We start from the raw sequence: 50,743 nt of genomic DNA on the forward strand, positions 1-50,743 counted from the left end.
GCCTGAAGGTAACACCCGTTCCCATACCGAACACGAAGGTTAAGCTTCAATGCGCCGATGGTACTGCAGGGGTGACCTTGTGGAAGAGTAGGTTGTCGCCAGGTTATAAAAAACACTAAGTTTACTTAGTGTTTTTATTTTGTCCAAATTTAAATGAAGCTCGATTTTGAGAGAATATTTATATTCTCATCTGGTGATTATGGCCTGAAGGTAACACCCGTTCCCATATTGAACAGGTCTGTTAAGCTTCAATGCAACCATGGTACTGTAGGGGTGACCTTGTGGAAGAGTAGGTTGTCGCCATGTTAAAAAGAAACACTAAGTATATCTTAGTGTTTCTTTTTCGTGATAAGGAATAAGGATACTTAAGTTATCAATGTGATAAGTGAAAGGGGAAATTATAAATGGCTGATCAAAGACTTAATAAACTTGCAAGGTTGCTTGTGAATTATTCGACTAAGGTTAAACCGGGTGATTTTGTATTTGTATCCTGTGATGAGGTCGCAAGACCTTGGATGGTGGAGGTAGTAAAAGAGGCACTGAAGGCAGGTGCACATGTAGAAACTGTACTTACATCTACGGAGGTATCGGAAGTGCAACTTAAATATAGCAGTGAGAAACAACTGCTTGAGGAAAATTTAATTTTTAAAACAATGCTTGAAAAGGCAGATGTTTGGATCTCTGCGTGGGCAAGTAGAAATACAAAGGGATTTTCAGGAATTGATGTTGATAAACTTAAAATATCATCTAAAGGTGAAGCAAGTTGGAGAAAAATATATTCGCAGAAGATGGGTAATGGTTCCTTAAGGTGGTGTGGTACACAATTTCCGACTTATGCGGACGCTCAGGAAGCTTCAATGAGCTTTAGCGATTACGAGGATTTTGTTTATGGCGCAGGATTACTAGATGCTAAAGACCCTGAAGCAGAATGGAAAAAGATAAGTGAAAAGCAAGATAGATGGGTTAATTACCTAGATACTAAAAAAGGTCTGCAGTTTATTTCAGATGGAACGAATATTAAAGTAAATATATCAGGGAGAAAGTGGATAAACTGCGATGGTAAAGAAAATTTCCCGGACGGAGAAATATTTACTTCACCCGTTGAAGACGGGGTGGATGGAGTAATTACATTTAGCTTCCCAGGAATTTATATGGGTAAAGAAATTGAAGGAATAGTTTTAGAGGTTGAAAAAGGAAAGGTAATTAATTCAAAAGCAACAAAAGGCGAGGATTTACTTAAGGCACTTCTCCAAACTGATGAGGGAGCATGCAGTTTTGGTGAGGTAGCTATTGGCACCAATTATGGTATTAGAAATTTTACAAGAAATATGTTGTTCGATGAAAAAATTGGTGGAACTGTGCATATGGCTATTGGTGATTCAATGCCTGAAGCAGGTGGAATTAACAAATCTATTATTCATTGGGATATGCTTTGTGATATGAGAGATGGTGGAAAGATTTTTGCGGACGGTGAATTATTTTATGAAAATGGAATATTTATTGAAGGCATATTGGAAAAATATAAATTATAAATTAAGAGTAAAATAGGTTACAATATATACTACATTGGGGCATATGATAATATAAGAAATAGAGGTAGCGCTTGCTATCTCTATTTTTATAAACAATGAATTAGTATATTTTATTAACTTTATATCCTTCTTTACCTAATGCATTTATAATGGCATCAACATGATCATGACCATTTGTTTCTACAGTAATTTCAAGTTGGACTTGCATAAAGCGATCATTAGTTTTAAATTGATTGTGGTCTAGTTTAACTACATTAGCATTTGCGCTTGCTAGAATAGTTGAAACCTTGACTAATTCTCCAGGAATATCTGACATTTCTAAACTGAAGCAGAAGAGTCTTCCCCTTGAAACTAAACCTTTATCTATCATTGAGGATATTGTAACAACGTCAATATTTCCACCGCTTAAAACGCAAGCTACTTTTTTACCTCTTTCTTTTATTTTCTTAAGTCCTGCAAATGATAAGGCACCAGAAGCTTCTGCAATAAGTTTGTGTTTTTCTAAAAGAAGAAGAAAGGATTCCATTATATCAAAGTCTGAAACAGTTACGATTTCATCTACGTAATTTCTGATGATTTCAAAAGATAGGTCTCCAGGTTTCTTTACAGCCACACCATCAGCTATAGTGCAAACTGTTTCAAGGTGGACGACTTTTTTACAGTCAATGGAATCTTTCATTGCTTTTGCACCTTCGGGTTCTACGCCTATTATTTTTATTTTTGGGTTCAAGGCCTTTGCTGCAAGTGCAATTCCTGCAATTAAGCCACCACCGCCAACAGGTACAAGAATACAATCAATGTCTTCTATTTCTTCTACTATTTCGCAGGCTATGGTACCTTGACCATACATTACATCCAAATCATCAAATGGATGCACAAAAACATAATTATGTTCTTTCTCTAATCTTTTTGCTTCTGTATAAGCTTCATCATAACAATCTCCGAATAAAACTACAGTTGCTCCATAGCTTTTTGTGGCTTCAACTTTAATAAGAGGGGTTGTTTTAGGCATCACTATGGTAGCTAAAATACCTAACTTTTGCGCAGAATATGCAACTCCTTGTGCATGATTTCCAGCAGATGATGCAATTACCCCTCTTTTTCTTTCTGAGGGTGTTAAGCTGCATAACTTATTATAGGCTCCACGAAGTTTAAATGCGCCAGTTATTTGTAGATTTTCAGGCTTAATATAAACCGAATTTCCAGACTCATTACTAAATACATCACTGTATATAAGACCCGTTTTTAAAGTCACACCTTTTAAATTTGCCTGCGCCTTTTGAATTTCTAAAAGATGATTTTCTAATGTCTGATTTGATAATGATTTTAATGCTGAGTTTTGCATATATAAGCCTCCTATGTTTTTATTTATATTATTTTATAATAAAAAAACTCGTCCTTGGATATAAATCCAAGGACGAGTGTTAATCGCGGTACCACCTTAATTGTATCTTTAAAAAAAGACACCTCTCTTTTCGGTTCGTTAAAACCTAAGCTTTTTATCGGGACTAACCGGCTTATCCTACTTTGTTCGGAAAAGCAGCTCTGGAGTGATTTGTAATTTTTACTTAGTATCGACTCTCAGCGGACATCGATTCTCTGTAACATAAGTTTTAAAAATTATACTCTCCATCAACGCATCAACAATATTCTTAATTTAAAAAGAATCTTAACATTAAAATTAAGTAAAGTCAACAAAAAAATAAACTATAATAGACACAAAAAAATAAACTATAATAGATAACTTTGTATTTTTTATATAAATTAATACAAATATAAAGGTTTATTTACAGTTATGAAGAAGATTGTAAGTATATGAAATAATAATAAGTTAAGGGGGTAATTAAAATTAAGTCTAAAAAGTTAAAACTTAACAGTATTCGTACTAAACTGATTATTAGTCTAGTATCGATTTGTATAATTCCATTAATTATACTAGGGCTTGGTTCTTATAGACAGTCAAAATCAATTCTTAATAATAAATTAACGGTAACAAGTACACAAACACTTACAGAAATAAACAATGGATTATCTAATTACTTAAATGGATTTTCAAACATGCTTTCATTGACATCAAATAATTATAATTTTATTAATGTTGATACAGGTAATAATATAAATTATATACCAGATTTATTAAAAGGCGTAACAGAGAGTAACAAAGATATACTTGATATATCTTATGGAACTACCACTGGCAAGTTTAATACATATCCTAATGACAAAATGCCTGCTGGTTATGATGCAACTGCTCAGGCCTGGTATAAACAAGCTTTAGAGCATAAAGGTCAAGTTATAATAACCCCTGAATATATAGATAAAGGGACTAAAAAGAGTGTTATTACACTTGCAAAAACAGTAGAAAAGAATGGAAAAGTGGTTGGAGTTGTAGAAATAGATTTAACATTAAACACACTTGCAGAGCAAATATCCACAAAGAAATTAGGAAATACAGGATATGTGTTTATTTCGGAGGTTTCAGGTAAGGTTTTAGCTCACCCTGTAAAGAAACTTATTAACACAGATACGGCTTCTAAGTTACCGTTTTGGAATAACGCAAAGTCTCAAAATAGTGGGTTTGTTAATTATGATGATAATGGTTTAAAGAAATTTGGAGTATATCAAACAAATAAATTAACAGGTTGGAAGTTAGTGGCTACTTTAGATCAAAGTGAACTATCAAATGACACTAAGTCTATAATACATACAACTTTATTAATTATATTGATAATGGGATTAATCTCTATAGTTATGTCTTTAGTGTTAAGTAAGGGAATAGCTTATAATATTCATAATCTAAAAGATGTTTTTGCAAAGGCTTCAAATGGAGACTTAACGGTATCTATTAAAGCATCAACAAAAGATGAATTTGAAGATTTAGCTATATCATTTAATTCTATGATAAAAAATATATCTGGAATTATGAACAATGTTACAAACTCATCAAAGACGGTAGCTGAAACCTCAACGATTCTTGCAAGTATGTCGGAGGAGGTAACAGTTTCTATAGGTGAAGTTTCAAGTGCAATAGAGCAAGTGTCAATAGGCGCAACTCAGCAAGCTCAAAATGCTCAAGATGGTGCTTTAGCGATGGACGATTTGTCAAATAGATTAGATAAAATTAGTAATAATTCAAATGAAATGGATAAAATTTCGACTGGGACTAAAGACTTAGGAGCAAAAGGACTGTCAATGATGGACACCTTAATTGAAAAATCAAATAAAACTAAATCATCAACTAAAGAAGTTAATGAAATAATACAAGATATGAATGAGAGCACTAAGCAAATAAATGCTATTTCTGAGACATTAGTAAGTATTACAGAGCAAACTAATCTTTTATCGTTAAATGCAAGCATAGAATCTGCACGGGCAGGTGAAGCAGGTAAGGGATTTGCCGTAGTTGCTGGAGAAATAAGAAAACTTGCGGAACAATCAAAAAGCTCAACAGAGGAGATTAAAGGGATTATTGCTAATATTCAGAAAAAGTCAAACACAGCGGTAGATGCAATTAAATCAACTGAAACAGTAGTAAATGAACAGGATTTGGCGGTAGGTGAAACTAAAAATATATTTAGTGAAATATTAAAATCAATTGATATCATGATTACTAAAGTTGAAGAGATAAAGATATCTATTGTTGATGTAAATAAGAAAAAACAATCTACAGTGTTAGAAATTGAGAATATTTCATCTATATCAGAACAAACGGCAGCTGCGTCAGAGCAAGTATCTGCTTCGACTGAAGAAATAACAGCAACAATGGAGGATTTTGCAAAACATTCTAGTGAACTTAAAACATTATCTGAGAAATTAGATAATGAAATAAAGAAATTTAAAATATAACAAAATTTATAAAAGATAGCTATCCAAAAGTGATAGATGGCTTTTATATGAGATTAATCTATGAAAGTCTTGAAATATGATGTTATGATTGGTAAAATGAAAAGTAAATATAATATAATAGGGATAATGCTTATACTGGTGTTATTAAAATAGGAGTTTAAATATGAGTAATAAAAACATAAAAATTGTTGTAACAGGAGATATATGTATAAATTTTGTACAGAGGACAATATATCCGCAGAGCGATAAGGGGCTTAATTGGCAAACTCATTTGAATATGCATATTGCTGTTAAGCCAGGAGAAGCCTTACTTTTATCAAAACTTGTAGCTTTATCAACTGGAGCATCTGTCATCTCACCACGGATGCCAGATTCAGCATTAATTAAAAGAGGTGAATTTCTTAGTTCTACTGCGGAACTTGAACGTTTCCCTATATTTGATGATGAAAATAGTAATGGAAAAGTTTATAGGATAAAGCGTCTTATGGGTTTTACTGGACCAGCATCTGGAAAACCCAGGTTACTTCCGATTATTAACGATGATCCAAATGCAGACATAATTATATTAGATGATGAAAATAATGGATTTAATTCAAGTGAAGAATTTTGGCCTATAGCTTTAAAATCCTCTCAAGCAGTGCCAATAGTTTTGTATAAAATGAATAACCCTATTGATTCTAGTATACTCTGGAAACATCTTCAAAAAATGCATAATGAAAATACTATAGTAATTATAAATGTTGATGATTTACGTTCTAAGGGCGTTAATATAAGTAAAAGTCTATCTTGGGAAAGAACAGCACAAGACTTTGTGTGGCAAATTAATAACAATCCCAACCTTGCTTTTCTTGCTAATTGTCATCATCTTATAGTACCACTTGGTCTTGAGGGCGCAATCTACTATAGAACTGATGGTGTACCAGAAGTTAAATTGTATTTCATTCCATATGAATTTGAAGGTGGTTTTATTAAAGAATCTCAAGGCAAAATGTATGGGCTTACATCTTCTTTTGTTGCAGGTCTTGCAAGTGCTATAGTTTCGGGGATTCAAGAGAACGAGGAGTTAACAGAGTCAATAAATAGTGGTATAAGACAAGGTACTATTTCAGCTCAAAAATGTTTTATAGAGGGTTTTGGTGGGGATGTTTCTGAATCTCCATTTCCAAGTCCTGCTATATTTATTGAAAAGGAAGACGATTTTATACTTAGGGAGAATGTTCAGGATGTAATAGTGCCATCTTCACCTAATCCTAATTGTCGTGCTTGTTGGTATATTTTAAAGGATAAAAGTTCTACTAATCTAGAAGAAATAGCTTATGATATTGTTAAAAATGGAGTAAAGAATGCACTTAAATTTATACCAATAGCGCAGTTTGGAAAATTAACTACAGTGGATAAGGCTGAAATAGAAAGCTATAGGAGTATTAAAAATCTTATGCTTGAGTATATCTCAACTAAAAATACAGTTAGACCACTATGCATTGCAGTCTTCGGTACTCCAGGGTCTGGAAAATCTTTTGGAATACTTGAAGTAGCTAATAGCATTGCGTCAAATATAATCACTAAGCTTGATTTTAATTTGTCCCAATTTAGTACACCGCTTGATTTAGTAAACGCTTTTCATAAAGTACGTGATATTGCACTACAAGATAAAATACCGCTAGTATTTTTTGACGAATTTGATTCTTTTATTGAAGGAAAACTTGGATGGCTAAAATATTTCTTGGCACCAATGCAGGATGGTATATTTAGAGAAGGGGATTCTATTCACCCTATTGGGAAAGCTATTTTTGTATTTGCTGGCGGAACGAGCAGTACATTTAAAGGGTTTTGTGGAGAAAACATTGAAAATGAAAAAGAACAAAAGCAGTTTTTACTTGAATTTAAAAGCGCAAAAGGTCCTGATTTTATAAGTAGGTTAAGAGGATATGTAAATATTCTTGGACCAAATCAAACTGATGATAAGAGGGATCAGTTATTTATAATTAGAAGAGCAATGCTTCTACGTTCACTGTTAGAGAGAAAAGTTCCTCATCTCATAAATGATAAAAAAGAGACTCAAATTGATAATGGAGTATTAAGGGCGCTTCTCAAAATACCAAGGTACAAGCATGAATCAAGGTCTATGGAAGCAATACTTGAAATGAGTATGTTAACTAATGCTACAAAATGGGAACAATCTGATCTACCATCTAAAGAACAGTTAAAACTACATGTAGATGAAGAACAATTTTTACGTCATTTAATGCATGATGCATTTTATAGTGAGAAAATTGAAAGGCTTGCGATGGCTATATATGAAAATAGCAGTAAGTTGGATGGAAATATTAAAATGACATGGCAGGATCTTAGTGAAGATTTTAAAAAGTTTAACCGTAATCAAGCTAAAGATATTCCTAATGCTTTACTTAAAATTAATTATGATGTTGTTTCAGTTAAAGATAAACCGACATTTAATGAATTTACAATTAAAGAATTAGAAGTGTTAGCTGAAATGGAATATACACGACTATACCATCTTAAAAAAAGGAGTGGGTGGAAGTATGGAACAGTTAAAGATTATACGCTAAAAACTGATCCGACACTTGTCTCTTGGAATAAACTAATAGAAGATAAGAAGAAGAAATTATACCAAGTAGTTAAAATCTGGCCGGAAATATTGGCACAATCAAATTTTAAAATGGAAAGACTAGATTATATCTGTGAATGTGAGAGTAAGAATAATTGACTAACCTTAAGAAAATAGAATAGGGATCTGTAGAGGAGACATTTTTTTAGTGCTACTTCTGCAGGTCCTTTTATTATTTTTATTATATATAAAGCAAACATAAACATACTAAAATGTAACTTATTGTGTTAATATGGTATTATAGCATGTTTTTTAGAATATAAAATTATCGTTAGTATTAAAATATTGTTATGATCTAATTATTAGCACAGATGGGGGATTATGAATATGAGAAATGTATCTAGTATAGCAAAGCTAATTATTGCAAGCAATGAGTTTAACTTTAATGATATAGAAAAAACAGACCATGGTGCAGAACTAATTATTGCAAATAAAGAGTTAGCTTATCAAAGTGAAGAAAAGGCGGAACGAGCAGCAGAACTTGTAATTGCAAATAAAGAATTAGCTTATCAAAGCGAGGAAAAAGCAGACAGGGCGGCAGAGCTTGTAATTGCGAATAAGGAATTAGCTTATCAAAGCGAGGAAAAAGCAGACAGGGCGGCAGAACTTGTCATTGCAAATAAAGAGCTTACCTATCAAAATGAAGAGAAAGAAAAAAGGGCAGCGGAGTTAATTATTGCAAATAAGGAGCTTACCTATCAAAATGAAGAGAAAGAAAAAAGAGCAGCGGAGTTAATTATTGCAAATAAAGAGCTTACCTTTCAAAATGAAGAGAAAGGTAAAAGAGCGGCAGAGTTAATTATTGCGAATAAAGTACAGGGAGAATTTCTTGTTAATATATCGCATGAACTTAAAACACCGTTAAATGTTATTTTTTCAACAGCTCAGCTATTTGATATGTATTGTAAGAACGGATCACTGGATGATAAAAAGGACAAAATAATTAAATATATAGAATCAATTAAGCAAAATTCTTATAGACTATCTAAGCTTATTAATAACATAGTTGATTTATCAAAAATTGAAGCAGGATTCTTTAAATTGAATTTATCAAATAGTAATATAGTAACAGTTGTAGAAGAAATAGTGATGTCTGTAACTAGATTGACCGATAGTAAAGGTTTAAAAATCATTTTTGATACGGATGTAGAAGAAAAAATTATTGCTTGTGACACAGAAAAAATAGAGAGAATAGTATTAAATCTTATATCAAATGCTATAAAATTCACGGATATAGGTGATGAAATATTTGTAGATATTAAGGATGGAAAGGAATTTGTTGAAATATCAGTTAAAGATAATGGTATTGGAATTGAAGAGAAGCATTTAGAAATGATATTTGATAGATTTAAGCAAGTAGATAAATCGCTTTCAAGAAATACGGAAGGGACTGGTGTTGGCTTAAGTTTGGTTAAGGCTATTGTAGAACTCCATGGTGGTAGCATAAAGGCACAAAGCGAATTTGGAAAAGGAAGTAAGTTTACAGTATTGCTACCAACTGCAAAGATATCCCATGAAAGTAAGTTATATAATAGCAATGTCAGAAGTGAAAATGAAAATATACTAGTGGAGTTGTCGGATATTTATTCATGATTTTATTTGCAAAACATTAATAGAAAATATGTCTAGCTAAAGTAACTCTGAGAATAACTCGGAGTTTTTTATGTTATTATGTACTAGGTAGAGGTGAGATTATGGAAAGTTGGATATTGATAAACAAATTAATAATACTAATTTGTGTGAGTAGTTTATTTGTAAAAGGAAGCTTTAATTATCTTTTTAGTAACTATATAGTGGTTATATCCTTACTAATTTATGTGATTATTAATGTATGCAAGGCTCTAGCTTCAAGTAGAGGACATAAACTTGTTTTTTTATGTATATCTGTTTTTGTACTTTTACTTTGTAGTTATCTTGTTACCCCTATATTTTTCATATTCTTACCAATAAACTTTTATGAAATATTTATAGGTGAAATAAAATTTGTATATATTTTGAGTGGTTTAATAATGTCTGTTTTTATTATTAATGATAAGATTATGATATACGAATATCTCGGACCATCTTTAATTAGTCTAGTAGCATACTATTTCATTTTAGAAAGTGAAAGAACAATAGAAAAACTTACTAAATGTAATGATTCTCTTAAAGAGAAAAACTATGAGTTGCGAGCAAAGTTAAATGATCAAATAGAATACAAAAAACAAATTATATATACATCGCAATTGCAAGAAAGAAATAATATTGCTCAAGAAATACATGACAAATTAGGTCATAGCATTTCAGGTAGTTTAATGCAACTAGAGGCGGCTAAACTTCTGGTGGACAAGGATAGTAATAAAAGCAAACTTATCATTCAAAATACAATAAATGTACTTAGAGAGGGTATGGAGAGAATAAGATTTACGCTTAAGAATATTAAACCAGAAGTTGAACAATTAGGTATAAATAAGGTTAAGTTACTTGTAGATGAGTTTAAAAATAAAGGAAAAATCAATGCAAAACTGTATTATAGTAATGAGTTAGATAAGATAACATATATTGAGTGGAAAGTCATCTGTGACAACATGCAAGAGGTTTTTACCAATATAATTAAATATTCACAAGCGAGCAATGTTAAGGTAAATGTGGAAGTTCTTAATACTTTAATAAAAGTAGAAATAAAGGATGATGGAATAGGATGTTTTAGAATAGAGAAAGGACTTGGGTTATCTGGGATAGAAGAAAGAACTATGAATCTAAATGGGAAAGTTATTTTTGATGGTTATAGTGGGTTTTCAGTAATTATGCTGTTCCCTATATAAAGAACAATGGGTGTGGAAGGATGGTGTTAAATTGCCAATTAAGATTTTAATTGCTGATGATGATTCATTGATAAGGGAAGGTCTCAAAATAATAATTGGGTTAGACGAAGAATTTATTGTAATGGGATGCGTGGAAAATGGACTAGAGGCAGTGGAATATTGTTTAAACAATCAAGTAGATGTTGCACTTTTGGATATAAGAATGCCAATACTCAATGGTGTAGAGGCCATAAAGGAAATTTCTTTAAAGACGAAAACTAAATGCCTTATTCTTACTACTTTTGATGAAGATGAATATATAAATGCAGCAATTCGCTATGGTGCCAAGGGATATATTCTTAAAAATAATTCTCCAGATAAAATTAAAGCTGCAATAAAGGTAGTAAACAGTGGTAATATGGTTATGCAGGAAGGTATAATAGATAAAGTGTTAAAAGGAAGAGATAGTGATAATAGTGATAATAGTGATAATAGTAGTAAGTTAGATAAGGATTTATTTACTAAAAGAGAGATGGAGATAATGCAGGCAATTGCTGATGGATTATCAAATAGAAAGATATCAGCAAGATTATTTATTTCAGAGGGTACTGTGAAAAACTACATTACATCAATTTTAAATAAAACTAGCCTTGAACATAGAACACAGATTGCTATTTATTATTTAAAAGGTGGGAATAATTAGAATATGACTTTTGTCATATCAAAAAAGTGACTTTCTATACTTATAGTGGAAGTCTTTTTTTTATATAATAAAAGTATAGAGATGATTAAATATAGAGAGTTTTAAGGGGGTATTATTTTGGATATTGTAAAAATAATGGGATTGACTAAAAAGTTTGGAGGTTTTACAGCAGTAGATAATATTGATTTTTCCATAAAAAAAGGGGAAATATACGGTCTACTTGGACCTAATGGGGCAGGGAAGAGTACTATTATAAACATGATTTGTGGTTTAATAACAACAACAAAAGGTTCTATTGACATACTTGGAATAGATAATAAAAAAAATTCAACGAGTGCAAAGATGAATATTGGTGTAGTACCTCAAGACATAGCAGTGTATGAAGATCTAACTTGCTTTGAGAATGTAAAGTTTTTTGCAAGTCTTTATGGTATTAAAGGAAAACAATTAAATAAAAAAGCAATTGAAGCTTTAGAATTTGTAGGCCTAGAAGACAAAGCTAAGAGTTTCCCTGCCAGCTTTTCTGGGGGAATGAAAAGAAGATTAAATATAGCATGTGCGATTGCCCATACACCTAAGCTTTTAATAATGGATGAGCCAACGGTAGGTATAGATCCACAATCAAGGAATCATATACTTGAATCTGTAGTCAAATTAAATAAGCTTGGATGTACAATCATTTATACAACACATTATATGGAGGAAATAGAAGCAATTTCTACGATGATAAGCATTATTGATCACGGAAAGGTTATTGTTTCGGGTACGAAAGAAGAACTCAAATCTATTGTTACAGACAAAAATACTGTCGAGGTTACAGTTATTGATGGCAAGGTAATAAAGGAAGAAGAGCTAAAGGAAATAAAGGGAGTTACAGGTGTTATAGTTAATGAAAACAAAATTAAGATTGATAGTTTAAAGGAAATTAATAATTTAGATAAGATAATTTTATATTTCACAGATAATGTTATTCCTATTAGAAATATTGAAAATAAAGTGCCTGATCTTGAAACTGTATTTTTAACATTGACCGGTAGAAAGTTAAGGGATTAGAGGTGATAAAATGAATATTATTTTTATAATTATAAAGGAAATAAAACATAGTTTTAGAGATAGAAAATCAATGGCAATGATGATACTATTCCCAATAGCATTAATAGCTGTGCTTAGCGCAGCATTTAGCTCAAGTTTTAATAGTTCTATTGATATTGGTACACCTAAAGTTTTATATAGTATTGAGGGAGCAGGTGATACCTCTGATAATTTTAGAAATGGCTTTATTGAAAAAGAAAAAGAGTTTAAAATAAAATTCATAAAAATGGATGATATAGATTCTGCTAAGAAAAAATTAGTATCTAAAGAGTATGACGCAATTATAGAAATGAAAAGTAATAATAGAATAGAGTTTTATAAGAGTGGACAAGAAACCCTTAAGGCTGGTGTAGTTGAAAGTATTTTATCCACATACGTACAAGAATTTAATGTGATTATGGATGTTAGTAAAGTAAATCCAAGTATAATCAATAGTTTGATAAGTGATAAAGGAACGAATTATTCTACAATAACTTCTCTTAATAAAGCAGTTCAGCCATCTTCTTTAGATTATTATACAATAGCAGAAATAGCACTGATAATTATGTATTCAGGAATGACTGGACTTTTTGGAATTGCCAGTGAAAAAAATTCAAAAACTAGAGATAGAATTTTGATAAGTCCAGTTAAAAAATATGAGTTTCTTATAGGAAAAACAATAGGGGGAGTTATAGGTACAATTCTTCAAATTGCTATTGTTATTTTATTTAGCAAATATGTTCTTCATTCAAATTGGGGAAACGATATATCTACTGTGTTATTGATTTTTATTTCCCAGATAATAATGGCGATAAGCATAGGTGTAGGACTTGGTTTTATTTTCAAAAACGAAAATGTGGCAAATGGAGTATTAAATTTCATGATACCCGTAATGGTATTCCTCGGGGGGAGTTATATGAGCGTAGATAGTTTTGGAAGTAAGACCTTTCAAGCAATAACCTATTTATCACCGGTAAGATGGGTTAATAGATCGATATTTGATGTGATTTATAATAATAATTATAGTAAGGTGCCATATGCGATTATTATTAATATAAGCATAGCAGTAGTCTTTCTATTTATTTCTTCCTTGTTATTTAGAAAGGAGAATGTTTAATATGAGAAATTTATTTTTGCTGACACTTAATACATTAAAGATTACGTTTAGAAAAAAATCTAGTATTATAGTCTACTTAATTCTTCCAGTTATAATTGTTATTTTTGTTATGTCCGCTTATTCATCAATGGATCCAAAGATAAGAGTAGGAATAAATAATAAAGCATTAAAGGGGGTAATATCTAAAGATTTTGTTGCTGATTTAAATCGGCAGGATAAATTTAAAATCCAAGAGGTTAATGAAGAGGACATAAATAATTTTGTTGCAGAAGGTAAAGTTGATTGTGTAATTACAATACCTTTTGACTTTGACAAAGATATTTCAAATGGAACAATAGGGAAAATACAAATAACTTCAATTAAAGGCGAAGAGGCTACCTCTTGGGTTCAAAACTACGTTAATTATTATGTGAAAAGTATCATAATGCTTGAAAAGGCATCTGGAAGAGATAAGGCAACATTTAATAAACTTTATAAAGGGTTTAAGGTTCAGACCCTTACAGTGCATAAAAATATAGTTAAGGAAGAATCCAGGGATAAATTAAAGACTGTTCAGAGTATAGGTTTTCTAATAATGTTAATGCTTCAAGGTGCCACTACAACTTCAGGTCTTATTTTGAAGGAGAAGAAAGAGAAAACCTACTTTAGAATATTTACAACTCCAGTTAGTAGCAGAATATATATTGGGGCAAATATACTTGCTAATATGTGCATAATGGTAACGCAATCAATTTTAGTAATATTTGCATCAAAGTATATTCTAAAATTAACTACTGGGGTACCTGATTTGCAGCTACTTTGCATACTCGTTTTGTTTGGACTTGTTTGCGTAACGTTAGGGATTTTAGTAGTTGCTTTTTCAACCACGACAAAACAAGCAGGGACTATGGGTACATTAATAATAATTCCAACTTGTATGTTATCCGGATGTTTTTGGCCAATTGATCTGATGCCTAAATATATGCAGCAAATAGCCAACTTTTTACCACAAACATGGGCATTAGATGCCATTAGGCAGTTACAAAACGGAAAACCGTTTGTAGCTATTACTCCGCTACTTGGAATACTTGTAGCCTTTGCACTAGCATTTTTTCTAATTGCTATGTATAAGATGAAAAATAATGAAAATGTTGAAAATTTCATATAATACGCTATAAAGTAAAATAACAACTACAATCATTTCCAATTTATGGTATAATGAGTCGAGCAAGAAGCTTAGCAGGGTGAACAAGATGAAAATACTTTGTAAATTAAAGAGAAGTTAATGATGCTCTGGGGTATATCCTTGGAGCTTATTTTACCTACTATACAAATGGCGAAAAGTGATTTTAATAGTCAATAAAAAAGTAATTATTACACATTAAAAAATAATTAGGAGTTGTTAATATGAATTATTGGTGGATAAATGCGAACCCTCATGATGATAAAAATCCTTGGAGCTGGACAAAAAGCTTAGGAAGTGGCCAGATGGAAGAATGGAATTCAAAAAATGAACAAGGAGGGACTAGAAAATATTTTTCAAAGGTAAAGGTTGGAGATTTAGTTATTGGATATAATTCAGGAAAACAAAGAGAACTTGTGGCGCTCGGTAAAATAACGGGAGAAATGCATTTAAATAAAGATGGAATACAGGTAATCGATGTAATAAAAACTAAAGATATTCAGTTTCCTATAAGTATTGAAGAAGTAAGGCAAAATGATATTCTTAAAGATAAGTTTTCGAATGGTATAAAAGTCCGAGGTACAATTATATCGTTAACTAGAGAACAATATGACGAATTAATAAAAATGATAGTATGAAAATGATATAAAAAGAATTAAAGGCACTCAGAAATGGGTGTTATTTTTATGTTATAAATTTCTGATTTATAACATAAAAATAGTTGAGGTGATTATATATGTTTAGAACTATAGTATGTAAAAATTGTGATAATAACAAAGTAACTATTGAAAAAGTTAGACAACAACTATACATAAAATGCTCGAACTGTGGAAGTATAATATTGCAAGCGATGCATTTAGAATATTGGGATAAGAGCGATATAAGTATATATAAGCTTAGAATTAATAATGGGAATGATAGGTTAATTGAGGCAGAAAAAATTACAAGAAATATTCATAATGAGGAGAAGCAAATTTTAGACCAAAAGGAAATAAAGATTAGATTTATGTATATAAAAGAATATGAATACATAAGGCAACTCGAGAAGGACGAATATATGGAAATATGTTATTTAAAAACACAAATAAATTGAAAAACAAATGGAGAAGTGAATTTGATTCACGTCTCAATTTGTTTGCTAATTTAAAATTAAACATGTTATAATAAATACAATATAGAACAGTTATGTATATTATTATTTAATATGTATAGGTGGTACATTGGGGGAGAATATGTATAAACTAATTTTAGTTGATGATGAAGAAGAAGTAAGAAATGGTATAATACAAAAAATAAATTGGGAGTTATATGGATTTACACTAGTGGGGGAAGCCGAAAATGGTAGAGAAGCTTTGGAAATGGCAGAAATATTTACTCCAGATGTAGTTATAACGGATATTAAAATGCCTTTTATGGATGGACTTCAACTTTCGGAGTTGTTAAAAAAAAGGTTTCCAACAATTAAGATAATAATTTTAACTGGATTTGATAAATTTGAATATGCACGAAATGCTGTAAAGTTAAATGTTGTTGAGTATGCGCTAAAGCCTGTTTCTTCAAAAGAATTAATTGAGGTACTTTTAAGGGTTAAAGGGCAGATAGATGATGAGATGTTAAAAAAAGAGGATGTGGAAGTTCTTAAGGAATATTATATAAAGAGTTTGCCCATATTGAAAGAAAAATTTCTTACTTATTTAATTACTAGTAAGTTAAATAAGGAGGAAATACAAGAGGAAGTTAAAAATTATGATATTAACTTAAATGGGAATCGATTTGTTGTAGCGGTTATAAATATTGATTACAAAGTTACACATCAAAACTTGAAAATGGATAACAGTAATGAAACAGATTTGACCAAATTCGCAGTCTTTAATATAATCGAAGAAATCGTTTACCAAAACCGGAGGGGTATTGTGTTTATGCATAATAATCTGATTGTATTAATTAGTCCATTTTTAGAAGAGGATAGGGATGGTATTTTTAATAAAATTCAATCTACACTTGAAGAGATAAGACAGAGTATAGAAAAGTATTTAGAAATTACGATTACAATCGGTATTGGAACAATTGTAAATGAAGTATCAAGTATAGCTGATTCCTATCAGAATGCTATTTATGCATTAGATTATAGATTTATTATGGGTAAAAATCGAATTATTTGGATAGAAGATATTGAGCCAGGTAGTAAAGAAAAAATAGTTTTTGATGAAATTATGGAACATGACCTTAGAAGCTCCATTAAAGTAGGAACAGAAGTAGAAATTATTAAAACAATAGATAATTTATTCTATCAACTTGTAGATGCAAAGGCTCCATTTAAACATTTTCAAATATATTTATTAGAAATTCTCACAACTATAATTAAAACAGCGGAGAGTTTAAATGTAGATATGACATATGTTTTTGGAGAAAATTATAATTTATTTGTAGAACTATATGGATTTAATGATTTGAATCAGGTTAAGGATTGGTTTGAGTATATATCTATAAAAATAATGAACTATATTATAAAGGACAGGAAAGATAGTTGTACGCTTTTAGTTGAAAAAAGTAAGGCATATATAAATAAATTTTATAGTGATAGTAGTATAAACATTAATAGTATTTGTAGTTATCTATATATAAGTCCAACTTATTTTAGTTTTATTTTTAAAAGAGAAACGAAAATGACTTTTATAAATTATTTAACGAAGACTAGACTGGAGGCTTCGAAGGATCTAATAAAGACCACAAAGATGAAGTCTTTTGAAATAGCATACAAAGTAGGATATGCAGAACCAAATTATTTTAGTTATTGTTTTAAAAAGCAATTTGGAATTTCTCCATCTGAGTATAGAAATAATTAATAAAAAATTATTAATAGCTAGGAGGAGGTGGAATTTTGAATAATAGGATTAAGAGATTTTTAAATAACCCATCTAAGACTGTAGTCTCTTCCTTTAAAGTAAGAGGGATACAATTTATTATTACAATATCATTTACACTCATTACAGTATTTGCTATGCTTTTTGTTGGGATTTTGATTTACAATAAATCTTCAAATTTGCTTGAGAATAACGCTACGTTAAGTACAAAACAATTAGTCAATCAAGTTAATTCTAATATTGAGTACTATCTAAAAAGTACTAAGGAAGTATCGAATTTATTAGAAAAAAATATTTATTTGAATGAAAACATTCCCAATAGTAAGTTACAAGATCAAATGAATGTAATACAAACTATTAGAGAAGATATAACCAGTGTAGCTGTGTTTTCAGATAAAGGTGAACTTATAATTGGATCTCCATCATTAATATTAAAGGACAAAGTGAATATTATAAATCAGGATTGGTTTAAATCGGCAATAAATAAATCAGAAAACATAAAGTTTTCACTACCACATGTACAAAATCTATTTAATGGAAAACATGATTGGGTTGTTTCATTAAGCAGAGGTATATATTTTTATAGTGGGACTAAAAAAGTTCATGGTGTGCTTTTAGTTGATATGAATTATAGCACAATAGGTCAGCTATGCCAAAATATATCAATAGGGAAAAGAGGCTATATTTATATCGTTGATTCTGATAATAATATAATATATCATCCGCAACAACAACTAATTAACATTGGATTAAAGTCTGAGAAACGTGAAGATTATTTGGGTAGCTATATAGAAGATTCAGATGAAGGAAAAAAATTAGTTACAATTAAGACGGTCAATTATACAAATTGGAAAGTTGTAGCGGTAGCATATATGTCAGAAATATCTGATTTAAAAAAAACAGGTACAAACTTTATAGGCTGGATTTTGTTTGTTTGTATTATATTAGTTATATTTATATTTGGGTTTATTTCAGCTAAAATATCACATCCGATAAAGCAACTTGAGGAATCAATGAAAAGAGTAGAAGAAGGAGAATTTAATATATACATTGATGTTAAAGGTGAAGATGAGGTGGAAAGATTAGCCACAGCATTTAATTTGATGATTTCTAAAGTTAGGTATCTTATGGGACAAATAGTAATGGAACAGGAAGCAAAAAGAAAAAGCGAGTTAGATGCTTTGCAAGCACAGATCAACCCACATTTTTTATATAACACATTAGATTCAATAGTATGGATGGCTGAAAATGGGAAAAATGACGGTGTAATAACAATGGTAACTGCTCTTGCTAAACTATTTAGGATAAGCATAAGTAGAGGGAGAAATATTATTACAGTTCGTGAAGAAATAGAACATGCAAAAAATTACTTGATAATTCAAAAGATTAGATATAAAAATAAATTTAAGTTTGAAATTATAACGCAAGAGGAGGTTTTAGAGTATAAAACCACAAAGTTAATATTGCAACCTCTCATAGAAAACTCAATTTACCATGGCATTGAGTATATGGTAGATGAAGGGTTTATAAGAATATCTGTTTCCATTACTAATGGTAAGTTGTTATATGAAGTATCTGATAATGGCCTTGGAATTGACCCTGAAAAATTAAAGCATCTACTTGAGTATAGAGTGAAAACAGATAGCGGTTCAGGTGTTGGAGTTAAAAATGTGCATGAGAGAATTCAGATAAGATATGGAATGGAATATGGGCTTGAAATACAAAGTGAAATTGAAGAGGGCACTACAATTAAAATCTGGCTGCCTCTTATAAAAGAATAAGGCGGTGAGTATGTATTATGTTTAAAAAAAATAGTTCAATATTTATTTTGATTTTTATACTTCTTATCTCACCATTTTTATTTGGAATTGTGAATTTAAGCACAAAGAATCATGATGATCCTAAAAAAATATCATTAATATTAAAAACACAAAATGGTGATTATTGGAAAAATGTTAGAATGGGTGCTGAAGTTGCTGCTAAAGAATTTAATGTAAAGGTGGATTTTACGTCAACAAAAGATGAAACCGATATTGATGGGCAGGCAGGCCTTGTAAATGATGCTATTCAAAGAAAAACAGATGCTTTAATATTGGCATTAGGTGACAATAATAAAATTGTAAATGTAACTGAAAAAGCTGTAAGTGTAAAAATACCTGTATTAGTCATAGATAATAAACTAAGTAGTAATAAAATAAATAGTTATATAGCTACAAATAATGTTAAAGCTGGAAAAATAGCAGGTGAAAAACTTATTTCTTTATCTAATGTAAATTCGAGAATTGCAATTATTAATTTTACTAAAGAATCAAGTAATAATAAGGAAAGAGAAGATGGGTTAATGTCGATAATCTCAAAACACCCGGAAATGAAGGTTGTATACAAGGAACCTGTTGCCCCCGATTCAGAGAGTGCATTGGTACTTACAAAAAAACTTATTTTAGGTGGTGAAAGGATCAATTCGATAATAGCATTAAATTATATAAGTTCTATTGGAGTAGCACAAGCGATTGATGAATTGGGACTTGCAGGTAAAATAAATGTCATTACATTTGACAATACTCCAGAAGAAATAGAATATTTAGAAAAAGGAGTTATAGAAGCCATTGTTACTCAGAGTCCTTTTGGTATGGGGTATTTAGCTGTTAAGTATGCAGTTTTGACCGTGCAAGGAAAGAAAATACCAAAATATGTTGACACAGGGTTAGTCGTAATAGATAGGAATAACATGTATTTACCAAAATACCAAAAAATATTATTTCCATTCACACAATAGATATACATATATAGGGAGAAGTCTAATGAAGAATATAAAAAAAAATATAATAGTTTTCATATTGATTAGCGTGGTTTTCATTTTTATATGGTATATATACAATAATGCTAGTTCAAAGGTCGGATATAAGACTGATCTTCCTAAAGTTGGTGCAGCTATTTATAAATATGATGATGAATTTATGTCTTATATATTAAATTCAATGGAGGATGAATCATACGGGAAAGTTGCATTGAATGTAAATGATTCTCAAAATGATCAGAACATACAACTTAGGCAAGTAGATGAAATGATTTCAAATGGAGTACGGGCAATAGCAATAAATTTAGTGGATCCAAAAGCTGCACAAATTGTAATTAATAAAGCAAAAGCATGGGACTTACCTGTTATATTTTTTAACAAGGAGCCTGAATCATCAGTTTTAAACAGCTATAACAAAGCATGGTTCGTTGGTACAGATTCGAAGGAAGCTGGAATTTTGCAAGGAAAAATGATAGTTGATCTTTGGAATCAAAATAAGAGTAAATGGGACAAAAATCATGATGGAAAGTTATCATATGTGTTACTTAAAGGTGAACCAGGACATCCAGATGCAGAGGCACGTAGCAAATATGCTTTAGATGAAATTAAAAAGGCAGGTATTCCTGTAGAAAAGCTTGATGAAGCAACTGCTATGTGGGATGCGGCAAAAGCTAAGGACAAGATGGATGCATGGATATCAAAATTTAATAATAAAATAGAATTTGTAATTTCTAATAATGATGTTATGGCACTCGGTGCTATAGATTCTTTAGAAAAAGCGGGATATTTATCTGGTAATAAGTTTATACCTGTAGTTGGAATAGATGCTATTCCAGCTGCTATTAAAAAGATAAAAGAAGGTAAAATGGTTGGTACAGTATTGAATGATGCCAATAGTCAAGGTAAAGCAATAATTGATTTAGTTGCAAATGTTGCAAAGGGTAAAAATATATTTAGCGGAACCTCCTGGAGGGGAAATAGTGATAAGTCTGTACGTATTCATTACGTTATCATAATTAAGGATAACGTTGATGAAGCAGAGCAAGCATATAAATAATTACCCTATACCATTAAATGTAAAAACAACGTGGAATTTTAATATATCACAGTAGTATTTTGTATTAATATTAAATATTTTTGATGGTATTATTAAGTCAAGTCAACGTTTACATTTAGAAATCGGGGGGGAAATTCATGAAAAAAGCAATTACAATGATTCTAGTATCAGCAATGGTTACTTCTATGTTAGCAGGTTGTTCAAGTGGGAGTAAAACTGCAACTACAACTACAAGCAGTGAGGTTAAAAGTGTGTCAATAGGATGTACAATTTACAAATTTGATGATACTTTTTTAACTGGTGTTCGTAATTCAATAACTGCAGCTGCAACTGCTGCTAAAGCAAAGGTGGAAATTGTTGATAGTACAAATTCATCTGCTACGCAAAATGAAAAAATAGAATTGTTTATTACTAAAAAAGTAAATTCACTAGAAATTAATCCTGTTGATTCCGCATCCGCAGGTGCTATCATTACTAAGGCAAAGAGTGCTAACATTCCAGTTGTATTTTTTAACCGTATGCCATCAGCTTCTGATATGAATACTTGGGATAAGGTTTATTATGTAGGAGCAAAACCTGAACAGTCAGGAATAATGCAAGGAAAAATATTAGCTGCATATTGGAAAGCTAATCCAAAAGCAGACACGAATAAAGATGGAATTATGGATTATGTTATGATCACTGGTGAACCAGGACACCCTGATGCTATTGCCAGAACTAAAGCTTCAATAGCTGAAATAGTTAAAGAAGGAATAAAAGTTAATTTGGTAGCTACAGATACTGGTATGTGGGACCGTGTTAAGGCACAAGATAAAATGCAATCAATTTTAGCCGCTAAAGGTAATAAAGTTGAAGCAGTACTCGCAAATAACGATGATATGGCTCTTGGTGCAATATCTGCATTAAAAGCTGCTGGATACTTTAAAGGCACTAAATATATGCCAGTTGTTGGTGTTGATGCTACAGCTCCAGGAATTGCAGCTTTAGCTGATGGATCTATGCTTGGAACAGTATTAAATGATGCTAAAAATCAAGGAATTGCTACTTTTAATATTTCAAAATTGCTAGCTGAAGGTAAAGTACCAACTAGTGAAAATGCTGGATATACATTAACAGATAAAAAATATGTATGGATAGACTACAAACAAATAACTAAAGCAAATATGAGTGATGCTAAATAAACTTATATACTTATAAATTATTAAATGTTTGTAAATAAACTAAAGTGCAATAGAAATTTATTGTACTTTGGTTTATTAATGAGATTATCTATTTTAATGTATACAGGGGGTGTTAAAATGATGGAAGATAATTATTTGCTGGAATTAAATAACATATCCAAAGAATTTCCTGGTGTAAAGGCATTAGACGATGTAACGATGAAGGTCAGTCCTGGAAAAGTACATGCGCTAATGGGCGAAAATGGTGCTGGCAAATCTACTCTTATGAAATGTCTTTTCGGTATATACACACAGGATTCTGGACAAATATTATTAAATGGCCAAAATGTAGTAACAAATAGTTCAAAGGATGCTCTAAATCTTGGAATTGCAATGATTCATCAAGAGATTCATCCTGTTAAATTTAGAAATGTAATGGAGAATATGTGGCTTGGACGGTTGCCAATGCATGGAATTGGACCTTTTCAATTAGTAGATGAGAAAAAAATGTACAAAGATACTAAAGAACTTTTTAAAAAACTTGGACTAGATATTAATCCTAATACAATAGTGGAAAATTTATCGGTTTCTACAGTTCAACAGATGGAAATAGCAAAGGCGGTTTCTTACAATGCAAAAGTTATAATTATGGATGAGCCTACATCATCTCTTACTGAAACTGAAGTAGGACATTTATTTAGAATAATTCGTGATTTACAAAAGACTGGTGTTGCTATAATTTACATATCACATAAAATGGAAGAAATTCTTCAAATTTCAGATGAAGTATCTGTAATGAGAGATGGAAAAATGATAGGTACTTGGGAAGCTAAGGAACTAAGTATTGATATGATAATTAAAAAAATGGTTGGACGTGATTTAACTAATAGATTTCCAGAAAGAAAAAATGTACCTGGAGAGGAAATATTAAGGGTTGAAAAATTTACTTCACCATTTCCAAGATCATTTAAAGATGTTTCTTTTAATTTAAGAAAGGGTGAGGTACTTGGTGTAGGCGGACTTGTTGGAGCTCAAAGAACAGAAGTTATGGAAGCGGTTTTTGGTCTTAGAAGTTTGGAGTCAGGCAAAATTTTTATAAATGATAAAGAAGTTAAAATTAAGTCGCCAATGGACGCAAAAAAGCATAACATGGCTCTACTTACCGAGGAACGTCGTGCGACTGGCATATTTCCAGTACTATCAATTTTGGAAAATATTGTTGTCGCAAATCAGTCAAAATATTTGAGTAAAGTGAAGATTTTAGATGACAAATTGCGTAAGGATGATTCGAATAAGAGTATAAAGCAGTTAAATATTAAAACACCTTCATTTAGAGAACTTATACAAAATTTATCTGGTGGTAACCAGCAGAAAGTTTTACTAGCAAGGTGGCTTCTTACAGTGCCAGAGATATTGATTCTTGATGAACCAACACGTGGTATTGATGTAGGGGCAAAATTCGAGATTTATACAATTATTACTGAACTTGCAAATCAAGGTAAAAGTATTATAATGATATCTTCTGAAATGCCTGAACTTTTAGGTATGTCTGATAGAATAATGGTAATGTGTGAGGGGCATCTTTCGGGTATTATCGATGGAAAAGATGCTACAGAGGAAGCAGTAATGGGACTCGCTAGTAAGTATATGTAATAGTCAGGGGGGGTAAGGGAAATGGAAATAACTAAAAAGAAAAATATAGGTGCTTTTTTTAAACAAAATGCTATATATGTTGTTTTAGTAGTATTAATAATAGGTATTGCTGTAAAGGACCCACGATTTATTTCACTTAGCACTGCTAAGGATATTTTGATTCAAAGTTCCACAAGAGTTATAATTGCACTTGGAGCTTGTTTTGCAATTCTAACAGCTGGAGCTGATCTTTCAGCAGGACGTGTGGTAGGTCTTGCAGCAGTTATATCTGCTTCAATGATTCAAGCGGCTGATTATACAAGTAAATTTTATCCGAATTTAGGTCATTTGCCAATGGTAGTTCCTATTTTAGCAGGTATTTTAGCTGGAGGTATAGTTGGTCTCTTAAATGGTTTTATAGTATCGAGGTTTGAGGTACCACCATTTATAGCAACACTTGGAACAATGGTTATTGTTTATGGAGCAAACTCAATTTATTTTGATCTTCCTCCAAATAAATCACAGCCGATAGGTGGTCTAAGGGCTGATTTTACTGCACTTGGAACACAATCATTTTTAGGAATTCCATATGTAATAATTATAGCAATTATAGTTACATTAGTAATCTATGTTGTTTTAAATAAGACAAAGCTTGGTAAAGATGTATATGCTATAGGTGGAAATAGAGAAGCTGCGATAGTTTCAGGTATTAATGTAAAAAAATGTTTGCTTTGGATATATGTAATAGCAGGTGTACTTTATGGTATAGCTGGTGTTCTTGAAGCGGCGAGAACTGGTGGAGCTACAAATAATTATGGTAACGGTTACGAACTAGATGCAATCGCGGCTTGTGTTGTTGGTGGCTGGTCAGTTGCTGGTGGTGTTGGTACTGTGCCGGGTATTGTAGTAGGTGTACTTATATTTAGTGTTATTAATTACGGACTAACATTTATAGGGGTTAATCCATATTGGCAACAAATAATAAAAGGTTTAATTATAGTATCAGCAGTTGCAGTCGACATAAGAAAATACATTCGTAAGAAATAAAGAAAATTTTATTAATTATATTTATATAAAAATAACTTAAAAAAAGTCATGGGATATTTCAAAATAAGAAATATCCCATGACTTATTTTAGCTTAAATATTGGACAAGTAGTAACTGATGTTTTATCATATAGATAGAACATAAAATTTTTTATTAAATAAGAACTAAAGAGGAGATTAAAACATGAAAAAAGTAATATTTTTTGATATAGATGGTACATTAATTGATTGTACAAGAGGCATTACACAAATCACGAAGGAAGTTGAAAAATCTATTAGAAAATTACAAGCTGAGGGTAATTATATCTTTATTGCAACTGGTAGACCATATGCGTTTATAAGTGAAGAATTATTAAAATTTGGTTTTGACGGTTTTGTGTTTACTAATGGTGCACAAGTAGTAGTTAGAGAAGAATTAATTTACAAACAGGAAATTAAGAAAGATGTTGTAGAAACAATAATAAATAATTTTGAGAAATTTAATATTGAGTATATATTGGAAGGTGAAAAATATTCATATATGAAGAGTGAATGTGAAGATTTATATGCATATTATGATAGTTTTCATATATCAAGGAAGTATATAAAGAACGAGTACAATATTAGTGATATTGATATTGATATTTATAAAATGGAGATGTTATGCAAAAGTAAAGAGGCAGAAGAATATTGCCTATCATTACAGGGTAATGAATTTGATTGTAACCATAATATATCAAGTAATATTTTTGAAGTTTATTCTAGTAGGGAAACAAAAGCATCTGGAATAATGAGAGTACTCAATCATTTAAATATTCCTGTAGAAAATAGTTATGCATTTGGGGATGGTATAAATGATATAGAAATGTTAGAGTCAGTTGGATGTGGTATTGCTATGGGAAATGCAAGTGAAAAGGTTAAAAGTCACGCTAAAAAGGTAACATGTGATGTTTTAGATGATGGAATAGCAGTAGGAATAGAAAAATTTATAAACTAAATTTTTCTATATACCAAGTAGTTGCTTTAATTTGTGAACATTGCTTCTACTTACAGGGACTTCAGTTTTTTTAAGATCATTAATAACTAATTTATAAGTCCCGTGAAACCATGAGTACAATTCATTGATTTTATCTATATTAACAAGATAACTTCTGTGAACTCTGAAAAAATTAGTTCTGGCTTCAATTTTGCAAAGAGTATAATTTGTAAAGTAGCTTTTATCATATGTCTTAACATAGGTTCTTTCATCTTCTGTATAACAATAATATATCATGTTAACATCTATTAGTTTAATAATGCCATTTTCTACGCAAGGAATTCTTTTTAAATTTATATCAACTTTATTTAAGTTATTGATCAGTTCACTAATTATATTGACAACATCATTTTGATCTTGTTTATTAGCTATATATTTTTCCTTTAAATGATTAATAGTTGTTGCGATGCGATCTTCATCAAAGGGTTTGAGTATATAATCGAATGCCTGTATTTCAAAAGCTTCTATGGCATGCATGTTGTAGGCAGTCACAAATACAATGTCTATTGCTTTATTGTCATCCTTTATATGTCTTGCAAGTTCCATTCCGTTGCCAAGGGGAATATTTATGTCCAAAAATGCAACGTCAAAGGTAACATCATTTATTAGATCTATTGCCTCAATATTATCATACGCAATACCGATAACCTCAATAAAGTTATACTGGGAAAGAAGATATTCAAGCTCCGATGCTGAGGGCATTTCATCTTCAACAATAATGCATTTTATTTTGTACACTTTCATCACCCCTTTGGTATTATTATTTTTATTCTTGTTCCTTCATTGTAAACACTTTTAATATCTACTCCATACTGTGGGCCATACAAAAGTATAAGTCTATCGTTTACATTTTTAAGACCAATACCAGGCCATTTTGTTATTACTTCTTTATACTTTTGGGGATTCATTCCGACACCAGTATCGGTTACTTCAAATATAATATCGTTAGATGTATCTTCAGCATTTATAAAAACAGAGCCCCCATCTTTTTTACCATGAATTCCATGCTTTATTGAGTTTTCTACTAGGGGCTGAAGTAAGAATACAGGTATTTTAAAATTTAATATTTCTAGAGGGATGTTAAAATACACCTTAAGTCTTGGTCCGAACCTTGCTTGTTCTATGTGAACGTATGACTTAATTAATTCAATTTCTTCATTTAATGTTACAAAATCATCATCCCTTTTTAGAGTTTTCCTAAAATAGTTTGATAAGTCTAGAATTAAATCTTTTGCTTTCATTGGATCTGTTCTACAAAAGCAGGATATAGTATTTAGCGCATTAAAGAAAAAATGTGGATGTATTTGAGCTCTTAGTGATTTAAGCTCAGCCGCTTGGACACCTTCTGCTAATTTATTTAACGTGTAAAGTTCAATTTGCATAGAAAGTAGGCTTCCTAGTTCTTGGCAGAATTCGATAAAATAAGAGTCTAAATCCTTTTCACTTTTCACTTTTAATCCTAGTATACCTTCAAATTTATTTTCATTTATCATTAGTGGAACACAGTAAAATACCTCATCTTTAAATTTATCCTTAAATTTAATAACTTTAGAGCTATTTTGCGAAAATACAGAACCTAAATTATGCGATAACAAAATTTCGGATAAAGACTCTCCACAGTAAGAGAGAAGTGTCTTTTTATCAGCTATAAATACACCTTTCACAATACCAATTTTATATATTATTTTTACTATTTTATCTGCGGTGTTTTTACTTAAGCCTAATCTCATGTAAAATAGAGTCTGTTTAGAAATCGCAAGTACTCTCTGTGCTTGTATTGCTCCGGCTCTTGCATTTTCGATTTTTATTCTGTTTATTATGTCCAAAAAGATTGCAACACCAAGAGAATTTACTAATATCATAGGGAATGCTATTACTTTTTCTAAGGCGAGACTTTGATAAAAAGGTTTTGCTATTAATAGTATTAATAACATCTGAAATGTTTCAGCAATAAAGCCACCAATAAATGCTGTCTTAATGCTAAAATTTTTATCCTTTAAATATAGTCTAATAAGTCCACCTGTAAGGCCCTCGATAATAGTTGCAACTGAGCATGCAGCCGCTGTAAAGCCACCTAAAGTATAACGATGTATTCCTGCAATAGTTCCAACAATAATTCCAACAATAGGTCCGCCCATCATTCCGGCGACAATAGCTCCAATAGGCCTAGTATTTGCAATAGCGTGAGGCTGAATATCAACACCAATATAGGTCCCAAGTATTGATAATATGCTAAAAAACATTATCATAATTATTTTATCTTTAAGATTTATACTATCTTTAATTAAGTTCTTAAATGTGTTCGAATGGCTGAATATATATGCTGTTAGAGCAACAAGTGACATTCCCTCCATTAGTTGTAAATATAATATATAAATTCACATCCTTATTTTATCTTATAATTAAATTATAGCTGAAAAAAAATAAAATACAAATTAAATGATAACGATTTTATGAATACTATTCAAAGTAACTATTGTACACTTAGACCATTAAATGTTACACTTCACCGCAAATATATTTACGGTGAATAAGCGTAGCAATATAATATAGTTACATTAATTATTTGATTTATAAATATATTTTGAGAGGAGTAAGTGTTATGAATTCTATTGTATTAGTAATCGTTGCCGCTCTTGTTCTTATTATTGCTTACAGAACCTATGGTGCTTTTATAGCCGCTAAGGTTTTGGTTCTGAATGAAAAAAATAAAGTGCCATCGGAGGTACATAATGATGGCAGAGATTTTATACCAACCAATAAATGGGTGTTGCTAGGACATCATTTTGCAGCTATTGCAGGTGCAGGACCACTTATCGGACCAGTTCTTGCAGCACAGTTTGGATACTTACCGGGAACTCTATGGATATTGATCGGCGCAGTAGTTGGCGGTGGTGTTCATGATATGGTGGTATTATTTGCATCTGTTAGACATGATGGTCAATCAATAGCTCAGCTTGCTAAAATTTACTTTGGTAAGAAAATGGGTTTGGTTACATCTATTGCAGTTCTATTTATACTTATAATAACAATGGCAGGTCTTGGTATTCCAGTTGTTAATTCATTGTTCAATAGCCCATGGGGTACATTTACAGTTGGGTTCACAATACCAGTAGCTATGTTCATAGGAATTTATATGAAATATATAAGACCAGGAAAAATAGCAGAGGCTACTGTAATTGGAATGGTTCTTATTATGGTAGGGGTTATTGGAGGACCATTTATTCAACATACAGCATTTGGACAATTTTTAACTTTTGATGCTAAACAAATGTCTATTATACTTGCTGTATACGGTTTCTTTGCAGCGGCACTTCCGGTTTGGCTTTTATTGTTACCTAGGGATTATTTAAGTACTTATATGAAACTTGGAGTTATAGGTGCACTTGCACTCGGAATAATTATAGTAAGACCAGTACTCCAAATGCCAGCAATAACTCAATATGTTCATGGTGGTGGTCCAATTATTCCAGGAAAAGTATTCCCATTCCTGTTTATAACAATAGCTTGCGGTGCTTTATCGGGATTTCATGCACTAATTAGCTCAGGAACTACGCCGAAGCTTATAAAAAATGAGAAAGATATACTTCCAATAGGATATGGGTGCATGCTAATAGAAGCGTTTATAGCTTTAATGGCTTTAATTGCAGCTTCAGTACTTCCAACAGCAGATTATTTTGCAATAAATTCACTACCAGCAGTATTTGATAAACTTAACATGATACCAAAGGAACTTCCAATGCTCTCAGGAATGGTTGGAGAGCAGTTAGCAGGAAGACCAGGTGGATCGGTATCACTTGCAGTAGGTATGTCATATGTATTTTATAAAATTCCAGGATTAACTAAATTAATGGCTTATTGGTATCATTTCTGCATTATGTTCGAGGCATTATTTATATTAACAACAATAGATGCTGGAACTAGAATAGGAAGATACTTATTACAAGATTTAGCAGCTTCGATATATAAACCGTTTGCTAAAAAGAATTCTTGGGGTAATATAATATTATTTAGTGCTTTAATGTCATTTTCATGGGGATATCTTCTTTATACAGGAAATGTATCAACCATTTGGCCATTATTTGGTGTTGCAAACCAGACACTTGCAGCAATAGCATTTGCAATTGGTACTACATTTTTAATTAAAAATGGTAAACAAAAGTATATGTTGATTACAGTTTTGCCACTGATATTTATATCGGTTACTACATTTACAGCAGCTATAGAAAATATATTCAATAATTATATTCCACAAAATAAAATAGTACTTGCGGTTATGTCAACTATATTAGTTATTATGCTTGCAATAATATTATTTGAAAGCGTTAAAGTATGGATCGTAGAATTAAAAAAGAACAAGGATGTCATGAATAAAAAAGAAATTACTGAGTAAATGTTTATTGCAAAATTAAGGTACAGCTTTTATTAGAAGCTGTACCTTAATTTTATTTAATAGAAATAGGGTATTTAAAGTGTTAGTATTAATTAACTTGGTATATAATAATGTTATTAGATAGAGAATTAGTTAAAATAAATTACTAGGAGTGCTTAAGATGGAAGACTTAAAGAAAGCAATTGATGAAATAGTTAAACAAGATATTATAAAGGTAGTTATTAGCAATAAAATTAATAAGGATGTAGAATATAATAAAATAACATTTGTATTGAAGGAAGATGATGAAAAACAATATTACCAAATAGAAAAAACGACTGATAAACAAGTTTTTCATGAAAATATTAACGTTGATATTTTAGAGGAAAAGCTTTTGGAATATGTACAAGGGAAATATAAACAACTTGATGCTTGGGCTGGTACTACAACCTTTGATTTGAAAATATCTAAAAAAGGTAAGGTTCATTTGGGACACAAAATGAGTGACAATGAAAAGCTTACAAGCAAGGGTCATAATAAAGAAAAAAATTATATTCTTAAAGAGGGTATGATAATAAAGCCTCTTATAGATTTAGGGATTTTCACAAAAGAGGGCAAGGTTGTTAATTCAAAATATGATAAATATAAGCAAATAAATAGATTTGTTGAAGTTATTGATGATGAAATTAAAAATAACGATTATAAGGAACTTACTATAATAGATTTTGGATGCGGCAAGTCTTATTTAACATTTGTATTATATTATTACTTTGTTGAAATTAAGAAAATTAATGTGAAAATGATAGGACTTGATCTTAAAGAGGATGTAATCGGAAAATGTAACGAGATAGCAAAAAGATATAATTATGAAAATTTGAGGTTCGAGCTAGGAGATATAAATGGCTTTAAATATGAAAATAAGGTTGATATGGTAATTACATTACATGCATGTGATACTGCTACTGATTATGCTTTGTACAATGCAATAAAGTGGAATAGTGAAATGATCTTTTCTGTTCCTTGCTGCCAACATGAATTTAATAGTCAAATTAAAACGGAATCATTAGCTATACTAACAAAGTATGGAATAGTAAAGGAAAGAGTTTCCGCACTTATGACAGACGCAGCGCGTGCAAATCTTCTTGAATGCTCCGGATACAAAACACAACTTTTAGAATTTATAGATATAGACCAGTCTCCCAAAAACATATTAATTAGAGCAACAAAAGCTAATATACCTTTAGAGATAAAAGAAAAGGCTTTGTCCGAAGTAAATGAGTTAATGACTTCATTTAATTTAAAACCAACATTATATGATCTATTAAGGAAGGATAATTTAATATAATTATCATAATGATAGTCTAAGAGGAATACCTAAATTAGGAAGGTAGATGATGTTAAGGTGTTAACAATATATGCGGTATCGGATTCTATAGGAGAAACAGCAGAACTTGTAGCAAAATCAGTAGAAAGTCAGTTTCCAAGTAGTATTATAATAAAAAGAGTACCATATATTAAGACAGCTGAAGATGTTAATAAATTTATTAGTAAAATAGAAGATAATTCTAAAGCAATGATAATTTCAACTATTATTATGGTAGATGTGAAGGAATTCCTAGTCCAAAGATGTGTAGAAAAAGGGGTATTCATATCAAATATTTTAGGACCAGTTATAGGTCTTGCATCCAAGTTATTAAACAAACAGCCAGAATATATTCCCGGGGCAATATGGAATATGGATAAGGAATATTATAAAAGAATAGAAGCTATGGAATTTGCTATTCAGTTTGATGATAGTCGCGATTATAATGGAATAAAGCTTGCGGATGTAGTTCTCATTGGGGTTTCAAGAACTTCAAAGACCCCATTATGTATGTATTTAGCTAATAAGGGAGTAAAGGCTATAAATATACCTTTAGTGCCTGAAGTCCCTGTTCCAGAAGAATTGTATAATATTCCAGGAAGAAAGATTATAGGTCTTACAATAAATCCTTTTGAGCTTATTGAAATTAGGAAACATAGAATGGATAAATTTAGTGGACTTAATTCTAGTTTTCAATATTCTAATGACGCAAGAATACTAGATGAATTAGATTTTGCTGAAAAAATAATGAAAAAGACAAGGTGTTTAACTATCGATGTTACTAAAAGAGCTATAGAGGATACAGCGTTAATTATTATGAAGAGCATAGGGAGTACTAAATAGTTAATGTAAAATTTTTATACTATGAAGGCTACAACAACTAATTATCTCTAGAGGTGGTAAATTGATAGAATTAAATGTTTATGAATTTGGAGCTATAGGAAATGGAATAATAGATGATACGTTAGCTATTCAAAGTGCAATAAAATATTGTTTTGATAATAATATAGATAGATTAAAGTTTGAAAATGAAAAAGTTTATCTATGTAATAAAGAGATTGTGTTATACGGCAAAAATTTAATTGTTGATGGTAACAACTCAATAATTAAGAGAACTACAGATTTTATGGGTGTTTTTGGGGCTGTATTAAATGTATATGGGTTAACGCCTAATTTAAGCTATCCATTACTTGGAAAGTATATAGGTAAGATAATTCCTGCGCAAAGTATTGTTATCAAAGATTTAAGTATTTATTGTGCAGAGAAAATTTCTAGTTCTACCTATATAAATGGAGTAGCTGTATGTAATGCCAAAAACATAACTTTAGAAAACATTATAGTTACAAATGCACCACAAACAGCTTACGCCATTGTTTCATCTTCCATTAACAATGAAAATTTAATAATTGATAATGTAACACTAGATAGTTGTTTATCAAGAAATAGTAAAAAACATTCATTTAGGCTTAGTGCAATAAAGGACAGCAATATATTTAATGCAAAAATGATTAATTGCTTAGCACTAAATGTTATAGAAAAAGAGTCTGGGTATAATGCAAAAGGTAGAAAGGTACATTTAATATGTAATGTGTCCTCAAATAATGTTGGTTGTTATAAGATTATAATTGATTCTTGTCATTTTGATTGTAGTGGTGAAGTCTATATAGTTCAAAATTGCACTAATATAATAATTCAAAACTCACAATTATTTGGTGGGCTAGAGATATATAATCCTAATAAAATGATAAGTAACAATATAGTTATAAAAAATAATGAATTTAATTATATTTCGAACAACAATATTTATAAAACACCATTATTATTATGTAATATAAAAAATATTAACATTACAGGAAATGTATTTAATGATCATTTAAAGGAAATACTAGATGAATATAATATACGTATATATGGTTGTGAGGATATTATTTTTAAAGAAAACTATAATTTTAATTTGTTAATAAAAATTAACCATATAGTGGATAAAAATACATTAAGCAAAGCGTAGTTGATATTTATTATTAATTAGTATATAATGTTAATAAAGAAAGGGAGTCTTTTTATGAGAACAAAAGGAAATAAAATATCCATTATTGGAGCTGGATTTGTAGGGTCAACTACTGCATTTGCTCTAATGAATGGAGGACTTGCAACTGAAATTGTAATTGTAGATATAAATAAGAATAAAGCTGAGGGCGAGGCAATGGATTTATCGCATGGTGTTTCCTTCGTAAGGCCAATAGAGATAACTTCAGGAGAATATTCGGATACAAAAGATTCAGATATAGTAATTATTACAGCGGGGGTTGGTCAAAAGCCAGGTGAAACAAGGCTTGATTGTATTTCTAAAAATTTAAAAATATTTCAAAGCATAGTCCCGGAAGTTGTAAAATTTAGCCCAAATTCTATATTATTAGTAGTGTCAAACCCTGTTGATATATTGACTTATATAACTTATAAGTTATCAGGTTTTCCAAGTAATAGAGTAATTGGTTCTGGTACTGTACTTGACACATCAAGATTTAAATACTTGCTTAGTAAGCATTTTGAAATTGATGCAAGAAATATTCATACCTACATAATGGGTGAACATGGGGATTCGGAAATTGCAGCATGGAGTATAACTAGTATTGCAGGTATGGATGTTGATGAGTTTTGTTCTACATGTCCTAATAAATGTGATGGAGAGCTGAAGTATAATATATATAAGGAAGTAAAGGAAGCGGCTTATACTATTATCCAAAAGAAGGGTGCAACTTATTATGCTGTTGCCCTAGCTATTAAAAGGATAGTTGAAGCAATATTAAGTAATGAGAATTCTATTCTTACGGTATCATCTCTATTAAAAGGTGAATACGGAATTGATGACATTTATATGGGAGTGCCAACAGTTGTAGGTAGAGAGGGAGTAAAAAAAATATTAGAGGTTAGACTTAGTGAGGAAGAGAATAAAGAGCTTTTGGAATCTTCGAAGGTACTTAAGGAAGTTATAAAAGACTCAAAAATATAAGACTAAATGTAAGTTATAACTGACATCTAGTTAAAAACGTCATATAAATATTAACTTAAAAGAAGTGATATTTATATGGCGTTATTTTTGTTAACTCTTATATAAAAAATTATAACAACATTTAATAAGTGTTATATATTTTAAAAATGGGAAAATTATTATTCGAATAAAAGAAAATATACATTGAATTTATAAAAAAATATGATATAATATTAAATATAACACAACTGACATACAAGTATATTAGAATGGTAGTGTGACGATTGCTAATGAAATGGAAAGAAAACCTTATTAAATTTACTTGTTGTAAAAGTAGAATTATTTTTTAAATTAACGTGTAAACGATATCTATAATGGGTTGAATATAGGATAGTAATAATAGTGGTATTTAAATATATAGTCGGATTAAACAATTGGCGACTATGCAATATCGTTGAAAAAAAATTAACGAATAGAGAGGATGATAATAGAAATGGAAAAATTAGAGTTAAGTAAGTTAAATATAAAAAAAGATGAATTATGGAAAAAAGCAGGAATAGAACTTCCCAAATTTGATTGTGATAAGATGTCAGATTTAACAACAGAAAATCCTACATGGGTGCATTTTGGAGCAGGAAACATATTTCGTGGATTTATTGCAACTTTGCAACAAACGTTATTAAATAATGGAATTGCAGATACGGGTATTGTTGCAGTTGAGGGATATGATTATGAAATTATAGATAAAATTTATACTCCTTATGATAATCTAAGTTTACTTGTAACTATGAAACCGGATGGAAGTTTAGATAAAAAAGTCATTGGAAGTATAGGTGAAAGTTTAGGGTGTGATTATTCAAGGGAAGATGAATGGGAACGTCTACAAAAAATATTCAAAAAACCATCTTTAAGTATGGTAAGTTTCACTATAACAGAAAAAGGGTATAGTTTAAAAAACATTTCAGATAAAGATGTAGAAGATGGACTAAAACATCCGAGGAGCGTTATAGCTAAAGTTGCATCTCTCATGCATGAAAGGTATAAAAGTGGCGAATTGCCTATTGCACTTGTAAGTATGGATAACTGTTCACATAATGGTGAAAAACTCTATAAAGCAATAAATACAATTGTAGAAAAATGGGCTAACAATGGTTTGGTTGAGAAAAACTTTCTAAAGTATATCAATAATCCAGATAAAGTATCATTTCCATGGAGCATGATAGACAAAATTACACCAAGGCCCTCGGATAGTGTTAAAAAAACATTGAATTTATCTGGGTTCGATAGTACCGATATAGTTATTACAAAAGGTAATACTTATATTGCACCTTTCGTTAATGCAGAAGGACCACAATATCTTGTATTAGAAGATAGTTTTCCAAATGGACGGATGCCACTTGAAAAGGCTGGTGTATTTTTCACTGATAGAGAAACTGTGGAAAGGGTAGAAAAAATGAAGGTGTGTACTTGCTTAAATCCACTTCATACAACGCTTGCGATTTTCGGATGTTTACTTGGATTTAATCTTATTGCAGATGAAATGAAAGATCCAGCTTTAAAGAAGCTAGTGGAGAATATTGGATATATTGAAGGGATGCCAGTGGTTGTTGATCCTAAAATATTTAATCCAAAAGATTTCATTAAAGAAGTAATTGAGGTAAGACTTCCCAATCCATATATACCAGATACTCCACAAAGGATAGTATCAGATACTTCTCAAAAAATTGGAATAAGATTTGGCGAAACAATTAAGTCTTATATGCAAAGAGAAGATTTAGAACCCAAAAATCTTAAATATATTCCTCTTGCTATTGCTGGCTGGTGCAGGTATTTGATGGCAATAGACGATAATGGTGAGAAAATGGAGTTGAGCCCAGATCCATTATTAACTACACTTAAAACTTATGTTTCAGACATTAAGTTAAATAGGTCGGAAAAAGTAGGTAATAAATTAAAACTTATACTTTCTAATGAAGAAATATTTGGGGTTAATCTATATAATGTAGGACTTGGAGAAAAAGTAGAAAACTATTTCAATGAAATGATAAAAAGTACAGGTTCTGTAAGGTTAACACTTGAAAAATACGTGGATTAATTAAGAAAATATAATATAGTGAGCCATTATCAATAATCTGATAGTGGTTCATTTTATTTGATATAAAACAAAATAAAATATTTATAGGTTGTCTTTAGTATAATAATACATCATAAGGACATAATTTAAGTCAAATACTCTGAAAGGAATGGTGACCTTATGATCTTTAATCAAGTAGAAATATGTGGGGTAAATATTTCAAAATTACCGGTATTAGATGAAAAACAAATGCAGGAGTTACTATTTAGGATACAAAATGGAGAATATGAATGTAGAGAGAAATTTATTGAAGGAAATCTTAAATTAGTGTTAAGTGTGATAAAGCATTTTAGCAACAGAGGTGAAAAGGTAGAAAAATTATTTCATGTAGGTTGTATTGGTTTAATGAAGTCGATTGATAATTACGATCTAAGCCGAGACGCTAGGTTTTCAATATATGCAGTTTCAATGATAATCGAAGAAATAAGAAGGTATTTAAACCATAATAATTCAATAAGATTAAGCGAATATTTAAAAGATATTGCATATAAGGTATTACAAGTTAGAGACAGATTAGCGAAACAAGACAATATAGAGCCTACTATATCTAAAATAGCCAAGGAACTTGAATTAACTAGTGAGGACATAGTATTAGCTTTAGATACTATTCAAGAGCCTATATCGTTAATTGAACCAATTTATTATCAGGACGTGGATGAAATTTGCGAAATGAATAAAAAACAAGACAACAAAAACTTAGAGGATAGTTTTCCAAATAACATATCAATTAGAGAATCAATGAAAAAATTAAATGCTAGGGAAAAATTAATTGTAAATTTAAGGTTTGTTAATGGAAAAACTCAAATGGAAGCGGCGAGTGAAGTAGGCATATCAAAAGAGCAAGTAGCTATGATAGAAAAAAACGCATTAAAACATCTGAGAAGGCATGTATAGGATTTTCTTTGAAAATCCTATTTTAAATAGGTCATTTTGTATAAATACTTTATTTTTAAGGCAAACAGTAGTAGTATTAGTTATAAAAATTTATACTCTAGGAGGCATATATATGGTAAACACAGTATTTTTAAATTTAGCAAAACTTAACTTTGACAATAAACTAGATTTTTCGTCGATAACTAAACTGAGCACTTTCACAAAATATGATGAAAATATAAATGAAAAAATTTTAGAGCGAGTTAAAGGCCAAACTATTATAATTACGAAGGAATTACCTTTGAGTGGTAAATTAATATCAGAGTTCCCGTCCTCTGTTAAACTTATATGCGAAGCTGGGACAGGCTATAACAATATTGATATTGCTTGCGCAAGAAAAAAAGGTATTACAGTTTGCAATGTTCCAAGCTATAGCACACAAGCAGTTGCAAATCTAGTAATTACCTACATATTAAATTTTAGTTCTTCATTAATACAACAACAAATTATGCTCAAAGAAAAAAACTTCGATAATTTTAATAAACATTTACAGTTGCCACATTTTGAACTTCAAAACAAAACACTTGGAGTCATCGGTGGATATGGTGCTATTGGACGTGAGGTTATAAAAATTGCCTTAGCAATAGGGATGAATATTATTATATATAGTCGATCAGAGCAATCATGGGAGAATCCAAATGTACACTTTGCTTCACTTGAAGAATTGCTCAAACAGAGTGATTTTGTATCGATTAACTGCCCTTTAACAAAAGATACATTACACCTAATTAATAAGGATAGGCTTAAGTTAATGAAGTCTTCGGCCTTTATAATAAACACATCAAGGGGATCAATAATAAAAGAAACTGATTTAATAAAATCTCTGCAAAATGGTGATATTGCAGGAGCTGCGCTAGATGTTCAGGACCCTGAGCCACCAGAAATTAATAATCCCTTGTTTGATATGGAAAATGTAATTTTAACTCCACATATAGGGTGGAGACGTTTTGAGTCTAGGCAAAGATTGATTGAACTCATGGCGGGTAATATAGAATCATTTATAAAGGGAAAACCAATTAATGTTGTAAATTAAAAATGACATATAAAGGCTGACATCATTTTTACGGTGTCAGCCTTTATATTTATAGATTAATGAAAATTATTTTCTTTTGTGATGTTATTAGTTACAAATTCCTCTAATACACTCATTATTTGTCCTTTGCTTAATGTGTTATACCAATCCATTCTTTCGACGCAAGTTGAGTCCATCATATCTTTATTGTAAAAATTATCGCCTTTTTTAATCCTTATAAATATCTGCTTCATTGTTATCCTCCTACTAAAATAATTAATTTATTATGGGTGCATAAATTTTTTTATAAAGTTCTTTTTATTTCAAATATGCCCATTTTAAAATATCTTATTCTTAGTTAGGATAATAAAACAATAAAACAATAAAATTATTAATTTGTTTAGTAACTCTATATCATTCATTATGACACCTCTTAATTTTATTACATGATATACTTAAGCAATTGACAAATATAAAAATGTTGCGCAAAATATAATAAATAAGCGGGGGTGAAAACATTGAAATCTATAGGAATTGTTACAAACACTAATTCTCAAGTTGCAATATTTCTAAAAAAAAATATTGAAGAAATATATAAGGATTTCGTTATAATAAATAGCTATTTTTTAGATGAATTAATAAATAAGGATGAAATAACTGACGATGTTGTATTAGTTATGTTGCATGAGAAGGCATTAGAAATAGAGAAATATGTTAAAAATAGAGAAAACATAATAGTTATTGCTAGAACTATTAAGGAAAATGAGGTATATAAAATATTTAACATTCAAAAGGGAAGAAATGTTCTTGTGGTTAATGATAATAAAGAAACAACATTAGAAACAGTATCATTACTTTATAGAATAGGTGTAAATAATATCCATTTAATACCTTTTGATAAAGCAAAAAATTATGAAGATATTAAATGTGCAATAACACCAGGGGAATCTCATAGGGTACCAGAATACATTGAAAAAATTATAGATATTGGTAATAGATGCATTGATGTATCTATATTTATTAATATAATTTATAAATTAAAGCTAAATAGCAAGCTGATAAATACTAGACTATTCAAGTATTCTAAGGAAATTGTAAATTTAGACAGCGGCATTAATGAAAAGTATAGGGAACTCTCTGTAAAGAATAAAGAACTAGACACCGTTATAAATATGTCTAGAGAAGGAATCCTTCTCATAGATACAGAAAATATAATTGTTTTTTATAATAAAGCCTTTGAAAAAATATTTAATCTTAGAGGCAATCATATAAATTGTAATATGAGAGATATTTTAGATGAAAACTTAGCAGATATTCTTAAAAAAGAACTTGTGAAGAATGAATTAGTGGAGTTTAAAGATAAGTTTTTAGTTATAAATAAGGAGATCATTGATTATTATGGAGAGAAGAAAGCCTGCTATATTAATGTAAATGAAGTTACGTACTTAAAGCAACTAGAAGAAAATTTGTCTGATAAGTTAAAAACCAAAGGTCTAATAGCTAGATATGATTTTAATTGCATTAAAACAAATTCAAGCGTTATGCTGGAATGCATTACTTTGGGTACTAAGATTGCAGGCTCAGACTTGACAGTACTTGTTACTGGGGAGAGCGGAACAGGAAAGGAACTCTTTGTTCAATCAATCCATAGTTCGTCTCATAGAAAGAATAGACCATTTGTTGCTATTAACTGTGCTGCCGTTCCAGAAAGCTTGCTTGAAAGTGAACTGTTTGGATATGACGCTGGTTCTTTTACCGGAGCACTGAAGAATGGGAAAGCAGGTTTATTTGAACAAGCAAATAATGGCACCATCTTTTTAGATGAGATTGGCGACATGCCCCTTTCACTTCAGGCAAGATTACTTAGAGTGCTTCAAGAAAGACAAATTATGAGAATTGGTTCTCAAAAGATAATAAATATTAATATAAGAGTTATTGCTGCAACTAACAAGAATTTAATTAAGTTAATAGAGCAAGGGAAATTTAGGGAAGATCTCTTCTATAGAATTAATGTTCTCCCTATTAATATCCCTCCAGTTAGAGACAGAAAAGAAGACATAATAGCTTTAATAAATTATTTCATTGGAGAAGAAAAAAACATACAACTTTCAGATGAAGTAACAAATATATTTTTAAGCTATCCTTGGCCAGGTAATATAAGGGAAATACAAAATGTAGCTTCATATATTGCACTAATGAGCGATTCAGTAGTAAAAACAGAAAATTTGCCCTATTACATAGTTAATTATGGCTTAGATTTTAGCAAAGAGCTTTCATTTCTTGAAAGTAAAAATAGTCTTCTAAATGCTATAGAAGTTCTAAAAATTATAAAAAAACAAAATAGTTTAAATTTAGGAGTTGGAAGATGTAGCATTGAAGAAAGCTTAAAATTAAAAAATATAATTTTAAGTGAAGCAGAAGTAAGAAGGATTATGAGTATTTTGAATAAATTAGCAATAATATCTTCAAGCAGAGGCAGAACGGGTAGTAAAATAACAATAAAAGGGAATACTTTTTTAAATTGGGTGATTAATAGGTTAACTATATAACCTATTAATCCTATAAAACATCCCTAAACTTAATATCTATATAGAAAATGAATTACAATTCAATTTTTTTTTATAAAAATGGTGAATTTAACTACAAGGTACATTAAAATAAATAATAATTAATGTTTTACTTATGTGTGGCATAGAACTTGCTAGTATAGTTTTATAGAATGGAGGTGAGTTTAATGAAAAAACCTATTATTGGAATACTCGGAAATTTACTCATTATGGAAAACGGCATGTTCCCAGGCATAGAGAAATCCTATGTAAACAATGACTATATTGAATCTGTACTTTTAGCTGGCGGAGTACCTCTTATTATACCTGTTAATAGTGATGAGGATGTTATTAGAACCCAAATAGATTTGAGTGATGGGATAATTATTTCTGGTGGGTATGATGTTAATCCTATAGAATATGGAGAGGAACCATCTCAAAAATCTGGTTTTATTTATCCAAAGGTAGATGAATTTTATTTAAAGGCTGTAAAATATGCTATTGATAATGGTAAATCAGTACTTGGAATTTGTAAAGGCATACAAATATTAAATGTGCTTTATGGCGGGACTATTTACCAAGACTTATCTGAGCTAGATGGATGTTATATAAAGCATATGCAGAGTTCAAAACGAGATGTACCAACGCATTCTGTTTATATTAAGGAAGATTCTATTTTAGTTAATATTTTAGGTGATAAAGTATTAACCAATAGTTTTCATCATCAATGCTTAAAGAACGTTGGACATGGATTTAAGGTTACTGGCACTTCAAAAGATGGTGTAATTGAAGCTATAGAAGGTGACCAAGCTCCCTTTGTGTTAGGCGTACAATGGCATCCTGAAATGATGATGAAAAGTTCACAAGCAATGCTTAACATATTTAAGGAATTAGTAAAAGAATCAAAGAAAGGGAGGCTATAAAAAATGAATGACAAGAAAAAATTTGGTCTTTTCAGTATTGTTCTTCTTGGAATTAATGGGGTTATAGGATCTGGAATATTCTTATTGCCAGGCAAGGCTATGAAAATAATGGGTCCAGGAAGTTTGTGGGCATATGTATTTGATATGTTTCTAGTTTTATCCATGGCTTTATGTTTCGCAGAGACAGCTGGTATGTTTGAAAAAAATGGAGGTCCCTACATTTATGCTAAAGAGGCCTTTGGAAATTTTGTAGGTTTTGAAGTTGGAATTATGAAATGGGCTATAAGTATAATTGCTTGGGCAACTATGGCAGTTGCATTTGCTACCGCTTTATCAGCTATTTGGCCACAAGCGGCAGTTGGAGCCACAAAAAATATTGTTGCCGTTAGCATTTTAGTAGGTCTCGGAATTATAAACATTTTAGGTGTTCAAATTGCAAAGTATATGAATAATATCATTACTGTTGGCAAGCTTATTCCATTAATACTTTTTGCAGCTATTGGAATATTTTTTATTAAAGGATCAAATTTTACTCCTATATTTCCACACGGAGCTTCTGGGTCAACCTTTGGTGCTGCAGCAATATTAATATTTTATGCTTTTACAGGGTTTGAATCTATTGCTGTTGCAGCTGAGGATATGGAAAATCCCCAAAAAAACATACCAATTGCCATAATTATTACTATGTGTCTTGCATCAGTAATTTACATAATGACTCAGGCTGTTGCTATCGGAACTTTAGGACCTAATTTAGCTAAGAGTGTTACTCCAGTCGCAGATTCAGCAAAAACATTTCTAGGATCTTTTGGTGGAACATTAGTAACTGCAGGAACACTTATATCTATTGGAGGAATAAATATTGCAGCCTCCTTTATTACCCCACGATCTGGGGTTGCCCTTGCCGAAAACGGATTAATGCCTAATATTATTGCTAAAAATAGTAGATTTGGAACTCCCTATATAGCAATTATTATTACAGTTGTTCTTGCATCTTTAATTGCACTAACTGGTAGTTTCACTCAATTAGCTGCAATAAGTGTTGTATCAAGATTTGCTCAATATATTCCCACTTGTCTTGCTGTAACAGTACTTAGAAAAAAGAGACCTGACTTAAAGAGTACTTTTAGAGTTCCTTTTGGACCAGTATTGCCTACACTTTCGGTGCTAGCTAGTATTTGGCTGTTAAGCAAAGCAACAAAAATACAAATAATTTGGGGACTTGGTGCATTACTTATTGGTGTTCCATTATATTTTATAATGAAGCATTTAGATTCTAATAAAATCAATAAAACACAAACTATGTAAATAGCAAGATATAGGTATTTAAAGAATTTTCATTGCCAAAGCCTCAGGTACCGTCCATAAATATACATTACAAACGAGGAGGTAGCATAATGAAGGAAATAGATTTATTAAAAAACCTAATTAGGTATAATAGCTGTACTATAGAAAAATCAAATGAACTTTTAATATACTGCAAGGAATGGCTTTTAGAAAACAATTTACCATGTAAAATATTTGAAAATAATGGGTGCAAATTTCTAACTTCTTCAATTGGAAGTGGAGATAAAACTTTAGTATTCAACGGTCATTTGGATGTAGTTTCAGGTGAAGAAGAGCAATTTTCTCCGTATATAGAAGGTGATAAACTGTTTGGAAGAGGTTCTTCTGATATGAAGGCAGGAGTATGTGCTATGATGATTGCTATGTCAGAATTAAGGGATGAGGGCCCTTCTTGCCGGGTAATGCTTCAGCTAGTTACAGATGAAGAAACCGGTGGCGAGAATTGTTCGAAATTCTTATCTACAAATAAGTTCTTAGGAGATTTCATTTTATGTGGCGAGCCTACTCAATTAAACATTGGAGTTCAAGCAAAAGGAATTCTTCAATTAGATCTAGAATTTCACGGTGTTTCGGCTCATGGAAGTAGACCGTGGCAAGGTATTAATGCTATATCCAGTGCCTATGAATCATTTAATAAAATAAGAAATCTTCCTTTTACAAAAGAAAGTACTGAACTATATGAAGGCCCCTCCATAAATTTAGCTAAAATATCAGGTGGCGAAGTTTATAATAAAGTACCCGACTATTGCAAGATGAGCCTGGACATAAGATTCCTTCCTACACAATCTGCAGAAGAAATTGTTAATCAAATAAAAAAAGTGGTAGATTGTAATATACTAATACATGCAACGGGGGACCCTGTAAAAACTGATATAAATGACAGATCAGTTTTATTATTAAGAGAAATCACCTTAAAACACACAAAATCCCAATGCAAATTATTTGGGCAACACGGTTCATCAGATACAAGGTTTTTCTCAAAATACAATATACCTGCTGTAGAATTTGGACCTTGTGGAGAGAAATGGCATGGTGACGGCGAATATGTTTTGATAAGTTCTGTTATAAAATATAAAGAAATTTTAGTAGACTTTGCTAAGAATTTCTAAGGTCCAAGTATGGCCTAAACAACTACAATCATTTATATCAAGACCCAAACGAATCAAATTATACAAGGAGAGTAACAAAATGAAAAATAGTGATTTGATTTATAAAACTTATTTACAGATTTTAAAAGAAGAGATGGTACCTGCAATGGGATGTACTGAACCAATTTCAATTGCATATGCATCGGCAAAAGCTAAAGATGTATTAGGTCATACGCCTGATAGAACTATTGTAGAAGTGAGCGGCAACATTATTAAAAATGTTAAAAGTGTTATAGTTCCAAATACAGGTCATTTAAAAGGAATTGCTGCTGCAGCAGCAGCTGGTATTATAGCAGGCAACCCTGAAAGAAAGCTAGAAGTTATTTCAGATGTATCTAATGAAGATAAAGAAAAAATTAAAGAATACTTATCTACTTTTCCTATAGAAGTTAAACTTGTAGATACGCCATTTATATTTGATATACAGATAACTGTATTTTATAAAGAAACATATGTAAAAGTAAGAATTGTAAACTATCATACCAATATTATTTTAATTGAAAAGAATGGTGAGATACTTTATCACAAAGAATCAACATCATCAAAAGAAGAAGGTCTTAGTGGTAAAGAATTACTAAACGTAAAAGATATTGTTGATTTTGCAGATTCTGTTGATATAAAAGATATAGAAGATATTATTGGTAGACAGATTGAATATAATTCAAAAATCGCAGAAGAAGGATTAAAAAATAGTTATGGTGCCAATATAGGAAGTGTTCTAATTTCAACATATGGCTCTGATGTTAAAATAAGAGCAAAGGCGAAAGCAGCTGCAGGGTCAGATGCCAGAATGAATGGATGTGAACTACCTGTCATTATCGTTTCTGGTAGTGGTAATCAGGGAATGACAGCTTCACTACCTGTCATTGAATATGGTAATGAATTAAAGGTTTCAAAAGAAAAGCTTTATAGAGCTTTGGTTATTTCAAATTTAGTTACAATACATCAAAAGACTGGTATAGGAAGACTTTCAGCTTATTGTGGCGCTGTTTGTGCCGGCGCTGGAAGTGGAGCAGGCATTACTTACTTATATGGAGGAGGGTATCGAGATATTTCTCATACAATTGTTAATGCATTATCAATAGTTTCTGGAATAATTTGTGATGGTGCCAAAGCATCATGCGCGGCTAAAATTGCTACAGCTGTAGATGCTGGAATTCTAGGCTATCATATGTTTAAAGAAGGGCAGCAGTTTAAGGGTGGCGATGGTATTGTGAAAAAAGGTATTGAAGCTACTATATCAAATGTAGGTAAACTTGCAAAAGAAGGAATGAAAGAAACAGACAAGGAAATCATCAAAATTATGATGGAAGATTAAAAGGTAGAGACTTTTTTTAGTCTCTACCTTTTAATTTGAATTTTTCATAATAAGATAAAATTATTTATCGTTCTATATTGAAAATGGAATTTGTTAACAAGCAAGAAGGTGTATACTTCTTAAATATTTACAAGTGTAGGATATAATATCGCGAATTCTATATAATTCACTTTCTTTATTGCGTGTTCTCCATATTTTTGTAAAATCATAGAACCACACTTCAAGATTTTCAGCGAGATCTCTTGGCGTGAATACTGTATTTATTTCATTCGTACCATATTCATTCTTTAGTAAGTTTAAGAAAAAGCTATCTACTAACTGAATTGCTCTCGCTGAGACAATAAATTCTTGCAGATCAAATGTGTTTATGCGTACCTTATTAGATAATCTAGTGAACTTATCTTCTATTTCGCAAGCTAGGTTATACCCCTCTAAAATCTTTTTCCAATCAAGATCGCGCAAACTCTTTTTAATATCTAAATCATTCTTAAAATGTTCTTTCCATTCAACTAGTTCATACCATCCCACAACTTGATTCTTTGATAATTGATTAAGTAGTGAAACAAGTTTAAGTGAGTCATCGCCATACTCTATTATAGATATGGCTTTATATACATTTTCAAAGTCTTTTTCTCCGTCTGGATTCCATGATAAAGAGGCTGCGTAAGCCATGCCAGGAATTGAGGTGCTTAAAAAATTTATATGACCAAAGTCACCCCAGTCAGTATTTAGAACGCCAGTTGCACCATATTTTACACCATAGGCTACCATTCTTTTTATATTTTCAAAACCTTTATCAACTTTATTCACTAGTTGATTCCAACCCCATACACCTGGGCATACGTATTGCTCCATACCTGATTCGGTTATTGCCTTTGTTCCATCTTCTTTGGCATTTTCATTGTAATCCCAATTAAGACAAATGGCATCCTTACTTATATTACTTAAAAGTTCGGGATGATGTAAAATCACATCCCCCCAAAACATAACTCGCTTGCCTTTTTTCTTTACTATGTCTATTACTTTGTTCAAAAATTCAACGTATAACATTCCAACTCCAACCTCATCAGCGCGGGCTTTGCTTTTTCCCTTACCTAATTCAAAAGTTTCATCACAACATATATTGAATGTGTTTGAACTAAATAGAGGGATATACTGCATTAGCATTTTTTCAACAAGCTTTATGCTACCTTCGTTAGTTGTATCAAGTGTGTGTGAATTCATTCTATGCTCAAAGGAATATTCCTCTCCCTCGCTGTTTTCTAGTTCACAAAATTCATTGAAAGATTTTGATCTAAGCACTTCGTACATGTGACCGAATGTAGATAATGAAGGAATTAGCTCAACATGTCTTTTGTTACAATACTGGTCTAGTATTAAAATTTCTTCGGATGTTAGTGGATCTTTGTCCATCCAAATTTCACTCATGCCCTTGAATGCAAAAGTGTGCTCTATATATAATTGTAACTGATTTATTTTATAAAAAGACGCCCTATCAACTAGCTCCATAAGCATTTTAAGTGTTGGTACTTTGCCCCTTGTAACATCATGATAGAATCCACGATTAGAAAAGTAGGGTTCATCATCAATTTTAAGTTTTGGGAGTAAAGCCCCATTTTGTCTTATAATTTGTCTTAATGTCTGTACTCCATAAAATATGCCTATGGAAGTAGCACCACATATTTCGATGCGGTTACCATCAATAGTTAAGCTGTAAGCCTCTTTTGGACCTGATGTTTTTTTTAATGTAATTATAACTTTATTGCTATTACAGTCAAAAGCCTTATTTATTAATAAGTTGAAGCCTAATTGCTGCTTAATTTCATCTTGTAATAAAATAGCAGCATTTAGGTCATCGAAACTACAGAGAGAATCTAAGACTATCTCTGTATCTCTTTTAAGCTGCAATGTACCTTCTTTTATATCTAAATGTTTTGGACTTGGTATTAAAAACATATTGTGCACCCCTAAATTTTGTTTGATTATGACTCTTTACGTTATACCATATTGGATGAAAAATCAATAGCCTCAAAGAGAATAATAAAATTATCAAAATAACGAGTATAAAGTGAGGTTAATGTTAAAATCACTTACGTCTTATATATGTAAATAAAATACTGGAATTCTAATAAAATATCTTAATATGGATTTTATTTATTGCTAATAGCTATAGTAATGGTGTAAAATATATTGAATGATGTTAGCTTTGGAATGATTAAATTAGCGAAGTTTGTTACTTCGTTGAATAATATTTAAGGATTAGATAGCAATAAATTAAGGGAGGTTATAATGAGTGAAGTAAAGACAAATGAATTAAAAAGAGGACTAAAGTCTCGTCACCTTAACATGATTGCTATTGGTGGAGCAATAGGAACAGGACTGTTTTTGGCTTCGGGCGGAACAGTAAGTGAAGCGGGTCCAGGTGGAGCGTTAGTAGCATACACCGTTATAGGAATAATGGTATATTTTTTAATGACAGGGCTTGGTGAGATGGCTACATTTATGCCAGTTACTGGTTCGTTTGAAACATATGCATCAAGATTCGTTGATCCAGCATTAGGATTTGCGTTAGGTTGGAATTATTGGTATAACTGGGCAATTACCGTTGCGGTTGAAATGGTCGCAGGAGCTATGATTATGAAATACTGGTTTCCGGGTGTGCCGGCACTTGTTTGGAGTATTTCTTTCCTAGTATTATTATTCGGGTTAAATATGCTTTCTGCTAAGGCTTATGGAGAATCAGAATTTTGGTTTGCGGGTATCAAAGTTGTAGCGGTTCTAGTGTTTTTGGCAGTTGGTGTCGCAATGATTTTTGGAATAATTGGGGGACATCATATTGGGCTTTCAAATTTTACGTTTCTAGATCCTAAAAGTGGTGCTAAAGGACCATTCCCATTTGGGTTTAAAGGTATATTAATGGTTTTCTTAATTGCAGGGTTCTCTTTTCAGGGAACAGAACTCGTTGGTATTGCTGCTGGTGAAAGTGAAGATCCAGAAAAAAATGTACCTAAAGCAATTAATAGTGTATTTTGGAGAATTATAATATTCTATTTAGGGGCAATATTTATTATCAGTGCATTGATACCTTTTACACAAGCTGGAGTTACAACAAGCTCTTTTACCACTATTTTTGAAAGAGCAGGTATTGCTGGAGCTGCAAGTATAATGAATGCTGTGGTTTTAACATCAGTGCTTTCATGTGGTAATTCTGGAATGTATGCGGCTAGCCGTATGTTATACGCAATGGCAAGGGAGGGAAGGGCACCAAAGGCTCTTTCTAAAGTGAATTCTCGCGGTGTTCCTATAAATGCATTATTACTTACTACATTAGTAGCCTCTGCATCTTTTTTAGTAGGTTTATATGCGCAAGAAACAGTATACATGTGGTTAGTTGCAGCTTCGGGACTCGCTGGATTTATAGCATGGGTAGGAATTGCAGTATGTCACTATCGCTTTCGAAAAGCATTTGTAGCGCAAGGAAAAGATATGAACTTATTAAAATATAAAGCAAAATTTTTCCCGTTTGGACCAATTCTTGCACTAGTATTATGTGTTATTGTTATATTAGGACAAGGAGTAACTTATTTTACGGCTGATTCAATCGATTGGAAAAATGTTATTGCATCTTATATTGGATTACCTTTATTCTTAGCTTTATGGATAGGATATAAGGTGAAGTATAAAACTAAGGTTGTGAATCTAAAGGAAGCTAGTTTTAGTACGGAGCCAATACAACACGAAAAATAATTTTTAATTATATAGTCTTTAATTATAATGTAGATTAGCAAAAAGGTTGCAATGATAATTCATTGCAACCTTTTTTGTTGACCATTGGCATATTATTTATAATATATTTTAAATATTACAAATATTAAAATCATTTTACCATGCGTATCCGAATGCGATATATTGAAGTATTTAGACCTATATATAGAAATATAGAGCTAATCTTGTTAGAATCTATTTATGTTAAAAGTAACATTATATATATATGATAGAATACTCCTTGTCGTCACATAGAAGTGGCACACTAAACTAACTGACAATTACAATTTAATGAATTTTAAATAAAAATTTATTTTAAAGAAGTAGTTGACAAAATAAGAAAAACCTAGTATTATAGTAGAAGTCGTCAGATGATGACAAAGCAAATTGGTCTTTGAAAATTAAACAGAGAAATAGGTAAAGAAATGAAATAATATTTTATTTTAACCAGTCAATTACTTTAGTAAAAGTAATATTTAGTC

The 50,743-nt window shown here is 30.9% G+C and carries 38 protein-coding genes, 2 rRNA genes and 1 other annotated feature; of the genes, 35 read left to right on the top strand and 5 right to left on the bottom strand.

What is annotated here, in order from left to right:
* The 3 genes from rrf (KPL44_RS20165) to KPL44_RS20175 form a co-directional block, all read left to right on the top strand.
* Window positions 1–104, top strand: a 5S ribosomal RNA gene (gene rrf / locus KPL44_RS20165); the annotation flags it as partial.
* Window positions 105–189: 85 nt separating this feature from the next.
* Window positions 190–306: ribosomal RNA gene (rrf, locus tag KPL44_RS20170) — 5S ribosomal RNA — on the top strand.
* Window positions 307–404: 98 nt separating this feature from the next.
* Complete coding sequence (locus tag KPL44_RS20175) at window positions 405–1,532, top strand: aminopeptidase (protein WP_216253863.1); 1,128 nt, start codon at window positions 405–407, stop codon at window positions 1,530–1,532.
* A 100-nt stretch (window positions 1,533–1,632) separates the two neighbouring features.
* On the opposite strand, the gene ilvA is transcribed toward KPL44_RS20175, so the two are convergent.
* Window positions 1,633–2,877, bottom strand: a complete 1,245-nt coding sequence (gene ilvA, locus KPL44_RS20180; protein WP_216253866.1) for a threonine ammonia-lyase — start codon at window positions 2,875–2,877, stop codon at window positions 1,633–1,635.
* A 65-nt stretch (window positions 2,878–2,942) separates the two neighbouring features.
* Window positions 2,943–3,177 (bottom strand) — a binding site (T-box leader).
* Between the two features lie 203 nt (window positions 3,178–3,380).
* Here ilvA and KPL44_RS20185 point away from each other — a divergent pair.
* The 18 genes from KPL44_RS20185 (at window position 3,381) to KPL44_RS20270 (ending at window position 26,375) form a co-directional block, all read left to right on the top strand.
* Window positions 3,381–5,378: a methyl-accepting chemotaxis protein gene (locus KPL44_RS20185; RefSeq protein ID WP_216253977.1), complete on the top strand. Its 1,998-nt coding sequence runs from the start codon at window positions 3,381–3,383 to the stop codon at window positions 5,376–5,378.
* A gap of 163 nt (window positions 5,379–5,541) precedes the next feature.
* A complete protein-coding gene (locus KPL44_RS20190) occupies window positions 5,542–8,106 on the top strand; it encodes a Ryanodine receptor Ryr (protein ID WP_216253869.1) in 2,565 nt (854 codons plus the stop codon).
* A 228-nt stretch (window positions 8,107–8,334) separates the two neighbouring features.
* Entirely contained in the window at window positions 8,335–9,600 is a 1,266-nt protein-coding gene (locus KPL44_RS20195; protein ID WP_253201864.1) for a sensor histidine kinase, read from the top strand.
* A gap of 101 nt (window positions 9,601–9,701) precedes the next feature.
* On the top strand, window positions 9,702–10,811 hold the full coding sequence (locus KPL44_RS20200; protein ID WP_216253874.1) for a sensor histidine kinase: 1,110 nt from the start codon (window positions 9,702–9,704) through the stop codon (window positions 10,809–10,811).
* Window positions 10,812–10,842: 31 nt separating this feature from the next.
* The gene (locus KPL44_RS20205) at window positions 10,843–11,493 is read left to right on the top strand and encodes a response regulator transcription factor (RefSeq protein ID WP_216253888.1); all 651 of its coding nucleotides are present in this window, start codon (window positions 10,843–10,845) and stop codon (window positions 11,491–11,493) included.
* Between the two features lie 117 nt (window positions 11,494–11,610).
* Complete coding sequence (locus KPL44_RS20210; protein ID WP_216253890.1) at window positions 11,611–12,546, top strand: ABC transporter ATP-binding protein; 936 nt, start codon at window positions 11,611–11,613, stop codon at window positions 12,544–12,546.
* Window positions 12,547–12,556: 10 nt separating this feature from the next.
* Window positions 12,557–13,681, top strand: coding sequence for an ABC transporter permease (locus KPL44_RS20215; RefSeq protein ID WP_216253895.1), 1,125 nt, complete (start codon window positions 12,557–12,559; stop codon window positions 13,679–13,681).
* 1 nt (window position 13,682) lies between these two features.
* On the top strand, window positions 13,683–14,828 hold the full coding sequence (locus KPL44_RS20220) for an ABC transporter permease (RefSeq protein ID WP_216253897.1): 1,146 nt from the start codon (window positions 13,683–13,685) through the stop codon (window positions 14,826–14,828).
* Window positions 14,829–15,067: 239 nt separating this feature from the next.
* Entirely contained in the window at window positions 15,068–15,481 is a 414-nt protein-coding gene (locus KPL44_RS20225; RefSeq protein WP_216253900.1) for an EVE domain-containing protein, read from the top strand.
* A gap of 98 nt (window positions 15,482–15,579) precedes the next feature.
* Window positions 15,580–15,936, top strand: a complete 357-nt coding sequence (locus KPL44_RS20230) for a hypothetical protein (protein ID WP_216253903.1) — start codon at window positions 15,580–15,582, stop codon at window positions 15,934–15,936.
* A gap of 139 nt (window positions 15,937–16,075) precedes the next feature.
* A complete protein-coding gene (locus KPL44_RS20235; protein ID WP_216253904.1) occupies window positions 16,076–17,689 on the top strand; it encodes a response regulator in 1,614 nt (537 codons plus the stop codon).
* Between the two features lie 35 nt (window positions 17,690–17,724).
* Window positions 17,725–19,488, top strand: a complete 1,764-nt coding sequence (locus tag KPL44_RS20240; protein WP_253201865.1) for a sensor histidine kinase — start codon at window positions 17,725–17,727, stop codon at window positions 19,486–19,488.
* A gap of 17 nt (window positions 19,489–19,505) precedes the next feature.
* Window positions 19,506–20,483, top strand: coding sequence for a substrate-binding domain-containing protein (locus tag KPL44_RS20245; RefSeq protein ID WP_216253907.1), 978 nt, complete (start codon window positions 19,506–19,508; stop codon window positions 20,481–20,483).
* 25 nt (window positions 20,484–20,508) lie between these two features.
* Window positions 20,509–21,561, top strand: a complete 1,053-nt coding sequence (locus KPL44_RS20250; RefSeq protein WP_253201866.1) for a galactose ABC transporter substrate-binding protein — start codon at window positions 20,509–20,511, stop codon at window positions 21,559–21,561.
* 137 nt (window positions 21,562–21,698) lie between these two features.
* On the top strand, window positions 21,699–22,742 hold the full coding sequence (locus KPL44_RS20255) for a galactose ABC transporter substrate-binding protein (RefSeq protein WP_216253909.1): 1,044 nt from the start codon (window positions 21,699–21,701) through the stop codon (window positions 22,740–22,742).
* Window positions 22,743–22,859: 117 nt separating this feature from the next.
* On the top strand, window positions 22,860–24,374 hold the full coding sequence (locus KPL44_RS20260) for a sugar ABC transporter ATP-binding protein (RefSeq protein ID WP_367302961.1): 1,515 nt from the start codon (window positions 22,860–22,862) through the stop codon (window positions 24,372–24,374).
* Window positions 24,375–24,395: 21 nt separating this feature from the next.
* Window positions 24,396–25,400 (top strand): galactose/methyl galactoside ABC transporter permease MglC, encoded by a 1,005-nt coding sequence (mglC, locus tag KPL44_RS20265; RefSeq protein ID WP_216253912.1) that lies wholly within the window; start codon window positions 24,396–24,398, stop codon window positions 25,398–25,400.
* A 183-nt stretch (window positions 25,401–25,583) separates the two neighbouring features.
* Window positions 25,584–26,375, top strand: coding sequence for an HAD family hydrolase (locus tag KPL44_RS20270; RefSeq protein ID WP_216253915.1), 792 nt, complete (start codon window positions 25,584–25,586; stop codon window positions 26,373–26,375).
* A 6-nt stretch (window positions 26,376–26,381) separates the two neighbouring features.
* Here the strand turns inward: KPL44_RS20270 and KPL44_RS20275 are convergent, their stop codons facing one another.
* Window positions 26,382–27,152 carry a LytR/AlgR family response regulator transcription factor gene (locus KPL44_RS20275; protein WP_216253986.1) on the bottom strand — a complete coding sequence of 257 codons (771 nt, stop codon included), beginning with the start codon at window positions 27,150–27,152 and terminating at the stop codon, window positions 26,382–26,384.
* A 5-nt stretch (window positions 27,153–27,157) separates the two neighbouring features.
* Window positions 27,158–28,786: a LytS/YhcK type 5TM receptor domain-containing protein gene (locus KPL44_RS20280; protein ID WP_216253988.1), complete on the bottom strand. Its 1,629-nt coding sequence runs from the start codon at window positions 28,784–28,786 to the stop codon at window positions 27,158–27,160.
* A gap of 230 nt (window positions 28,787–29,016) precedes the next feature.
* Between KPL44_RS20280 and KPL44_RS20285 the strand changes: the two genes are divergently transcribed.
* From KPL44_RS20285 to KPL44_RS20320, 8 genes are all read left to right on the top strand, one after another.
* Entirely contained in the window at window positions 29,017–30,807 is a 1,791-nt protein-coding gene (locus tag KPL44_RS20285) for a carbon starvation CstA family protein (protein ID WP_216253919.1), read from the top strand.
* Window positions 30,808–30,967: 160 nt separating this feature from the next.
* The gene (locus KPL44_RS20290) at window positions 30,968–32,131 is read left to right on the top strand and encodes a class I SAM-dependent methyltransferase (protein WP_216253921.1); all 1,164 of its coding nucleotides are present in this window, start codon (window positions 30,968–30,970) and stop codon (window positions 32,129–32,131) included.
* A gap of 57 nt (window positions 32,132–32,188) precedes the next feature.
* On the top strand, window positions 32,189–32,992 hold the full coding sequence (locus KPL44_RS20295) for a pyruvate, water dikinase regulatory protein (RefSeq protein ID WP_216253924.1): 804 nt from the start codon (window positions 32,189–32,191) through the stop codon (window positions 32,990–32,992).
* Between the two features lie 61 nt (window positions 32,993–33,053).
* Window positions 33,054–34,157 carry a glycoside hydrolase family 55 protein gene (locus KPL44_RS20300; RefSeq protein WP_216253929.1) on the top strand — a complete coding sequence of 368 codons (1,104 nt, stop codon included), beginning with the start codon at window positions 33,054–33,056 and terminating at the stop codon, window positions 34,155–34,157.
* Between the two features lie 54 nt (window positions 34,158–34,211).
* The gene (locus tag KPL44_RS20305; RefSeq protein WP_216253932.1) at window positions 34,212–35,159 is read left to right on the top strand and encodes an L-lactate dehydrogenase; all 948 of its coding nucleotides are present in this window, start codon (window positions 34,212–34,214) and stop codon (window positions 35,157–35,159) included.
* A 472-nt stretch (window positions 35,160–35,631) separates the two neighbouring features.
* Window positions 35,632–37,233 carry a mannitol dehydrogenase family protein gene (locus KPL44_RS20310; RefSeq protein ID WP_253201869.1) on the top strand — a complete coding sequence of 534 codons (1,602 nt, stop codon included), beginning with the start codon at window positions 35,632–35,634 and terminating at the stop codon, window positions 37,231–37,233.
* A 159-nt stretch (window positions 37,234–37,392) separates the two neighbouring features.
* A complete protein-coding gene (locus KPL44_RS20315) occupies window positions 37,393–38,166 on the top strand; it encodes a sigma-70 family RNA polymerase sigma factor (protein WP_216253939.1) in 774 nt (257 codons plus the stop codon).
* A 112-nt stretch (window positions 38,167–38,278) separates the two neighbouring features.
* Window positions 38,279–39,238: a 2-hydroxyacid dehydrogenase gene (locus KPL44_RS20320; protein WP_216253942.1), complete on the top strand. Its 960-nt coding sequence runs from the start codon at window positions 38,279–38,281 to the stop codon at window positions 39,236–39,238.
* A gap of 56 nt (window positions 39,239–39,294) precedes the next feature.
* Here KPL44_RS20320 and KPL44_RS20325 read toward each other — a convergent pair whose 3' ends face one another.
* The gene (locus KPL44_RS20325) at window positions 39,295–39,471 is read right to left on the bottom strand and encodes a hypothetical protein (RefSeq protein ID WP_216109093.1); all 177 of its coding nucleotides are present in this window, start codon (window positions 39,469–39,471) and stop codon (window positions 39,295–39,297) included.
* Window positions 39,472–39,726: 255 nt separating this feature from the next.
* On the opposite strand from KPL44_RS20325, the gene KPL44_RS20330 reads away from it, so the two are divergent.
* The 5 genes from KPL44_RS20330 to KPL44_RS20350 all read left to right on the top strand — a co-directional run bounded on the left by KPL44_RS20330 (window position 39,727) and on the right by KPL44_RS20350 (window position 46,496).
* Window positions 39,727–41,766, top strand: a complete 2,040-nt coding sequence (locus KPL44_RS20330; protein ID WP_331702808.1) for a sigma-54 interaction domain-containing protein — start codon at window positions 39,727–39,729, stop codon at window positions 41,764–41,766.
* A 185-nt stretch (window positions 41,767–41,951) separates the two neighbouring features.
* Complete coding sequence (locus KPL44_RS20335; protein ID WP_253201870.1) at window positions 41,952–42,686, top strand: gamma-glutamyl-gamma-aminobutyrate hydrolase family protein; 735 nt, start codon at window positions 41,952–41,954, stop codon at window positions 42,684–42,686.
* Between the two features lie 3 nt (window positions 42,687–42,689).
* Window positions 42,690–43,991, top strand: coding sequence for an APC family permease (locus KPL44_RS20340; RefSeq protein ID WP_216253962.1), 1,302 nt, complete (start codon window positions 42,690–42,692; stop codon window positions 43,989–43,991).
* Window positions 43,992–44,080: 89 nt separating this feature from the next.
* A complete protein-coding gene (locus KPL44_RS20345) occupies window positions 44,081–45,139 on the top strand; it encodes a M20 family metallopeptidase (protein WP_216253965.1) in 1,059 nt (352 codons plus the stop codon).
* Between the two features lie 79 nt (window positions 45,140–45,218).
* Window positions 45,219–46,496, top strand: a complete 1,278-nt coding sequence (locus tag KPL44_RS20350) for an L-cysteine desulfidase family protein (RefSeq protein ID WP_216253967.1) — start codon at window positions 45,219–45,221, stop codon at window positions 46,494–46,496.
* 93 nt (window positions 46,497–46,589) lie between these two features.
* On the opposite strand, the gene KPL44_RS20355 is transcribed toward KPL44_RS20350, so the two are convergent.
* A complete protein-coding gene (locus tag KPL44_RS20355) occupies window positions 46,590–48,452 on the bottom strand; it encodes a glycoside hydrolase family 20 zincin-like fold domain-containing protein (protein ID WP_216253971.1) in 1,863 nt (620 codons plus the stop codon).
* Between the two features lie 333 nt (window positions 48,453–48,785).
* On the opposite strand from KPL44_RS20355, the gene KPL44_RS20360 reads away from it, so the two are divergent.
* A complete protein-coding gene (locus KPL44_RS20360; RefSeq protein ID WP_216253974.1) occupies window positions 48,786–50,243 on the top strand; it encodes an amino acid permease in 1,458 nt (485 codons plus the stop codon).
* The last annotated feature ends 500 nt before the right edge of the window (window positions 50,244–50,743 follow it).

This window comes from Clostridium sp. DSM 17811, assembly GCF_018861905.1.
Taxonomy (GTDB): Bacteria; Bacillota; Clostridia; order Clostridiales; family Clostridiaceae; genus Clostridium_AD; species Clostridium_AD frigoriphilum.

Excerpts from the sequence above, each read along its gene's own strand:
- KPL44_RS20215 (WP_216253895.1), top strand. The coding sequence starts at position 12,557 with ATGAATATTATTTTTATAATTATAAAGGAAATAAAACATAGTTTTAGA.
- KPL44_RS20320 (WP_216253942.1), top strand. The coding sequence starts at position 38,279 with ATGGTAAACACAGTATTTTTAAATTTAGCAAAACTTAACTTTGACAAT.
- KPL44_RS20340 (WP_216253962.1), top strand. The coding sequence starts at position 42,690 with ATGAATGACAAGAAAAAATTTGGTCTTTTCAGTATTGTTCTTCTTGGA.
- mglC (WP_216253912.1), top strand. The coding sequence starts at position 24,396 with ATGGAAATAACTAAAAAGAAAAATATAGGTGCTTTTTTTAAACAAAAT.
- KPL44_RS20225 (WP_216253900.1), top strand. The coding sequence starts at position 15,068 with ATGAATTATTGGTGGATAAATGCGAACCCTCATGATGATAAAAATCCT.
- KPL44_RS20195 (WP_253201864.1), top strand. The coding sequence starts at position 8,335 with ATGAGAAATGTATCTAGTATAGCAAAGCTAATTATTGCAAGCAATGAG.
- KPL44_RS20235 (WP_216253904.1), top strand. The coding sequence starts at position 16,076 with ATGTATAAACTAATTTTAGTTGATGATGAAGAAGAAGTAAGAAATGGT.
- KPL44_RS20335 (WP_253201870.1), top strand. The coding sequence starts at position 41,952 with ATGAAAAAACCTATTATTGGAATACTCGGAAATTTACTCATTATGGAA.
- KPL44_RS20200 (WP_216253874.1), top strand. The coding sequence starts at position 9,702 with ATGGAAAGTTGGATATTGATAAACAAATTAATAATACTAATTTGTGTG.
- KPL44_RS20270 (WP_216253915.1), top strand. The coding sequence starts at position 25,584 with ATGAAAAAAGTAATATTTTTTGATATAGATGGTACATTAATTGATTGT.
- KPL44_RS20350 (WP_216253967.1), top strand. The coding sequence starts at position 45,219 with ATGAAAAATAGTGATTTGATTTATAAAACTTATTTACAGATTTTAAAA.
- KPL44_RS20220 (WP_216253897.1), top strand. The coding sequence starts at position 13,683 with ATGAGAAATTTATTTTTGCTGACACTTAATACATTAAAGATTACGTTT.
- KPL44_RS20325 (WP_216109093.1), bottom strand. The coding sequence starts at position 39,471 with ATGAAGCAGATATTTATAAGGATTAAAAAAGGCGATAATTTTTACAAT.
- KPL44_RS20250 (WP_253201866.1), top strand. The coding sequence starts at position 20,509 with ATGAAGAATATAAAAAAAAATATAATAGTTTTCATATTGATTAGCGTG.
- KPL44_RS20175 (WP_216253863.1), top strand. The coding sequence starts at position 405 with ATGGCTGATCAAAGACTTAATAAACTTGCAAGGTTGCTTGTGAATTAT.
- KPL44_RS20245 (WP_216253907.1), top strand. The coding sequence starts at position 19,506 with ATGTTTAAAAAAAATAGTTCAATATTTATTTTGATTTTTATACTTCTT.
- KPL44_RS20305 (WP_216253932.1), top strand. The coding sequence starts at position 34,212 with ATGAGAACAAAAGGAAATAAAATATCCATTATTGGAGCTGGATTTGTA.
- KPL44_RS20355 (WP_216253971.1), bottom strand. The coding sequence starts at position 48,452 with ATGTTTTTAATACCAAGTCCAAAACATTTAGATATAAAAGAAGGTACA.
- KPL44_RS20230 (WP_216253903.1), top strand. The coding sequence starts at position 15,580 with ATGTTTAGAACTATAGTATGTAAAAATTGTGATAATAACAAAGTAACT.
- KPL44_RS20315 (WP_216253939.1), top strand. The coding sequence starts at position 37,393 with ATGATCTTTAATCAAGTAGAAATATGTGGGGTAAATATTTCAAAATTA.
- KPL44_RS20360 (WP_216253974.1), top strand. The coding sequence starts at position 48,786 with ATGAGTGAAGTAAAGACAAATGAATTAAAAAGAGGACTAAAGTCTCGT.
- KPL44_RS20310 (WP_253201869.1), top strand. The coding sequence starts at position 35,632 with ATGGAAAAATTAGAGTTAAGTAAGTTAAATATAAAAAAAGATGAATTA.
- KPL44_RS20290 (WP_216253921.1), top strand. The coding sequence starts at position 30,968 with ATGGAAGACTTAAAGAAAGCAATTGATGAAATAGTTAAACAAGATATT.
- ilvA (WP_216253866.1), bottom strand. The coding sequence starts at position 2,877 with ATGCAAAACTCAGCATTAAAATCATTATCAAATCAGACATTAGAAAAT.
- KPL44_RS20345 (WP_216253965.1), top strand. The coding sequence starts at position 44,081 with ATGAAGGAAATAGATTTATTAAAAAACCTAATTAGGTATAATAGCTGT.
- KPL44_RS20255 (WP_216253909.1), top strand. The coding sequence starts at position 21,699 with ATGAAAAAAGCAATTACAATGATTCTAGTATCAGCAATGGTTACTTCT.
- KPL44_RS20260 (WP_367302961.1), top strand. The coding sequence starts at position 22,860 with ATGATGGAAGATAATTATTTGCTGGAATTAAATAACATATCCAAAGAA.
- KPL44_RS20285 (WP_216253919.1), top strand. The coding sequence starts at position 29,017 with ATGAATTCTATTGTATTAGTAATCGTTGCCGCTCTTGTTCTTATTATT.
- KPL44_RS20190 (WP_216253869.1), top strand. The coding sequence starts at position 5,542 with ATGAGTAATAAAAACATAAAAATTGTTGTAACAGGAGATATATGTATA.